The sequence below is a fragment of the Pseudorhizobium halotolerans genome, from assembly GCF_902153235.2.
Taxonomy (GTDB): Bacteria; Pseudomonadota; Alphaproteobacteria; order Rhizobiales; family Rhizobiaceae; genus Neorhizobium; species Neorhizobium flavum.
The window spans coordinates 1,437,244-1,492,849 of the sequence record NZ_CABFWE030000005.1 but is presented as its reverse complement, the minus strand read 5'-3'; the positions used below and the strand labels follow the sequence as shown (position 1 = coordinate 1,492,849).

Annotated in this window: 57 protein-coding genes and 2 tRNA genes (1 of these 59 cut by a window edge); 19 read left to right on the top strand and 40 right to left on the bottom strand. The window is 62.6% G+C overall.

Going from position 1 to position 55,606, the window contains the following annotated elements:
• The 22 genes from fliF to FN060_RS12175 form a co-directional block, all read right to left on the bottom strand.
• Positions 1–48, bottom strand: partial view of a flagellar basal-body MS-ring/collar protein FliF gene (fliF, locus tag FN060_RS12280; RefSeq protein WP_183949875.1) — the 5' portion only. 1,629 nt of this gene lie to the left of the window's left edge; 48 of the gene's 1,677 nt are visible here — the first part of the coding sequence; its start codon is at positions 46–48; the stop codon falls past the left edge of the window.
• Between the two features lie 137 nt (positions 49–185).
• On the bottom strand, positions 186–575 hold the full coding sequence (gene cheT, locus FN060_RS12275) for a chemotaxis protein CheT (protein ID WP_052636916.1): 390 nt from the start codon (positions 573–575) through the stop codon (positions 186–188).
• Between the two features lie 28 nt (positions 576–603).
• On the bottom strand, positions 604–1,161 hold the full coding sequence (cheD, locus tag FN060_RS12270) for a chemoreceptor glutamine deamidase CheD (protein WP_052636915.1): 558 nt from the start codon (positions 1,159–1,161) through the stop codon (positions 604–606).
• On the bottom strand, positions 1,158–1,547 hold the full coding sequence (locus tag FN060_RS12265; protein WP_052636914.1) for a response regulator: 390 nt from the start codon (positions 1,545–1,547) through the stop codon (positions 1,158–1,160). Before FN060_RS12265 ends, cheD begins: the two co-directional genes overlap by 4 nt.
• Positions 1,548–2,588, bottom strand: a complete 1,041-nt coding sequence (gene cheB, locus FN060_RS12260) for a protein-glutamate O-methylesterase CheB (protein WP_142588253.1) — start codon at positions 2,586–2,588, stop codon at positions 1,548–1,550.
• Positions 2,585–3,493, bottom strand: a complete 909-nt coding sequence (cheR, locus tag FN060_RS12255; protein WP_142588252.1) for a protein-glutamate O-methyltransferase CheR — start codon at positions 3,491–3,493, stop codon at positions 2,585–2,587. Before cheR ends, cheB begins: the two co-directional genes overlap by 4 nt.
• The gene (locus tag FN060_RS12250) at positions 3,490–3,957 is read right to left on the bottom strand and encodes a chemotaxis protein CheW (RefSeq protein ID WP_052636911.1); all 468 of its coding nucleotides are present in this window, start codon (positions 3,955–3,957) and stop codon (positions 3,490–3,492) included. The genes cheR and FN060_RS12250 overlap by 4 nt, the downstream gene beginning before the upstream one ends.
• 4 nt (positions 3,958–3,961) lie before the next feature.
• Positions 3,962–6,208 carry a chemotaxis protein CheA gene (locus FN060_RS12245; RefSeq protein WP_142588251.1) on the bottom strand — a complete coding sequence of 749 codons (2,247 nt, stop codon included), beginning with the start codon at positions 6,206–6,208 and terminating at the stop codon, positions 3,962–3,964.
• Positions 6,209–6,237: 29 nt separating this feature from the next.
• Positions 6,238–6,603, bottom strand: a complete 366-nt coding sequence (gene cheY1, locus FN060_RS12240) for a chemotaxis response regulator CheY1 (protein WP_052636909.1) — start codon at positions 6,601–6,603, stop codon at positions 6,238–6,240.
• 4 nt (positions 6,604–6,607) lie between these two features.
• On the bottom strand, positions 6,608–6,901 hold the full coding sequence (locus FN060_RS12235) for an STAS domain-containing protein (RefSeq protein ID WP_077549052.1): 294 nt from the start codon (positions 6,899–6,901) through the stop codon (positions 6,608–6,610).
• Positions 6,901–8,532, bottom strand: a complete 1,632-nt coding sequence (locus FN060_RS12230) for a globin-coupled sensor protein (protein ID WP_142588250.1) — start codon at positions 8,530–8,532, stop codon at positions 6,901–6,903. Before FN060_RS12230 ends, FN060_RS12235 begins: the two co-directional genes overlap by 1 nt.
• A 359-nt stretch (positions 8,533–8,891) precedes the next feature.
• Positions 8,892–9,449 (bottom strand): DNA-3-methyladenine glycosylase, encoded by a 558-nt coding sequence (locus FN060_RS12225; RefSeq protein ID WP_142588249.1) that lies wholly within the window; start codon positions 9,447–9,449, stop codon positions 8,892–8,894.
• 33 nt (positions 9,450–9,482) lie between these two features.
• Positions 9,483–9,558: transfer RNA gene (locus FN060_RS12220), tRNA-Phe, on the bottom strand.
• 161 nt (positions 9,559–9,719) lie between these two features.
• Positions 9,720–9,926 carry a DNA gyrase inhibitor YacG gene (gene yacG / locus FN060_RS12215; RefSeq protein WP_077549049.1) on the bottom strand — a complete coding sequence of 69 codons (207 nt, stop codon included), beginning with the start codon at positions 9,924–9,926 and terminating at the stop codon, positions 9,720–9,722.
• Between the two features lie 5 nt (positions 9,927–9,931).
• Positions 9,932–10,552, bottom strand: coding sequence for a Maf-like protein (locus tag FN060_RS12210; protein WP_052636904.1), 621 nt, complete (start codon positions 10,550–10,552; stop codon positions 9,932–9,934).
• 25 nt (positions 10,553–10,577) lie between these two features.
• Positions 10,578–10,796, bottom strand: a complete 219-nt coding sequence (infA, locus tag FN060_RS12205) for a translation initiation factor IF-1 (RefSeq protein ID WP_004435948.1) — start codon at positions 10,794–10,796, stop codon at positions 10,578–10,580.
• Positions 10,797–10,923: 127 nt separating this feature from the next.
• On the bottom strand, positions 10,924–11,403 hold the full coding sequence (locus FN060_RS12200; RefSeq protein ID WP_142588248.1) for an arsenate-mycothiol transferase ArsC: 480 nt from the start codon (positions 11,401–11,403) through the stop codon (positions 10,924–10,926).
• A gap of 5 nt (positions 11,404–11,408) precedes the next feature.
• Complete coding sequence (locus FN060_RS12195) at positions 11,409–11,882, bottom strand: UPF0262 family protein (protein ID WP_142588247.1); 474 nt, start codon at positions 11,880–11,882, stop codon at positions 11,409–11,411.
• Between the two features lie 2 nt (positions 11,883–11,884).
• Positions 11,885–13,183 (bottom strand): histidinol dehydrogenase, encoded by a 1,299-nt coding sequence (hisD, locus tag FN060_RS12190; protein ID WP_142588246.1) that lies wholly within the window; start codon positions 13,181–13,183, stop codon positions 11,885–11,887.
• A 39-nt stretch (positions 13,184–13,222) separates the two neighbouring features.
• Positions 13,223–13,660, bottom strand: coding sequence for a DUF2948 family protein (locus tag FN060_RS12185; protein WP_077549046.1), 438 nt, complete (start codon positions 13,658–13,660; stop codon positions 13,223–13,225).
• Between the two features lie 91 nt (positions 13,661–13,751).
• The gene (gene murA, locus FN060_RS12180) at positions 13,752–15,044 is read right to left on the bottom strand and encodes a UDP-N-acetylglucosamine 1-carboxyvinyltransferase (protein ID WP_052636899.1); all 1,293 of its coding nucleotides are present in this window, start codon (positions 15,042–15,044) and stop codon (positions 13,752–13,754) included.
• A gap of 115 nt (positions 15,045–15,159) precedes the next feature.
• Complete coding sequence (locus FN060_RS12175) at positions 15,160–15,378, bottom strand: hypothetical protein (RefSeq protein ID WP_052636898.1); 219 nt, start codon at positions 15,376–15,378, stop codon at positions 15,160–15,162.
• Positions 15,379–15,535: 157 nt separating this feature from the next.
• Between FN060_RS12175 and FN060_RS12170 the strand changes: the two genes are divergently transcribed.
• Positions 15,536–15,610, top strand: a tRNA-Thr gene (locus tag FN060_RS12170).
• A gap of 285 nt (positions 15,611–15,895) precedes the next feature.
• Here FN060_RS12170 and FN060_RS12165 read toward each other — a convergent pair.
• The 4 genes from FN060_RS12165 to FN060_RS12150 form a co-directional block, all read right to left on the bottom strand.
• Complete coding sequence (locus FN060_RS12165) at positions 15,896–16,708, bottom strand: enoyl-CoA hydratase/isomerase family protein (RefSeq protein WP_142588245.1); 813 nt, start codon at positions 16,706–16,708, stop codon at positions 15,896–15,898.
• A gap of 35 nt (positions 16,709–16,743) precedes the next feature.
• On the bottom strand, positions 16,744–18,099 hold the full coding sequence (locus tag FN060_RS12160; RefSeq protein ID WP_142588244.1) for an MmgE/PrpD family protein: 1,356 nt from the start codon (positions 18,097–18,099) through the stop codon (positions 16,744–16,746).
• Positions 18,100–18,239: 140 nt separating this feature from the next.
• Entirely contained in the window at positions 18,240–19,031 is a 792-nt protein-coding gene (locus FN060_RS12155) for an SDR family NAD(P)-dependent oxidoreductase (protein ID WP_142588243.1), read from the bottom strand.
• Between the two features lie 105 nt (positions 19,032–19,136).
• Entirely contained in the window at positions 19,137–20,072 is a 936-nt protein-coding gene (locus FN060_RS12150; RefSeq protein ID WP_142588242.1) for a LysR substrate-binding domain-containing protein, read from the bottom strand.
• Between the two features lie 176 nt (positions 20,073–20,248).
• Here FN060_RS12150 and FN060_RS12145 point away from each other — a divergent pair, with 176 nt between their 5' ends.
• The 4 genes from FN060_RS12145 to FN060_RS12130 are packed head-to-tail and all read left to right on the top strand — an operon-like array spanning position 20,249 to position 23,719.
• On the top strand, positions 20,249–21,046 hold the full coding sequence (locus FN060_RS12145; RefSeq protein ID WP_142588241.1) for an SDR family NAD(P)-dependent oxidoreductase: 798 nt from the start codon (positions 20,249–20,251) through the stop codon (positions 21,044–21,046).
• Between the two features lie 55 nt (positions 21,047–21,101).
• Positions 21,102–22,163 (top strand): AbrB family transcriptional regulator, encoded by a 1,062-nt coding sequence (locus FN060_RS12140; protein ID WP_210310749.1) that lies wholly within the window; start codon positions 21,102–21,104, stop codon positions 22,161–22,163.
• Complete coding sequence (locus FN060_RS12135; protein WP_142588240.1) at positions 22,160–23,158, top strand: D-2-hydroxyacid dehydrogenase family protein; 999 nt, start codon at positions 22,160–22,162, stop codon at positions 23,156–23,158. Before FN060_RS12140 ends, FN060_RS12135 begins: the two co-directional genes overlap by 4 nt.
• Before the next feature lie 9 nt (positions 23,159–23,167).
• A complete protein-coding gene (locus FN060_RS12130) occupies positions 23,168–23,719 on the top strand; it encodes a carboxymuconolactone decarboxylase family protein (protein ID WP_142588239.1) in 552 nt (183 codons plus the stop codon).
• 88 nt (positions 23,720–23,807) lie between these two features.
• Here FN060_RS12130 and FN060_RS12125 read toward each other — a convergent pair whose 3' ends face one another.
• The 3 genes from FN060_RS12125 to FN060_RS12115 all read right to left on the bottom strand — a co-directional run bounded on the left by FN060_RS12125 (position 23,808) and on the right by FN060_RS12115 (position 26,807).
• A complete protein-coding gene (locus FN060_RS12125) occupies positions 23,808–24,761 on the bottom strand; it encodes a Bug family tripartite tricarboxylate transporter substrate binding protein (RefSeq protein WP_142588238.1) in 954 nt (317 codons plus the stop codon).
• A 76-nt stretch (positions 24,762–24,837) separates the two neighbouring features.
• Positions 24,838–26,358, bottom strand: a complete 1,521-nt coding sequence (locus FN060_RS12120; protein ID WP_142588237.1) for a tripartite tricarboxylate transporter permease — start codon at positions 26,356–26,358, stop codon at positions 24,838–24,840.
• Positions 26,358–26,807: a tripartite tricarboxylate transporter TctB family protein gene (locus FN060_RS12115; RefSeq protein WP_183949871.1), complete on the bottom strand. Its 450-nt coding sequence runs from the start codon at positions 26,805–26,807 to the stop codon at positions 26,358–26,360. Before FN060_RS12115 ends, FN060_RS12120 begins: the two co-directional genes overlap by 1 nt.
• Positions 26,808–26,971: 164 nt before the next feature.
• Between FN060_RS12115 and FN060_RS12110 the strand changes: the two genes are divergently transcribed.
• Complete coding sequence (locus tag FN060_RS12110; RefSeq protein WP_183949870.1) at positions 26,972–27,385, top strand: PaaI family thioesterase; 414 nt, start codon at positions 26,972–26,974, stop codon at positions 27,383–27,385.
• A 68-nt stretch (positions 27,386–27,453) separates the two neighbouring features.
• Here the strand turns inward: FN060_RS12110 and FN060_RS12105 are convergent, their stop codons facing one another.
• The 4 genes from FN060_RS12105 to FN060_RS12090 form a co-directional block, all read right to left on the bottom strand.
• Positions 27,454–29,544, bottom strand: coding sequence for an acetate--CoA ligase family protein (locus FN060_RS12105; RefSeq protein WP_183949868.1), 2,091 nt, complete (start codon positions 29,542–29,544; stop codon positions 27,454–27,456).
• A 156-nt stretch (positions 29,545–29,700) separates the two neighbouring features.
• Positions 29,701–31,767: a 3-hydroxyacyl-CoA dehydrogenase NAD-binding domain-containing protein gene (locus FN060_RS12100; RefSeq protein WP_142588234.1), complete on the bottom strand. Its 2,067-nt coding sequence runs from the start codon at positions 31,765–31,767 to the stop codon at positions 29,701–29,703.
• Positions 31,764–33,836: an acetate--CoA ligase family protein gene (locus FN060_RS12095; RefSeq protein WP_142588233.1), complete on the bottom strand. Its 2,073-nt coding sequence runs from the start codon at positions 33,834–33,836 to the stop codon at positions 31,764–31,766. The genes FN060_RS12100 and FN060_RS12095 overlap by 4 nt, the downstream gene beginning before the upstream one ends.
• A 12-nt stretch (positions 33,837–33,848) precedes the next feature.
• Positions 33,849–34,997, bottom strand: a complete 1,149-nt coding sequence (locus FN060_RS12090) for an acyl-CoA dehydrogenase family protein (protein WP_142588232.1) — start codon at positions 34,995–34,997, stop codon at positions 33,849–33,851.
• A 173-nt stretch (positions 34,998–35,170) separates the two neighbouring features.
• Here FN060_RS12090 and FN060_RS23460 point away from each other — a divergent pair, with 173 nt between their 5' ends.
• Both FN060_RS23460 and FN060_RS23125 read left to right on the top strand, forming a co-directional pair.
• Positions 35,171–35,842: a LysR family transcriptional regulator gene (locus tag FN060_RS23460; RefSeq protein ID WP_142588231.1), complete on the top strand. Its 672-nt coding sequence runs from the start codon at positions 35,171–35,173 to the stop codon at positions 35,840–35,842.
• On the top strand, positions 35,737–36,093 hold the full coding sequence (locus tag FN060_RS23125) for a LysR substrate-binding domain-containing protein (protein WP_425312167.1): 357 nt from the start codon (positions 35,737–35,739) through the stop codon (positions 36,091–36,093). The genes FN060_RS23460 and FN060_RS23125 overlap by 106 nt, the downstream gene beginning before the upstream one ends.
• Here the strand turns inward: FN060_RS23125 and FN060_RS12075 are convergent.
• The 3 genes from FN060_RS12075 to FN060_RS12065 form a co-directional block, all read right to left on the bottom strand.
• Complete coding sequence (locus FN060_RS12075) at positions 36,090–37,259, bottom strand: PrpF domain-containing protein (RefSeq protein ID WP_142588229.1); 1,170 nt, start codon at positions 37,257–37,259, stop codon at positions 36,090–36,092. The two genes, FN060_RS23125 and FN060_RS12075, sit on opposite strands and share 4 nt — an antisense overlap.
• A gap of 200 nt (positions 37,260–37,459) precedes the next feature.
• Positions 37,460–38,287 carry a transporter substrate-binding domain-containing protein gene (locus tag FN060_RS12070; RefSeq protein ID WP_142588228.1) on the bottom strand — a complete coding sequence of 276 codons (828 nt, stop codon included), beginning with the start codon at positions 38,285–38,287 and terminating at the stop codon, positions 37,460–37,462.
• 158 nt (positions 38,288–38,445) lie between these two features.
• Complete coding sequence (locus FN060_RS12065) at positions 38,446–39,375, bottom strand: LysR family transcriptional regulator (RefSeq protein WP_077547561.1); 930 nt, start codon at positions 39,373–39,375, stop codon at positions 38,446–38,448.
• A gap of 152 nt (positions 39,376–39,527) precedes the next feature.
• Here FN060_RS12065 and FN060_RS12060 point away from each other — a divergent pair, with 152 nt between their 5' ends.
• The 9 genes from FN060_RS12060 (at position 39,528) to FN060_RS12020 (ending at position 48,122) form a co-directional block, all read left to right on the top strand.
• Positions 39,528–40,703, top strand: coding sequence for an NAD(P)/FAD-dependent oxidoreductase (locus tag FN060_RS12060; protein WP_142588227.1), 1,176 nt, complete (start codon positions 39,528–39,530; stop codon positions 40,701–40,703).
• Positions 40,700–40,954 (top strand): 2Fe-2S iron-sulfur cluster-binding protein, encoded by a 255-nt coding sequence (locus tag FN060_RS12055; protein ID WP_142588226.1) that lies wholly within the window; start codon positions 40,700–40,702, stop codon positions 40,952–40,954. Before FN060_RS12060 ends, FN060_RS12055 begins: the two co-directional genes overlap by 4 nt.
• A complete protein-coding gene (locus FN060_RS12050; protein ID WP_142588225.1) occupies positions 40,947–42,284 on the top strand; it encodes an FAD-dependent oxidoreductase in 1,338 nt (445 codons plus the stop codon). The genes FN060_RS12055 and FN060_RS12050 overlap by 8 nt, the downstream gene beginning before the upstream one ends.
• Positions 42,285–42,298: 14 nt before the next feature.
• Entirely contained in the window at positions 42,299–43,699 is a 1,401-nt protein-coding gene (locus FN060_RS12045) for an aldehyde dehydrogenase family protein (protein ID WP_142588224.1), read from the top strand.
• Between the two features lie 10 nt (positions 43,700–43,709).
• A complete protein-coding gene (locus FN060_RS12040; protein WP_142588223.1) occupies positions 43,710–44,459 on the top strand; it encodes a dihydrodipicolinate reductase C-terminal domain-containing protein in 750 nt (249 codons plus the stop codon).
• 13 nt (positions 44,460–44,472) lie between these two features.
• Entirely contained in the window at positions 44,473–45,396 is a 924-nt protein-coding gene (gene dapA / locus FN060_RS12035; protein ID WP_244665761.1) for a 4-hydroxy-tetrahydrodipicolinate synthase, read from the top strand.
• A gap of 186 nt (positions 45,397–45,582) precedes the next feature.
• Complete coding sequence (locus FN060_RS12030; protein WP_142588222.1) at positions 45,583–46,248, top strand: amino acid ABC transporter permease; 666 nt, start codon at positions 45,583–45,585, stop codon at positions 46,246–46,248.
• Between the two features lie 17 nt (positions 46,249–46,265).
• A complete protein-coding gene (locus FN060_RS12025; protein ID WP_142588221.1) occupies positions 46,266–47,039 on the top strand; it encodes an amino acid ABC transporter ATP-binding protein in 774 nt (257 codons plus the stop codon).
• A gap of 6 nt (positions 47,040–47,045) precedes the next feature.
• A complete protein-coding gene (locus FN060_RS12020; protein ID WP_142588220.1) occupies positions 47,046–48,122 on the top strand; it encodes a saccharopine dehydrogenase family protein in 1,077 nt (358 codons plus the stop codon).
• A gap of 26 nt (positions 48,123–48,148) precedes the next feature.
• Here FN060_RS12020 and FN060_RS12015 read toward each other — a convergent pair whose 3' ends face one another.
• Both FN060_RS12015 and FN060_RS12010 read right to left on the bottom strand, forming a co-directional pair.
• Entirely contained in the window at positions 48,149–50,068 is a 1,920-nt protein-coding gene (locus FN060_RS12015; protein ID WP_142588219.1) for a hybrid sensor histidine kinase/response regulator, read from the bottom strand.
• A gap of 20 nt (positions 50,069–50,088) precedes the next feature.
• Positions 50,089–50,835, bottom strand: coding sequence for a Crp/Fnr family transcriptional regulator (locus FN060_RS12010; protein WP_235864226.1), 747 nt, complete (start codon positions 50,833–50,835; stop codon positions 50,089–50,091).
• 121 nt (positions 50,836–50,956) lie between these two features.
• On the opposite strand from FN060_RS12010, the gene FN060_RS12005 reads away from it, so the two are divergent.
• A complete protein-coding gene (locus tag FN060_RS12005; protein ID WP_142588218.1) occupies positions 50,957–51,691 on the top strand; it encodes a response regulator in 735 nt (244 codons plus the stop codon).
• On the opposite strand, the gene FN060_RS12000 is transcribed toward FN060_RS12005, so the two are convergent.
• Positions 51,664–52,137: a hypothetical protein gene (locus FN060_RS12000; protein ID WP_142588217.1), complete on the bottom strand. Its 474-nt coding sequence runs from the start codon at positions 52,135–52,137 to the stop codon at positions 51,664–51,666. The genes FN060_RS12005 and FN060_RS12000 overlap by 28 nt on opposite strands.
• 206 nt (positions 52,138–52,343) lie before the next feature.
• Here FN060_RS12000 and FN060_RS11995 point away from each other — a divergent pair, with 206 nt between their 5' ends.
• Positions 52,344–52,568 carry a hypothetical protein gene (locus tag FN060_RS11995; protein WP_052636841.1) on the top strand — a complete coding sequence of 75 codons (225 nt, stop codon included), beginning with the start codon at positions 52,344–52,346 and terminating at the stop codon, positions 52,566–52,568.
• A gap of 28 nt (positions 52,569–52,596) precedes the next feature.
• On the opposite strand, the gene FN060_RS11990 is transcribed toward FN060_RS11995, so the two are convergent.
• The gene (locus tag FN060_RS11990; RefSeq protein ID WP_142588216.1) at positions 52,597–55,431 is read right to left on the bottom strand and encodes an EAL domain-containing protein; all 2,835 of its coding nucleotides are present in this window, start codon (positions 55,429–55,431) and stop codon (positions 52,597–52,599) included.
• Between the last annotated feature and the right edge of the window lie 175 nt (positions 55,432–55,606).

Genomic DNA, 55,606 nt, shown 5'->3' with positions numbered 1-55,606 from the left:
CTTGGCCAGATTCTCGAAAACTTGATTGAATTGAGCCAACAGATTCATTCTGTTCCCACATCGCAAATACGGATCAGGCCTATGCCCAGGGCCACCCTAGGCAACGAAGCTTGTGCGAGCGTTTCGGGAATGCGATCTGGGCGAACTGCCGAGCCGTGTCTTTTGGGGCACCGACGATCGAAGAATCAGAAGAAGTCGAAGTCTCCAGCGGCCTTGCTGAGTGGCTGGCTATGACCATGGCGAACACCGGTCGCAAGGGCACGGTGCATGTCCGCCAGCTTGACGAGGCTGAGGGCAGTCGACACGTCGACCATCCAGTCCTCAGGTATGGTCGCGGTAATCGTGTCAATGAATTCGGCCAGTCCGCGCGTCTTCTGCACCGCCAGGTCGATCCCCTGCAGCACCTTGATGCTGTCGGGATGCTGCATCAGGTTCGCGTCGCCGAGCTCCAGCAGCTGCGGTTCGACACGCTCTATCAGGTACGCCACGTCATGCAGCTCCGATACGAGCCGCATCAGGACCTCCGGCAGGGACTGCTCGAGGGAAGCGTCTTGCGGCTTCGAGATGTCTTTCATGGCTTTCCTCGCGCCCCTGCGGGCCTTCCTAAAAGAATTCGATGGAGCTTTCGACCGGCTTCGGCGTCCGGACGGGACGCTGCTGCTCGAGAGCAACGGTCTTCTGTGTCTCAGCCCCCGTCAGCGGATACTGGCGAGCCCTTCCGCTCACCGGCCAGTATTCGAGCTTGCGCCCATGCTCTCCACCCGTCGAAGAACCGACGATGGGGATACCCTCATCCTTCAGGAACTGGGTGGCGAAGGCGGCGTTCTGCTCGCCGACATTGGAAAAGCTGGCAATCGTCTTGGCGCCCCCGAAGATCTTCGCTTCCAGCCGGTCGCGCCGCGCGCCCCTTTTCAGGAGGCCGTTGATCAGCAGTTCCATCAGGTGAACGCCGTAGCGGGTCGCATCGCCACCCGAGGACGCCGCGCCGCCGGACCCCGGGAGCAGGAAGTGATTCATGCCGCCGACGCCTGCGACCGGATCCCGCAGACAAGCGGCCACGCAGGAACCAAGGATCGTCGAAAGGACCACGTCCGGGTCATCGACGACCTTGTACTCTCCCTGAATGATGTGGACCCGCTTTGCGGCGGCAGTCTCATTCATTTGAGCGCTCCGAATACGGCTTCGATAGCCGCCTTCATCTTCTCGATGGTGAATGGCTTGGCCAGAACGTTGTTCGCGCCAAGTTGCGCAGCCTTCTGGACCAGGGCCCTGTCGCCCTGAGCGGTGAGAATGATGAAGGCCGCCTTCTTGGTGTTGGGGTTCTTGCGAACCGCTTCCAGCAGACCCAGTCCGTCCATCTTCGGCATGTTGAAGTCCGAGATCACCAGGTGGTGCGGCTGCTCGTACATGATCTTCATGCCCTGCTCGCCGTCACCGGCGGCGGTGATCTGCTTGAAGCCCAGCTGTGTCAGAGCATCGCTGAGCAGCAGGCGGCTGGTTACCTGATCATCGACGATCAGAACTTTGATCTTTTCTGCGAGCGACATTTATTCGACACCTTCTTTTCGGGCAGCAGTTAGTTTGAGTATTTCCTCGCCGATCGCGCCGAGCGGCAATTGCTGTTCGACAGCGCCGATCTCGTGGGCAACGCGGGGCATTCCATAGACAACGCAGGTCTTTTCGTTCTGGCCGATGGTGCGGGCGCCGGCCCGCCGCATCGTCAACAGCCCGGAAGCACCATCACGGCCCATTCCAGTCAGGATGACGCCCACCGCGTTGCGCCCGGCCAGGGTCGCAACGGAATCGAACAGGACGTCCACGGACGGGCGATGGCCATTAACGGGTTCGCGTTCGACCAGACGGCACGACGGGGCTGATGGATTGACGACCTCCAGATGCCGGTCACCGCCAGGCGCCACGTATATCTTTCCGATCTGCAGCCGGGCACCATCGGTAGCTTCCTCGACGACTGGCGCGCAAAGGCGGTTGAGGCGCTCGGCGAAGCTCTTGGTGAAGGTCGACGGCATGTGCTGGGTAATCACCGTCGGCGGACAGTTCTTCGGGAAGTTCTGCAGCACGGTGATCAGCGCCTCGACCCCGCCCGTAGACGACCCGATGGCGACGACCTTGCGGCCCACCCGGTATTCAGCAGACGGCGTAATGGCGGGTGCCGGCGGAGAGGCCTTGCGTCGCAGACCCGAACGCGCTGCCGCCTTCACCTTCTCAGCCAGATCCAGGAAGGGACGGGCGTCGCCGGGAGATGGCTTGCCGACACAGTCGAAAGCGCCGATCTCCAGGGCGGCCAATGTCGCATTGGCCCCTTGGTGGGTCATCGTCGACACCATGATCACCGGCATGGGCCGAAGCCGCATGATCTTGTCCAGGAATTCGAGGCCGTTCATGTTCGGCATCTCGATATCCAGGGTCACGACGTCGGGGTTGAGCTCCTTGATCGCTGCCCGGGCTTCAAGAGCATCGCTCGCCTGGCCGACGACGCTGACCTCGGGGTCGGAATTCAGGACGGCCGTGATCAGGCCACGCATGGTGGGAGAGTCATCTACGACCAGAACCCGCGCCGGTGAACTCATGCCCGCCTCCCCGCGCCAGAGCCCGTATAGCGGTAGGTAGTGATGCCGATGTTGTCGAACTGGTTCTTCGCATCTCCCGAAACGCGCTCGGAATGCCCGATGTAGAGATGCCCACCGACGGGCAGCAGTGCTGCAAACCGCGACCAGATCTTCATCTGTGTCGGCTCGTCGAAGTAGATGACGACGTTGCGGCAGAAGATCACGTCGAACTGGCCCTTGAACGGCCACTGGGCCATCAGGTTGAGTTCGTTGAAGGTGATGAGCTTCTTGAGGCGATCATCGACCTGGAACTTCCGTCGTCCACCGACATCGAGCTCCTTGAAATACTGCTTGCGGATCTGAGGCGACACCGTTTCCAGGGCGTTCTCGTCGTAGATGCCTGCCCGGGCCTGGGCGAGAATCTTCGGATCGATATCGGTCGCGAGGATCTTGAGATCATAATCCGCGGCATTGGGCAGTGCCGACAGGACGGTCAGGGCAATCGAATAGGGCTCCTGCCCGTCAGAACAGGCTGCCGACCATATGCGCACGCGCCCGCCCGACTTGGCCCGCGCGATCAGTCCCGGCAGCACTTCGTCCCGGAGATGCTCGAAGTGATGGTTCTCACGGAAGAAGCGGGTGAAGTTGGTGGTGAGGTGCGACAGCATCTCACGCCGTGCGGCCGCACCCTCCGGCGAAGCGACGAGGGCGCAATACTCCCGGAAACCCTTCAGCCCCAGCGAACGGATGTGCTTGGACAGCCGGGAATAGACGAGCGACGCCTTGGAATCATTCAGATAGATCCCGGCATCGGAATAGATCATCGCCGCAATTTCGGACAGATCGCGGCGGGTCAGCGGGTATTCCCCGCTTGCCATGACCTCGTCCGGCGATTGCCGGGTATCGACTGCGCCCATGGGCATCATGCAGCTTCGCTTTCCTTGTGCAGGAAGAGCGCATCCAACTCGATCATGCAGATCATCCGCTTGTCGATGGACAGGATCCCCCGCGCATATTGTTTCTCGAGGTCGGAAGAGACTTCCGGTACCGGCTGGATATTATCCTCTGTAATCGTAAGGATATCGGAAACAGCCTCCACCAGAAGACCGACCACGCGCGACCTCACCTGCGCCACGATGATGACGTGGCGCGCCGTCGGTTCCGCGTCCTTCATCCCGAGCCTTGCCGAAAGATCGATGATCGGAAGAACGGCGCCACGAAGGTTGATTACGCCCATCACGTAGGGGGGCGCATGCGGCAGCGGAGTGGCCGGGGTCCAACCCCGGATCTCTCGGACCGACATGATGTTGACGCAGAATTCCTGGTCGCCGATGCGGAAGGCGATCAGCTCGCGACTGGCTTGATGGCTGTTTTTCACGGCGTACGACATACACTTAACCCGTGGCTGCTAGTGATATTTCCGGTTTGAGGGACTGTCCGCGCGATGCCGCCACAACGGCATCGACATCGAGAATGAGGGCGACGCGGCCATCACCGAGGATGGTAGCGGCCGCAATTCCGGGAACGTGGGTATAGTTGGCTTCCAGCGACTTGATGACAACCTGGCGCTGGCCTTGGATGGCATCGACCATGAGGGCACGCTGCCCGCCACCTTCAGATTCCACCAGCAGGGCCACTCCCTCGACGGGATTTGCCTGTGTTGCCCGGAAGTTCAGGATCCGGCCTACATCCACCAACGGGCAGAAGGAGTCGCGGATCGAGATGAGCCGCTGGTTTGCCCCGAAGGAATGGATGGAGGAGGCCTCCGGCTGCAGCGTCTCGACGATAGCCGTCAGCGGCACCACCAGCGTCTGCCCTGCTACCGTCACCACCATGCCGTCGAGAACGGCAAGCGTCAGCGGCAGGCTCATCGTGAAGGTGGAGCCGTGCCCAGGGCGCGACGAGATCGAGATTCGACCACCGAGAGCCTGGATGGAGCGCTTGACCACGTCCATGCCGACGCCGCGGCCTGAAATGTCCGAGATCTTGTCGGCGGTCGAGAAGCCCGGCGCGAAGATCAGATTGTCGATCTCCTCGTCCGTCAGGTTGGCGTCCGCAGCAATCAGATCGTTGTCGATCGCCTTCTGCCTGACCCGTTCGCGGTTGATCCCGGCGCCATCGTCGACCAGCTCGATCACGATGCGGCCCGAGCGATGCTTAGCCGTCAGCTTGATCGTTCCTTCCGGATCCTTGCCGGCAGCTTCGCGCTTTTCGGGCGTCTCGATGCCGTGATCGACGGCGTTGCGGATCATGTGGGTCAGCGGCTCGGCAAGCTTGTCGATGACAGTCTTGTCGACTTCGGTATTCTCGCCTTCGGTAACGAGCCGGATCGACTTCCCGACCATGTCCGCGACTTCGCGGACGATACGCGACATGCGCTGGAAGACCGGCTTTACCGGCTGTGCGCGGATCGCCATGACGGAATCCTGGATCTCGCGCGTCAGTTGCTGGAGCTCCTCCAGGCCCATGTTGATGGAGGAGGTTCCCGTCGTGTCGTTCTCGATAACGCTCTGCGACAGCATGGCCTGATTGATGACAAGCTCGCCCACGAGGTTGATCAGGCGATCGACACGGTCGAGGTCGACGCGGATGGTCTGTCCTGCTGCGGCTGCGGCAGCCGCATTCTGCGCGGCGGCCGCGGAAGCTGCCGTGGCGGATGCTTCCTTCTTCTCGACCCGAGCGGCCGCGGCAGCCATCTTCGACACCGAACTCGCGGTCTCCGCCGCGGCTACGGCTTCCACTGCGGCATTGGCGGAGGATGTCGTCTCAGCTGCGGTGTCTGTCTCGTCCAATGCCGAAAGGTCGAAGGGCACGGGGATCATCGGAAGCTCTTCCTCGGGCGCCGCGTCGGCGGCTTCCCTGATCTCCAGGTCGCAATCCCATTCGGCAAATTCGAAGACCGTGCGAATGTCATCTTCGGACTTTTCCGTCTTCAGCTGGATGGTCCAGCCGAAATAGGCCTCTTCTGGATCCATCTTGTCGAGCGCCGGAAGACCGTCGGCATCGCAATTGATGCTCATCTCGCCGATGCGGGAGAGATCCCGCAACAGCAACGCCGCTTCGTTGCCCTTGGTGTAGAGTTCCCGACGCGGGCGGAACGAAATCTCGTAGGCCCGGCTGTCGTCCACCGCTTCACCGTCGTCGAAGGAATCGAACGAGAACGGGATCGGCTGGAAACCGCTGTCATCGGTAGGCGCGGGCGCGGGGGTAGCTGCAGCAGCTGCCGGTTCGGGCGTCTTGGCGGCAGGCGCCGGGGCCTCACCGTTCGCCAGCGCCTCGAGCTCCTTGACCAACGCCCGGCTGCGCGTCTCGTCGACATAACCGCCATCGCGGTCGGCATTGGTGAGGTCGGCAAGGACGTCGGCCGATTTCAGCATGACCTTCAGGACATCCTGCGTCGGCTCAAGACGGTTCGAACGAACGCAGTCGAGGGTCGTTTCGAAGACATGCGCAAAGGCGACGAGGTCGTCCAATCCGAAAGCGCCGGCACCGCCCTTGATGGAATGAACGGCGCGGAAGACGGCGTTCACCGTCTCGGGATCGCGATCTCCGTCGTTGAGCTTCAGAAGCCCCGATTCCAGTTCCGCGAGCTGCTCCTCGCATTCCTGGAAGAAGATCTCTTTGATTTCGTTCATATCCATCGGAGAAAATCCTGATCAGGCGGTTTGTTTCAGGCTGTGACGCGCTCGATTGCATCGATGAGCTTGGCGGGATCGAACGGCTTGACGATCCAGCCCGTCGCACCAGCCTGGCGGGCTCGGTTCTTCTTCTCCGCATCGCTTTCGGTGGTCAGCACGAGGATCGGGACCGCACGATATTTCTCGTTGCGGCGGACGCCTTCGATGAAGCCGAAGCCGTCGAGGCGCGGCATGTTGATGTCGGTGACGATGACATCCGGATTGGCATCTTCGAGGACTTCCAGCCCCTCGACGCCATCCTCGGCCTGGACCGTCTCGAAACCGGCATTGTTGAGGGTTACCAGCAGCATGTTCCGGATGGTCCGGGAATCATCCACGGTGAGCACTTTCTTCTTCATGATTTCAGGTCTCCTTGGCCGTCAGCTGGTGAGGATCGATGCCGATGAGTTGCAGGGTCTTTTCGAATGCGTCGGATGCCTTCTCGACAACGAAGGCCTTCTTGTCGGCCTGCCATGCGCGGGCAGCCGCGACGATGACCTGGACACATTGGACCCCCAGCCGTTCAACTTGCGAGGCATCGATCTTCAGATCGCGGCCACGAAGTTCCATCAGCTTGCCATGCAGGACGGACGCTTCGTTCAGGTCCAGGACCGGTGACAGTTTCAGATTTTCCTGGGCAGCCTTCTTGCTCGCCATCAGTTCATTCCTTGTCTTCTGGGAAATTCGATTTCGTCGCCGGCAGCCTGCAGTGGATCACCGACATCGATCAGAGCGACCGGCAGGCGGGCGGGTGCCAGCGGCGTGGTGTTCGTACGGTCGGAGCGATAGCGGACCTGCCGCTCGACCCGGAACTCGCGGACGGTACGGCCAAGCTCGAGGATCACGGTGTGCAGGTCATCCGCCTCTGATCCCAGCATCCCGGCATTGCCAGCCGTGGCGCTGATCTCCCTGCCTACTGATGAGAGATCTGCCGAGATGCTCCCGAGTTCGCCGACATGCTCGTCGGAACGGGTGGCTATGCCGGCGATCGCGTCGTTTATTTCCGTGACCTGACGGACAATGCCACCGATGGCATCCTGCGTGCGGTGTACCATCTCGACCCCGGCATCCACCTGGGTCTTCGTCGTGTTGACCAGTGACTTGATCTCCCGGGCCGCATCGGCGGAGCGCTGCGCCAGGGCACGCACTTCCTGTGCGACGACCGCAAAGCCCCTCCCGCTTTCTCCGGCCCGTGCCGCTTCGATGCCGGCGTTGAGCGCCAGGAGATTGGTCTGGAATGCTATCTCGTCGATGACGCCGATGATCTGGCCGATCTTTTCCGCAGACGTCTCTATGTCCGCCATGGCAGTGATGGCACGCCCGACAGCCTCACCACTTTCCTCTACCGTTCCCCTCGTCATGGCTGCGAGCCGCGCCGCGTCGCCGGTTTCTGCGGCACCCGTGCGAAGACGGCCGACGAGTTCCTCCAGTTGATGTGCCGCTTCCCGGACACGGGCGGACTGCCCTTCGGATTCCTCGGCCACGGCACGTGCGCGCGCAGCAAGGGCGGCAGACGCCGTACCAGCCTGGTCGCTGCGCCCACACACGCCCTCGATCGAGGAGCGCATGGCCTCGATCGCACCGCCGAGCACGGACGCGATCTCGGCGTATGCCTCCGGCACGTCCTCCGGCAGCGTGGCGGTCAGGTCACGTTCGGCGAGCGAATGGATCACCTCGGACAGAAGCTGGATCACCTCTCCCTGGTCTTCCTGCCGTTGCTCGGCCAGGGCGCGATGGTGCTTCTGGCGCAATTCGTTGAACCGGAGCGAAACGGCGATCTCGACGTCGACCATGACCAAGCGGACAAGTGCTGTAACGATGTCTCCGAGACCATCGGAGCCGCGCCGACCGAAAGGGAGCCGCGACTTGCGGCCTTCCTGCGCCATGGCTGCCTTCAACAGATGCTCCAGCATGACGGCATGTCCGGCAATGTGCCACCTGGGATCAAGTCCCATGCGGCTCTCGCTGTCGGACAGTATCTTGACGCGTTCTGCATAGAGCGCATCGAACCGCGCGTCTGTCAGGACACTCCAGTGGGAGGATTGCAGATCATGCAGACGCTCGATCTGCTGCTCGCTGGCGAAGGCGCGGGATGCATCCGGGAAGGACTGATAGCGCAGCATGAGATCGCGCAGGCCGCTTTTCACCGCCGGCTCGAGCTGCGGCCGGTGGCGGCGCAGCAGGTCGCACAGGGCGGCGTCGAGGCCAGCGAATGCCAGCCTTTCCCCCAGGCTTCCCGCCTGTCCCTTTCGCGCCTGATCGGATCGCGTCTCGTTCCCCAACTGCATCCTCGAAACCAATAGAAACCCAAGAAGGGCCGAGTGCGAACTGTCGCTTCACAAGGTCCGCCGCCGAGATCACGGGCCGATGCACCGGCGCACGCGCCGGCGTCACAGACCATGCGGTCACCGCAGTCGTTCTGATTGTGATCATGGATGATACCGGGTCGAGACCGGTACGGCAGGGCGGCGTCATGCCTCGGGAAACTCCAGGTCACCCAATTTGCCGTGGTTTCCAATATGTATGGTTAATTCCTTGCCCGAAGGTTAAGATGTGACTTGGACTGTCCCAAGTTCGCATCCATTTTCGGCCGAAAGCCGTGGCTTCGACGTCCGGGCTCTTAGCTAGGTGGCAGGGCTCACGCCTGTTAGGCCTCCGGCGGGAACCGGCGGCTGAGATGTGGCGAGCCCCGCAGACCAAAGCGCCACGGCTGGTCGGCGGCCTTGGTTATCCCGATGCGCTTTCCAGCTTCTACCGGGCAGCTCTCCAGCGGCAGCGACATCCGGAACGGCGGTTCGGAGAGACTGAGCCCGTCATGCTGTCGGTCGATGCCAAGTGCCTGGCACACCCGTCCGGGACCGGCACAGAGCAGGCGAGGTGCGGTCTGCCCGCGACGCTCTTGCATCTCCTCAACACCCCATACCGGCTCCAAGGCACGGATGAGCACCGCGCTGCCGGGCCGGCAGACGACATTGAGACACCAGTGGATGCCGTAGGAACGGTAGACATAGGCATGTCCCGCAGGCCCGAACATCGAACGGTTCCTGTCCGTCGGCCCTCGGAAACTGTGCGAGGCCGGATCGTCGGGCTCATAGGCTTCAGTCTCCACGATGATGCCACCGACACCACGGAAAGCCAGCTCGGCGCCGATGAGGTCGCGGGCGACTTCCACGGCGGAACGATCGAAGACAATCTGGGCGTCCATGGCCTGCTCTGGCTTGAGAGACTGAAAGGGAAATGGTGCCCGGAGGCGGATTTGAACCACCGACACGCGGATTTTCAATCCGCTGCTCTACCAACTGAGCTATCCGGGCATCGAGGCTTCTTCAAGCCTTCCGGCACTGGGCCGGCGGGGCCTGCGCCCCGGAAGCGAGCGGGGTTATAACATCTTGTTCGGCCATGTCCAGCGGCGGCGGACACTTTTTTCGCCTGCGCTCATCGTCCGGGAAATCGGCGTGGAACAGACCGGCGGACACTACTCGTCCAGGGGGTCAGCCTTGCTCTGGTCCTCGGCCACCGGGATGGCGTAGGAACCCTTCAGCCAACGCGACAGATCGAGGGTACGGCAGCGATCGGAGCAGAAGGGATAGTGTTCACGAGCCGATGGCTTACCGCATTCCGGGCACGGCCTTGCCTTGCGAAGCGGCTCCACCTTGGCGCCGGGCTTTGTCGATGGTGCCATAGGTCTCAGCCCTCCGGCCAGGCCGCCTGCACGTCGAAGCCTTCTCCCGAAAGCAGCGACAGCGTTTCATAGAGCGGCAGCCCGACGACATTGGTGTAGGACCCTACGATCTTCTGCACGAAGCTGCCGGCGATGCCCTGGATCGCGTAGGCGCCGGCCTTGCCGCGCCACTGACCCGAAGCGATGTAGTTGTCGATCTCGTGCGGCGACAGTCGCTTGAACCGTACTTTCGTCTGTACGACCTTCTGCCGGAACTGGCCGCCCGGCGTGACGAGACAGATGCCGGTATAGACCGAGTGGCCGCGTCCGGAGAGAAGGTGCAGCGCGGAGGATGCCTCGTCCGTATACTCCGTCTTCTCCAGGATCCGGCGCCCGACCGCAACGACCGTGTCCGCCGACAGGATGTAGCTGTGGCGCCAGGCGAGATCGCTCTTGAGCGCAGCCCAGGCGGCCTCCGCCTTCTCGCCGGAAAGGCGGCGGGCAAGCGAGCGGGGGTGTTCGGACTTCTTCGGCGTCTCGTCGATGTCCATCGGCATCAGGCGCGCAGGATGGAGCCCTGCCTGGTTGAGCAGGTCCAGGCGACGCGGAGAGCCGGAGGCCAGGATGAGTTTCTGTTCTGACGCCATGAGCCTGCCGAACTGCCGCTTGATATTACTTGAAGCGGTAGGTGATACGGCCCTTGGTCAGGTCGTAGGGAGTCATTTCCACGAGGACCTTATCGCCGGCGAGAACGCGGATACGGTTCTTGCGCATCCGGCCAGCGGTATGGGCAATGATTTCGTGTTCGTTTTCTAGCTTCACACGGAACGTCGCGTTCGGCAGCAATTCGGTCACGACGCCCGGAAACTCAAGGACTTCTTCTTTAGCCATCTATGGATTATCTTCCTGTCTGTTGATTTCATGGGCGCAGCTTCAGCCGGCCCCGCAAATTTTGGCGGAAACTACACAATCATGTTCGCTTTGTGAACTCGCATAATTTCCGTTCCCCTTCCGTCGCTCATCGCCTGTCCGCCGGACGCTTCTGCAGGCTGGAAAAGCGCTCCTCGATCCGCTTCCAAAGGTGATCCCTCACCCCACGGTACGCGTCGAGCCGTTGCTCGCGAGAGCCGGTCGCGGCGGTTGGATCCATGGTCGGCCAGTAGACGACCTCAACCGCATTCGACCGCGTCAGTTCAAGCGCCGCATGATGGGCCTCGGGCGTCAATGTGATGATGACGTCAAAATAGTCGTCTTCGAGATCGTCAAGGGTCCGAGGCTGGTGACGCGGAATGGAAAGACCGATCTCGTCGAGCACGACATCCACGAAAGGATCAGGCTCTCCTGAACGCACGCCAGCCGACTGGACATAGATATCGGAAGGCAGCAGCCGCTTTGCAATGGCCTCTGCCATTGGCGACCGGATCGCATTCCAGCCGCACATGAAAAGGATTGCACCCGGCCTCTCCTTCTTGACGTCCGCGTCAGGGGCGCCGCTCATGGACGTCAGCCGCGCCAGTAGAGGACACAGACGAGCGTGAACAGCCGTCTGGCAGTGTCAAAATCCAGCCGGACCTTGCCGTCCAGGCGATCCATCAGGGTTTGCGATCCCTCGTTGTGGATACCGCGGCGGCCCATGTCGATCGACTCGATCCGGCTAGGCGTGGCGGAGCGGATCGCCTCATAGTAGCTCTCGCAGATCATGAAGTAATCCTTGATGATCCGCCGGAAGGGCGTCAGCGAGAGAATGTGGGTGGCAACGTCCTCTCCACCCTCGGTCGTGATGGTGAAGACCAGCTTGGAGTCCACCAGCGAGAGCTTCAGGTGGTAGGGGCCGCCAGAATGTCCCACAGGCTCGAAGGTGTTTTCCTCCACCAGGTCGAAGATGGCAACAGCCCGCTCATGCTCGACATCCGGCGTGGAGCGCCCGATGGACTCATCCAGGACGACATCGGAAAGCCGGAAATCGCCCTTCGCCATTCTCAACCCCCGCGGTTGAGCCGGATCGAGACCGACCGTGCGTGGGCATCGAGCCCTTCGGAATTCGCGAGCGTGATTGCCGCGGGCGCCAGCGCTGCCAGCTGGTCGGGACCGAGGCGAAGGATCGAGGTGCGCTTGACGTAGTCGAGGACGGAGAGACCTGACGAAAATCGGGCCGAGCGTGCCGTCGGCAACACATGGTTTGATCCGCCGACATAATCGCCGATAACTTCCGGTGTATGCCGGCCGACGAAGATCGCTCCCGCATTGCGGATCCGGTTGATCAGCGCGTCGGGCTCCGCCACGGCGAGCTCCAGATGTTCGGCAGCGATCCGGTCCGCCAGCGGTACGGCCGCCGAAAAGTCGCCGACGAGGATGATCGCACCGAAATCCGCCCAGCTTCTTGCTGCGGTCCGTGACCGTGACAACCGGGTCAGTTGACGCTCCACCGCCTGCTCCACCGCCTCCCCGAAGGCGCGGTCGTCCGTGATCAGGATCGACTGGGCACCCTCGTCGTGCTCCGCCTGGGCCAGGAGATCCGCGGCGATCCAGTCCGGGTCGTTCTCGCCATCTGCGATGATGAGCACTTCGGAAGGACCGGCAATCATGTCGATCCCCACCTGACCGAAGACCTGCCGCTTCGCCGCGGCGACGTAAGCATTGCCCGGACCGACGATCTTGGCGACCGGTGCGATCGTTTCGGTGCCGTAGGCGAGAGCGGCAATCGCCTGCGCGCCGCCGACCCGGTAGATCTCCGTCACGCCGGCGATCCGGGCGGCCGCCAGGACAGTGGGATTGATCGCTCCACCGCTGGCCGGGACCACCATGACCACCCGAGGCACGCCCGCTACCTTCGCCGGCAGCGCGTTCATCAGGACCGAACTCGGATAGCTTGCTGTACCGCCCGGGACGTAGAGGCCGACTGCCTCGACCGCCGTCCAGCGGGACCCGAGTCCGACGCCGAGCGCATCCTCGTAGATGTCATCCTTCGGCATTTGCCGCGCATGGTGCTTCTCGATCCGCTCGGCCGCAAGCTTCAAAGCTTCCAGCACCTCCGGATCGGTGGCGGCTACCGCCGCATCGATGTCCGCGTCGCTGACCCGAAGGCCGGCCGTCGCGAGATCCACCCCATCGAAGCGGGCCGAATAGTCGAAGAGCGCGGCGTCGCCACGAAGGCGCACGTCATCGATGATGCCCCGCACCACGGCATTGACATCATCGGAAACCTCCCGCTTCGTCGAGAGAAAGGCGGAAAACCGCGCCTCGAAGTCCTCGGATCGCTGATCCAGCCAGATTGCCACGTCTTACGTCCCCTTGAAATTCCGTGCCGCCTGCGTCACTTAGTCGGCCGGGTGCGCCGGCAGGCGCTCGGTTGCCCAGGCGCCGCCGGTATCCAGCATCTGCACCTCGATGCATTCGACGTCGAGGCTGATCGCGGCACCGCCGGCAAGCGTCAGCTCGATCGTTCCGTCGGGCCCCTCGCCCTTCTGCTCGAATCGGATCGCCAGCAGGCAGTAAACGCCTTCCGCATCCTGGCGATTGATGCCCATCGACCGGACTGCCTCCACACGCTTGAAGGAGATGACCGAGCGACGCCGTTCGTAGCCCTTCCTCCCGCGGTCGGCTTCCTCCCAGACAAAGCGGTTGACCAAGGCGGTGAATTGCCGGTGGCGCGCGTCATAACTCAGTTCGCCGACGCGAAAGACGCTATCTTGCATATGGGCGGAGATGATGCCGAGATCATCCTGATCGAGAGCGAGAAGCTTGAGGTCGGCCATGATTCCATTCCAATCCACGGCGCGCGCGGCGCGTTGTCATCCGGCGCTGGAGATAGGATGACGCGGCACGCCATGCAACGCCAGCGTGACCTTAGTCGCTGACCCGTTCCACCTCGGCGCCGCAGCGGGTGAGCTTTTCCTCCAGCCGCTCGAAGCCGCGGTCGAGGTGGTAGACACGGTTGACCATGGTCTCCCCCTCGGCCGCCAGCCCGGCGATGACAAGCGACACGGAAGCCCGCAGATCCGTCGCCATGACCGGGGCTCCGCGCAGCCGATCCACCCCCTCGATCCGCGCCATCTGTCCGGACAGCGAGATGCGCGCACCTAGACGCGCCAGTTCCTGCACATGCATGAAGCGGTTCTCGAAGATGGTCTCCGTGATGTGGGAAACGCCGGAGGAGCGCGTCATCAGCGCCATGAACTGTGCCTGCAGGTCGGTCGGGAAGCCGGGGAAGGGTTCCGTGACGACATCGACCGGCTGGATGCCGTTCCCGTTGCGCACCACCCTGAGCCCGCTTTCGGTCTCGGTGATTTCGGCTCCGGACATGCGCAGCGCATCAAGCGCGTTCTCGAGCAGGTCCGCGCGCGTTCCCTCGAGCGTCACGTCGCCACCGGTCATCGCGACAGCCATCGCATAGGTACCCGTCTCGATGCGGTCCGGCAGCACGCGGTGGCGCGCACCGTGCAGCGAGGTGACGCCCTCGACCGTGATCGTGCTGGTTCCCGCGCCGGAGATGCGTGCTCCCATGGCGATGAGGCAGTCGGCAAGATCGACGACCTCGGGCTCGCGGGCGGCATTGTCGATCACGGTCGTGCCGTTCGCAAGCGTTGCGGCCATCATCAGCACATGGGTGGCCCCGACCGAGACCTTGGGGAAGGTGTAGTGTCCACCGACGAGCCCGCCGTCCGGGGCAGTCGCATTGACATAGCCGCCGTCGATCTCAATCTGTGCGCCAAGCGCCTGCAGGCCTTCGAGAAAAAGGTCAACCGGGCGCGTACCGATGGCGCACCCCCCCGGCAGCGATACGCGGGCCGTACCGGCGCGGGCCAGGAGCGGTCCGATGACCCAGAAGCTCGCACGCATCTTGGAGACGAGATCATAGGGAGCAGTCGTGTCGACGATCGTCCTGCAGGTGAACTGGATCGTCCGAGAATAGCTTTCCGTCTGGCTTTCGCGCCGCCCGTTGACCATCACGTCGACACCGTGATTGCCAAGGATTCGCAGAAGCTGCTCGACGTCGGCAAGATGCGGAACGTTTTCCAGCGTCAGCGTATCGCTGGTCAGCAGCGACGCGATCATCAGCGGAAGCGCCGCATTCTTGGCGCCGGATATCGGGATAACGCCGTTAAGCTTGTTGCCGCCGCGAATTCTGATGCGATCCATGAGGTCCAACGGGAGCAAGCCCGCCCTTTGTTCTTGTGCAAGCGCGAAAGATGGCGTCCTTAGCGGAAAAGCAAGTAGGCTTCAAATGGTTTGGCCGAGGCCGGACGAGGATGTGTCAGCCTGATTCGTCTTTTTTTGCGGCGGGCAGGCCATCCACCTCGTCGGCCGCCCCGGCGCGCCGCGCCCGCGTCTGCGCCTTGCGGCGCAGCAGGTTCTCGCGAAGCTTGGCGGCGGCGCGTGCCTGTCGCTGCTCTTCCCTGATCTCCGCTTCCCGCTTGCGCCCGCTCTTCGTCTCTACTGCCGAAGGCGTCGCATCTTCGTCCTTTGCCGCCATCACTCGTTCCTACATGCCTGCTGGAAAACCCGTCGGCCTCCTTTTAGCTCCATCCTGCGGCGAACCGCAATTTGCGGCTTGCGCTCGCTCCGAAGCTATGGCAATAGGCCCCTCGCCCGACGACGTCCACCACGGACGCCCTTCAGATCGGGCCTAAGCTGCTATAGCTCAGGGGTAGAGCACTCCCTTGGTAAGGGAGAGGCCGAGAGTTCAAATCTCTCTAGCAGCACCATCACTTCCCCCCGAAATCCCGGCGTGGTTCGTCGAAGACGCTCCTTCTTCTTTCTTCTTTGCCGATCATTCCACTACGCGGCGCCAGCCGACCGCATCGACGCCGGCGAACAATGCGCCCGGCGTAGTCGCCATGGAAGAGGTTGCAGGGAACAAAGCCCGGGCGTGAGCCCAGCCTCCGATGTCTCTGACGGAGACCGTGGAGGAACACAGGGCGATGCGGGACGGCAGGCATTCGGGAATGCCCGCCAATCCAAATTTGCCGCCAACTCGGTTGCCGCTGTGCCTATCGCGTTTTGTTGAGGAAGTCTTCCACCGACGCCCGGTGTTCCGACGTGGTGTAGCAGATCGCCTGCGCCTCCCGTCCGAGCGTGAATATCTCGTCTGCGGTGCTTTCCATCGACTGGTCCAGGATGGCCTTCGTCAGTGCGATCGCAGCCGGTGCGCCCTGGCAGAGTTCTTCTGCCCATGCCTGGGCATCGTTCAACAGTTCTTCAGCGCTGGAGATGCGGTCCACCATTCCGATCTGAAGCGCTTCCTCGGCCTCGACGACGCGGCCCGTCAGGATAAGCTCCTTCGCCTTCACCAGACCGACGCGACGGGGCAGGAAATACATGCCACCGCCATCGGAGACCAGGCCACGCTTGATGAAGCTCATGGAGAGCTTCGCCCCCGAGGCGGCGATGATGAAGTCGCAGGCAAGCGCCATGTCCAGCCCCAGGCCGAAGGCAGCGCCGTTGACGGCAGCGATCACCGGCTTGGTCATGTTGCGAATGACGCTGATGCCCTTGTGGGTCTGCTTCTGGCGTAGCCACCCGTTGAACGCCACCTCCCCGGCGGGTGCCTCAAGCCGCCCGCGCATGCCGCCGATATCGCCGCCCGAGCAGAAGCCCTTGCCTTCCCCCGTCAGGATCACGCCACGCACCTCGCGGCTCTTGTCGGCCCATTCGAATGCGGCGATGAGCTCCGCACGCATCTCGTCGTTGATGGCGTTTCGGACGTCAGGCCGGTTCAGCTTGATCGTCGCAATCCCATTCTTCACATCCGTGGTGATGAAGGTCGCAACGGGGAGGATTTTCGCGTCGGCGTTCGTATTCATGGTAGGAGCCTTTGCTGATTTTCTGCTTGTTGATGTCAGGCCGTTCGGGGAGCGATCGTCAGCGCCAGGGGCAGGTCCGTCCCGAACAGCACTTGCTGCTTCAGACCCTCACGATCCTGATCACCGAGGGCCACGGCAGCCAATTCGTCGTATTTCTCCACCAGTTCCTCGTCGGTCAGCGGATCGTCGGGGTCGCCCTTGCGCGTCTGCTGGAAATGATCCAGTACCCGCCCGTCCGTCAGTTCGACCCGCAGCCGCGCCATGCGGCGGCTCGGATAGGCGGCAGCGATCTCGGCATCCTCGACCACCACGACCTTCGGCATGATGGCGCGGATATCCTCCCTCGCCAATGCCTCCGGCGTGAACGCCTCCATCCGCACGCGGCCGATGGTGAGCAGTGCACCGACGCAGTACTGCACGGAGAACCGTGCATCTCGCGCCGTCTCGACCTTCATGCGGTTGCAGATGGCCGCAGTCGGTCCATAGCCGTGCACGGTGATCGAATGAATGTCGTCCGCCTGAAAGCCCACCTGTGACTGCAGCGTCCTGATACCGTCCAGCGTGGGAAAGATATGGCCGCAACAGCCATGGTTCTTGAACGTCATGCGGGTGATCGGCGTCCATTCACCCAGCCCGTCGAGAGCCGCCTGCCAGTTGCCGGTCGTGTCGCTCGAGGCCGCCGCATAGCCGTGGGGCGCGTGCAGGCTGTCCAGGGATCCGGTCACTCCGGCAGAGGCCGCAAGGCCCGCCAGCACACCGGCTTCGGCCGCGTGTCCGCAATGGAGCGGCTTGGTGTTGCCAAGGCCTTGCAGGTTTTCCTGGTGTCCCCCAGCGAAGCTCGTGGAGATGGCGATGGCATGCGCGATCGTGTCAGCCGTCCCGCCGAGGAGCATGGCGGTTGAAACCGCCGCCCCGATCGTCCCGACTGTCGCGGTGATGTGCCAGTCGCGATAATGGCTCGGCTGAAGCGCGATCGCGATGCGGCAGCCAACCTCGTAGCCGCCGATCACCGCACGGCGGAATGCTTCACCGCTCGCGCCGACATCCTGTGCCACGGCAAGGGCTGCCGAGATCGTCGGACTGCCGGGATGATAGCCGCCATCACGGAAGATGTCATCGAATTCCGCCGTATGGCTCGTCACGCCGTTCAGGAGAGCAGCGTGCCTTGATGTCCCAGCCGAGCCGTCGACATAGCTGATCGCCCGCCCCTCTCCTCGTCCGGAAGCCAGAACCTTGGCGAGGGCCGGACCTGGACCATCGAGACAGCCGGGCAACATCGAGCCGAACCAGTCAAGGATCGTACGCCGTGTCTGCCAGTCGACCTCTTCGAGCAGAGGGCATCTGTTCCAGTGCGCAGCCGCCTCGGCCAGTGTGATTAAAGGATTGCTCATCGTCTCCAGGCACCTCGGTTTCTTGCCAACGCCGTTGCCGGCAACGGCGCCGGTGGAGGATCCAATACCTCCCGTTATCGCTTCGGCCGGCCATCCCTCTGGGTCGGCCGACCGTCGGTCGTTGCCATTGCAGGGACAGATCAGCCCCGCTTGAGCAAGAGGCCGCCGTCCACGGGCAGCAGGACGCCGGTGATGTACTTAGCTTCGTCGGAGGCCAGAAAGACTGCCGCGTTGGCGACGTCCAGTGCCTCGCCCATGAAGCCCATGGGGACGAGTGCATCGCGTTCTGCGCGAATTTCCTCGCGGCTACGCCCGGTCTCGGCGGCCCGGCGCTCGATCGCCATCGGCGTATCGATCAATCCGGGAACGATGACGTTCGCTCGCACGCCGAAGGCGGCATTCTCGGCTGCGACGTGCTGCGTCAACGTGTTGATTGCCCCCTTCGACGTCTTGTAAGCGAGCGTCGGGCGCTTGGAGAGCGACGAGGTGGAGGAGATGTTGATGATCGAACCCGACCGCTGTTGGCGCATCACCGGCAGCGCGTGCTTGCACATCATGAACATGCTCTGGAGGTTGAGCGTGATGATGCGCTCCCAGACCTCCACTTCGAGCTCCCATGTCGGCCTGTCGCCCTTGGACATGCCGACATTGTTGTGCAGGATATCCACCCGACCGTAGCGAGCGACTGCGGCTTCGATGACGGCGCGGCAATCATCCTCGCGGGTCACATCGGCCTCGAACGTGCTCGCCTGCGCCCCGTCCAGGAGTGCGCGGGTGTCCTCCGCCCAGGCGCCGACCTTGTCGACGAGCAGGCAGGTCGCCCCTTCCTGGGCAAAACGCATCGCGACGGCACGCCCGTTGCCGACCGTCGTGCCGGGCTGCTGTCCCGCTCCGACGACCACTGCGATCTTGCCCTGCAAACGACCAGCCATGCTTCTTCTCCATCCGCCTATCTGCCTAAGCGATAGCATCGGGCAGCGGACAGAAAGCCTGATCAAACGTTAGGTAATCCAGAGTTCCGTTCTGCTAAGGACGTATCAGGGCTGGCTCAGGACGACCTTGGACCCGGAATAGAACTCGGGCGATTCCCCCACCTGGCCAAGCAGCCAATCGATGAACTTCTTCGTTTTCACGTTGACCGAGGCCGTGGTCGGCCAGGTCACATAGAAGGATGCGCCGGTTGCGATCCGCATGTCGAACGGCCGGACAAGCCGCCCCCTTCCGACAAGATCGTCCAGAAGTCCCAACTGACCGATAGCGAGGCCAAAACCCTGCTCGGCTGCCGAGAAAGTAAGAAGCGAGGTATCAAACTCCATGCCACGCCGATAGTCGATCTGGACGCCGATCGTCTCCGCCCAGTGCTCCCATGCACGCCGCCGATACCGCGAATGCAGCAATTCGCAGCGCTCGACATCCGCCGGCTTTTCGAGCGGCCCGACCTTCTCGAGGTAATCTGCGCTGCAGATCACGTCGATTTCCTCGTCCCACAGTTTGCGAGCCTTGGCATCCTTCCAGTGGCCAGAACCCAGCTGTACGGCAACGTCGAGATGGGTTCCCCGGAAATCCAACGGCTCGACCCGCGTGTCGAACCGGACACGTATGTCGGGGTATTTCTGCATGAAATCCGGAAGCCGCGGCATCAACCACAGATGTGCGAGCGTCGGATGAACCCGCAGGTTGACCGTGCTCTGCGTTTCCTGGCTGATGATGCGATGCGTCGCATTCTCCAGTTCGTCGAACAGACCGGCGATCTCAAGGCCGAAGGCTCGGCCCACGTCGGTGAGTTTGGCGGAGCGGGTGCCGCGCTCGAAGAGACTGACATTCAGGTAGTTCTCCAGGATGGCGATCTGCCGGCTGATCGCGACCTGACTGACGCCAAGCTCCCTCGCCGCGGCCGTGAACGTCTTGTGCCGCGACGCGATGGCGAAGGCGCGGAGAGGGTTGAGCGGAAGATTGAGTCTCTGTTCTTGCATAAGCGCAGGTTTCCCTAGAGCGACGAAAAGCCAGTCAACTTCCCAATAGGTCAGGCTAATGTCGACATGGAAGCAATATCGGCTTGTCTCTTGCTCTGCAAATATCCCGGACATAACTTCGCCGGCAGCCCATCTGCAGTGACCCTGACGACAGGCTAAACGCCGGGAGGGGCAGGATGCGGAGGCTTGAAGGCAAGGTGGCCATCATTACGGGTGCGGGATGCGTCGCCCCGGGATGGGGGAATGGGAGAGCTGCGGCAGTCCTGTTCGCCAAGGAAGGCGCCACCGTCGTCGGCACGGACATCAACACGGACGCAATGGAAGAGACCGCACGAATGCTGCGGGACATCGGCGGCGCATTTCATCTTGCACACTGTGACGTTACCGACAGTTCTTCCATCGCACGCATGGTTGAGGATGTCATGTCCCGATATGGCAGGCTGGACGTCCTGGTGAACAATGTCGGCGGATCAGCCAAGGGCGGTGCGGTCGAGATGAGCGAGGAGTTGTGGCTCAAGCAGATCAACTACAATCTCACCAGCGTGTTTCTCATGTGCAAGCATGTGCTGCCCATCATGAAGGCTCAGGAAAGCGGCTCCATCGTCAATACAGCGTCCACGTCCGGAATTCGCTGGACCGGCGCTGCACAGGTCGCCTATGCGGCGGCGAAGGCAGGGGTCATACAATTCTCGCGGGTCACTGCCGTCGAATATGCGCCCTTCAACGTCCGCGTGAACACGGTGGTGCCCGGCCAGATGCACACGCCGATGGTTGAGGCGCGTCTTGCAACTCAGCGCGCCGGCGGTGATGTCAGCGCACTGCTTGCGCAGAGGCAGAGCAGGATCCCGCTGCCCTTCATGGGAGATGGCCGGGACACGGCAAATGCCGCGCTGTTCCTCGCCTCAGACGAGGCCCGTTTCGTGACCGGTACGGAACTGGTGGTCGACGGCGGGATGTCGGCGCGTTGTGACTGACCGCCGAAAGCACGTGAAACCTGGAGGGGGTACGATCTCTTTGCGAGTGAAGCGGTTGGCGAAGCTCTGCCTCCTGCTCCTGCTCGCGGCAGCATCCGGCGCTATCTTCCAATGGCTTGGATCGCCGCTACCGTGGATGATCGGCCCGCTGGTCATGACGGCGTTCCTTGCCATCAGCCAGTTGATGGTCGTGCGGGTCCCCAACCAGATCCGACCATTCGGCCAGGTGATCGTCGCCTGCCAGGTCGGGCTGACCTTCACCCCCTCGGCGCTCGACAAGCTCTTCCTCCATGCACCAGTCATCATCGGGACGGCCGTCGCAAGCCTCTTCTGCATCTTCGCAGTCGCCGCCATCTTCGCACGCGCAAGCGGGCTCACCTTCGCCCAGGCTTTCCTCTCAGCCGTGCCCACGAGCCCGGTCGAGGCGGCCGCGATGGCGGTGGAGAGCAAGGTCGATCCGATGCCGGTCATCTTTTCACAGACGCTTCGGCTTTCAGCGGTCGTCGTCCTCGTCCCCTTCGCGATGTACGCGGTGGAGGGATGGCCGGAAGGCCGGGGCATGATGGTCAATGGGTCCGCGACGTTCGACCCATTGGAGATCGGCCTGCTTGGTGCTATCGGCTTCGGCGGGATGTGGCTCTTCCGCCTGTTGCGCATTCCCAACCCCAACTTCCTGGGACCGCTCGCCTTTACAGCCCTGCTTGCAGCCACGGGCAATGGAATCTCCCCGTTTCCAGCGATCATCCTGTCGGCTGCACAGATCGTGCTCGGATCTTGGCTCGGCTCGACATTCCGTCGTGAGATCATCACCTCGGCAGGCAGGCTCACGCTGGCCTGCATTCTTGCCGTCCTGGTCCTGATAGGCCTGTGCGCCGCGATCGCCTTGGCGATGAGCTATCTGTCTGGAATGGACTGGCGGCTCGTCATTCTCGGCGCAGCACCGGGTGGCGTGGTCGAGATGGCGCTGACCGCGAAGTATCTGCATCAAGACGTGACGATCGTCACTGCATTCCACCTGACACGGATATTCCTGTTCATGCCGAACATCCCCTGGATCGTGGCCCTGATCAACAAGTACGAAAAGCGACGCAATTCCGCACGAGGAGACATGTCATGACAGACTTTCGTCCGCTACCGAGCGATCGCCGGCCCCGCATCGCGGTTCTCGACGATTACATGGGTGTGGCTCACAAGCTGGCGGCCTGGGAGAAGATCGAGGCGAGAGCGGACGTCGATTTCCTTCATGAGCCGATAGGCAAGGGCGAGGCCGGCATAGAACAACTTCGGGAGTATGATGCGATATGCCTTCTACGAGAACGCACCGCATTTCCTGGAGAGCTCCTTTCTCAACTGCCGAACCTCAAGGCGATCGCAGCGACTGGTCTTCGAAACAGGACCCTTGACCACAGCAGGGCACGAGAGCTGGGCATCGCCGTAATGACGACCACCGGAAGCGGAAACGGCGTTTACGCAACGGCGGAGCTCGCCTGGGGCCTTATCCTGGGCCTGATGCGTTTCATTCCGGAGGAGAGCACCGCGATGCGTCAAGGCGCATGGCAGACCCGGCTTGGCAATGCGCTGTGGGGGAAGACTATCGGCATCGTCGGCCTCGGCAAGCTCGGAGCCCGAATGGCTCTCATTGCCAAGGCCTTTGGAATGGAGGCGGTTGCGTGGAGCCCGAACCTGACGCCGGAGCGGGCCGCCGAAGCAGGCGCCACCTATCTCGCCAAGCAGGAACTGCTGGCGACGGCGGACGTGATATCCCTGCACCTCGTGCTCGGCCCCACGACCCGCGGCATTATTGGCAGGCAGGACCTGGCGCAGATGAAGCCCGAGTCAATCCTGATCAATAGCGCGCGGGGTCCGCTGGTGGACGAGCAGGCTCTTCTGGAGGCTCTCCGCAGCGGACAGATCAGGGGAGCCGGGATCGACGTCTACGATCAGGAGCCGCTGCCGGCCGATCACCCGATCCGGACCTTGCCCAATGCTCTGGTCACACCGCATCTAGGCTATTCGGTGCGAGAGACCTTCGAGGCATTTTATCGGCAGACCGTCGAGAACCTGGAGAGCTGGCTGGACGGTCAGCCGATCCGGCTCGCAGAACAGCAATAGGAGGTCAGCATGCGCCTTGGGCCACCCGACCCAAACCATCTCACTGCAGAACAGAAGCGTGTCCACGACATCATCGCCTCCGGTCCACGTGGCCGGGTCCGCGGCCCTCTCGCCATCTGGCTGCACCGGCCAGAGCTGGCGGAAGCCGCGCAGGCGCTTGGCGCCTATTGCCGCTACGGCTCGTCGCTCGACCCCAGGCTGTCGGAACTCGCCATCCTGTGCATGGCGTGCGTGTGGCAGGCGGAATTTGAATGGTGGGCGCACAAGCCCATCGCGCTGAAGGCAGGGCTTGCTCCAGAGATCGTGGAGGCCCTGAAGGCGGGTGAGCGACCCTCCTTCGCAGATCCCGAGGAAGCGGTCGTGCACGATGTGGTCTTTGCACTTTCCCGGGAGCGCAGGATCCCCGACGCGCTCTACGCCAAGGGGACGGACGTGCTGGGCACCGGCCGGCTGGTCGATCTGGTCGGCCTGTGCGGCTACTACACCCTGATATCCATGACCCTTAATGCGTTTGACGTACCCCTTCCGGACGGGGAAACCTACGAACTCACCACCCGATAACAAGATGCCGGCACCCGAGGGGGCCGGCATCCGATCTCACTTGCCATGTCGCGGAAAATGATCCGGCCGGAGCCGGATCATCAGAGCTTTACTGGGCGACGATATTGCGCTCCTTGGCGAGGCCCGCCCAGAGATCCATCTCCTTCTCCACCTGTTCCTTGAACTCGGCTGCGGTCGTCTTGCCGGCCACGACAAAGTTCTCTTCCAGGACCTTCTTGAAACGATCGGTGGAGATGGCCTTGTTCATGTCTGCGTTGAGCTTCTCGACCAGGGCAGGATCCATGCCGCCGGGGCCGAACAGCCCAAGCCAGCCGTCGATCTCGATGCCCTCGACGCCATTCTCCCCGCTGGACTGAACGTCCGGCAGAAGTTCGAAACGCTCCGGTGCCAGCACGACCAGAGCCTTCACCTGACCGTTGTTGACATAGGGCATGACCGACGCGGTCGTGCTGATGTAGACGTCGGCATGTCCGCCCATCAGGTTGACCTGGGCTTCGCCGCCGCCGGAATAGTGGACGACGTCAGCCGGGATACCGGCCTGCTGGATCAGGAGTTCGGCAGAGAAATGGCTGGAGCTGCCGACGCCGGCGGTTGCGAAGAACATCGGCCGCTCCTTGGCCTCTGCCACGAACTGGTCGAAGCCCTCCGACTTCACGTTAGCGCCGCTGACCGCCACATAGGGGCTGGTCGCCACCATGCCGATCGGAGTGATGTCGTTCCTGGGATCGAACGGCAGATCCTTTTGAACGGCAGGCGCCGTCGAATGCGCGGCCGTGTTCACGAGGAGTGTGTAACCGTCCGGCTGCTGCTGGGACAGATAGGCCGTGCCGATCATCGAGCCCGCACCGGCGCGGTTTTCCACGACGACCGGCTGCCCCCACATCTCCTGAAGCTCGGTTGCGAGCGAGCGGGCCATGAGGTCGGTCGAGCCGCCGCCGCTATAGGGAATGATGATGGTGACCGGCTTGTTCGGGAAGTCCTGCGCGACGACAGTTCCCGTCGCTGCGGCGAATGCCAGAGCGGCTGCTGCAAAGATCTTCATGGTTTCTCCTCCGTGTTTCAGTGCTCTTGATTGATGACCCGTCAGCGGTGGCACCTAACGCCGCTCCCGGTGAACCTCAGTTTTCGCTTTCCAGCAGCTTTCTCTTTCCCGCCTCGCGGAACGTGGACCAAAGGCTCCACCCCAGGAGAAGGACGCTGATGACGACGAAGACACCGCTGATCGGACGCTCCACGATCGCCATCAGGTCCCCCCGCGCCAGAACCATGGCTCGCCGGAAATGCTGCTCGATCAACGGCCCGAGAACGAAGCCCAGCAAGAGTGGCGCCGCCGGAAAGGCGAAGATGCGCATCACGTAACCAAGCGCTCCGAAACCCGCGACGGTCAGCACGTCGAATGCGCTGTAGCGGACGGAGTAGGCTCCGATCGCGATGAACATCACGATGGCCGGGAAGAGCAGGTGGTAAGGCACCGTCAGAAGCCGAACCCAAAGACCGATCAGGGGCAGGTTCAGGATGATGAGCAGGACGTTGCCGACCCAGAAACTCATCACCAGGCCCCAGAACAGCGTGGGCTGGTCGGTCATCATCTTCGGGCCGGGATGGATGCCGTGAACCATCATCGCGCCGATCATCAGGGCCATCGTGGCGCTGCCGGGAATGCCCAAGGACAGCGTCGGGATGAATGCCGTCTGATCGGCTGCGTTGTTTGCAGTTTCCGGTGCGACGACCCCTTCGACCGCTCCCTTGCCGAAGCGCTCAGGCGTCTTGGAAACCCGCTTCTCCACCGCATAGGAGACGAAAGAGGCGATCGATGGGCCCGTACCGGGCAGTGCACCAAAGAAGGAACCGATCGTGGAACTGCGCAGCATCGGCATCCAGCTCCGACGGATGTCGTCCCTGCTCGGGATCAACGATCGCATGGTGACGGAGCGGGCGGTTGCAGGGGCGGCCCCGTCATTCTTGGTGCGGATCGACGAGATTACCTCCGAGATGCCGAACAATCCCATGGCAAGTGCGCTCAAGCCAAGGCCGTCCATCAGGTCGAGCGTGCCGAACGTGAAGCGTGGTGTCCCGCTCTGTGGGTCCATGCCTACCGTCGCCAGAAGGATCCCCAGGACGACCATGGCAAGCCCCTTGGCGGCCGAGCCCTCGGTGATTGCAGAAGCGGCGATCAGCCCCAGGACCATCAGCGTGAAATATTCCGCCGGACCGAAGGACAGCGCGTAACCGGAGATAAGCGGGGAAAACAGGCTGAGGACCAGGATGCCGAAGACGCCACCGAAGAACGAGCCGAGAGCCGTCATTGCCAGAGCCACGCCGGCGCGACCCTGCTGTGCCATCGGATATCCGTCCAGGCAGGTCACAACGCTGGAGGACGTGCCGGGAATGTTGAGCAGGATCGACGCCGTGCTGCCGCCATAGGCGGTGCCGTAATAGATCCCCGCCAGCATGATAAGGGCCGTGGTCGGCTCCAGATGATAGGTGATCGGAAACAGCATCGAGATGGCTGCGAGGGCACCGATCCCCGGCAACACGCCGATGAACGTCCCGAGGAAAACGCCGATGAAACAGTAGAGGATGTTGACCGGGGTCAGCGCCGTTTCCAGGCCGAGCGCGATGTTGGAGAACATATCCATCAGAAGGGCCACGCAAAGAGAGGAAGGGGCAGTTGCAGCCCGAGCGAGAAGATCAGATAGGCGACGGCGCTAAGGCCGGCCGCGAGCGCGGCATTGCGAAGAGGACGGAACGACAGGTCGGCAAAAGCGGCCACGAATGTCGCCAGGAATGCAGCAGACAGAAGGCCGAACGGCTTGATAACGACGGCGAAGAGAATGACGCTGCCGAGGACCACCAGCGGTGTAGCCACTCTTATCTGCGGGAACGTTCCTTCACGCGACAGGCTGGCGAACAGGATCATTCCGCCGAAGATCGCAAGGATCACGCCAAGGCTGAACGGAACCATGCCTGCGCCCATGCGCGTGACGGTGCCGAGAGGATAATGCATCCAGGAATAGGCTGTGAAGGTGGCTCCCAGCGCCACGAGCAATGCGCCTCCTACCGCATCGCGGTAGTCGATACTAGGCATGCATTCTCCTCCCTTAAGTTCGTGCGCGTTAGCGTCTCCGATACTCCGGACAAACTTCCCGGACATCAACCTTCAATAAAGCATGCATCCATAACAAAAGGTCAGAGTGGGATGTCCGGCTGCGACGATTGCCAAGGCCCTTCGGTTGCGCGATGAACTTCACCATGGAAGATTTTCTCACGCAGAATGGCTGGGTCTTCGATCCGGCCGACGGATTCATCGGCCATATCGGCGGCTACTGGCGGTTGACCGATCAGAGCGGCGAACACTACGGATTCATCACCCGTGAGATGCATGTCAACCGCAATGGCGTCGTCCACGGAGGCATGATCATGTCCTTTGTAGACCGCGCCTTCGGCCTTCATTCACGCTTGGCAAGCGGATCTGACAAGGCAGCGACCGTTTCTCTCAGTCACCAGTTCGTCGCTCCGCTTCCCCTCGGCAAGTTTGCGACCATAACCCCACGGATCGTCAAGCTGACCCCCCGGATGTCGTTCATCGAGGGCATGGTCCTGTGCGAGGATCAGCCGATCGTACAGGCGCAAGGTGTCTGGCGTCTCGCGCGCAGGACTACCTGACAGGAAGTCAGCTTGGACGGCGGGACAGGCAATTCACGCCATGGTTCCCGCCGCAGTCCATCCCCCGTCTATCCCAGGACGACGAGTGCGTCTGCCGCGGCAACGCCCTCCCCCTTGGGCATCACGAACAGCGGATTGATTTCCGCCTCGAGCAACCGTTCACCGAGGCTTTCTCCCATGCGGGCGAGCGCCATTATTGCCGCCACGAGGGCCTCCACATCATACTCCTTGCCGCCGCGATAGCCATTCAGGATGCGTGAGAGGCGAAGGTCCGAGACCATGTCGCGGGCATCTGTCTCGGCAATCGGCAGGAGCCGGATCGCAGAATCATCCGCCAACTCCGCAAATACACCGCCTGCCCCGAGCAGGATAAGGGGACCGAGCTGAGGGTCTCGTCGCAGGCCGAGGATCACCTCGACGCCTCCGGACAGCATCTTCTGCACGAGGAACCCCTCACGCTTGGGAAGTTTCTGGTCCGCCAAATGGCGCGTCATCTGCTCCACCGCAGGCCCGATCGTGGTATCATCAAGGCCGACCTTCACGCCCCCCACATCCGACTTGTGAGCGATCTGCGACGAAAGGACCTTCAGCACGACCCGCCCACCGAGTTCCGTTGCGGCAGCCGTGGCTTCCGAAGCGGTCTGGACGATGCGCTGGTCGGTACCCGACAGGCCGTAGTGGTCGAAAAGCGCGCGCGACCTGGCCTCGTTGAGCGTGCCGGGTGTCAGCCAGTCCGGAGCACCCGGGACATCGGTTATTCGAAGCGCGGACTCAACGGTAGAAACAGGCAAGGCCGCACGCAAGGCTACGGCGCAGGTCTCCGGATCCGTATAGGCGGGAATGCCCTGCCTGTTCAGCTCCTTGACGATGTGGGGCGCATAGGGGCTCACATAGGCGATGAGCGGCTTTGTGCTTCGTGCTGCACCGTTCTTGATGGCACCAACCGCAATTTCCGGCTGGGCGAGCGCCGATGAACCGACAATCACCACCACGCCGTCCACGCTCTGCGAGTTCAGAAGCATCTCGGTTGATGCCGTCATCACGTCCGGCTTTACACCCGCGAGCGTCACGTCGACCGGGTTTGCCGTCATCGGTTCCGACGCCTGCAGGATTGCAGCAAGACCATTGGCCGTTGCATCATCCAGAAGCGGCACATCCAGTCCACCGATCCCACAGCTATCGGCAACGAGGCTCCCCGCCCCGCCGGTCGAGGTCAGAACGGCCACCCGGCGACCCTTCATCTTGCGTCCCGTTACCAGCATGGCCGGCACATCGAGAAGGTCGGCGAACCTGTCGGCACGGATGATGCCGCACTGCCTGAACAGCATATCGTAGACCCGGTCCTCACCCGCCATGGCGCCCGTATGGGACACGGCGGCGCGTGCGCCCGAATCCGATCGACCCACCTTGAACACGACCACGGGCTTGCCTGCCCGGCGGGCCTTCTCGGCCGCGTGCCTGAACTTCTCGACGGAACGGATACCCTCGATATAGCCAACGATGACCTGGGTATCGTCGTCATCGGCGTAGTAATCGATGAGATCAGCGAGATCGACGTCAACCTCGTTTCCGGTCGTCGCCAGCTTGCTGAAGCCTATTCCGCGGGCAGCCCCGCGGGAAAGCAGAGCCCCCAGGATGCCGCCGCTCTGCGAAGCGACCGAGATGCCGCCGACCGGCAGGTCGCTGACCTCAAGCGCGCCGCTGGCGGAAAGCACAATGTTTCGGGCAAGGTCCATGGCGCCGATCGTGTTCGGCCCCAGAATGCGCATCGTCCCGGCAGCACGAAGCAGTTCCTCCTGGCGTGCCCTTCCAGCCTCGCCCGCTTCACTGAACCCGCTGGCGAGCACGATCGCGAGCTTTGTCCCCCGCTCGGCGAGCTGCCGCACGGCAACATGCGCCCGTTCGACGCCCAGCAGAACGATCGCCGCGTCGGGCGCCTCCGGAAGATCCTCCACCGAGGCGTAGCATTTGAGGCCGGAGATCTCCTCCACCTTCGGGTTGATCGGGTAGATGCTCCCCTCGAAGCCATGCTTGATCAGGTAGTTGACCGGTCGCCCCCCGGTCTTGGTCGGATCGGCCGATGCACCAACCACGGCAACGCTGGACGGACGAAAGAGAGCGCGCAACGCGCTGGCGCGATCGATGGCATTGTCGGACATTCGGTTCTCCCCACTTCAGGAGGAGGAGCGGTGTAGCGCCTCCCCGCAACTGTCGCGGCAATCTGTTTGCTGGAGGCCGGCAGGACAACTGACTAATTGACCTACCGTCCCGACAATGGGTTTGGCATGACTGCTCATCGCAGCCCGAAGGAGGACCTAGGCCGTCCGGTTCCGAGACTCGGAGCCAAGCAAGGCATCCAGATCCGCCCGCCTCTTGGAAGGCCCGGCCGCCGCGGTCGATGCTGCGCAGTCTGACGCCAGTTCCTCCAGGTCCTGCTGTGCTGCCCAATAAAGCGGGCCGCCAAGCCAGCGCGGAAAGCCATAACCATTCACGAGGACGACATCGATATCACTCGCCCTCGCCGCAATCTCCTCTTCCAGCACCAGTCCCGCTTCATTGACGATAGCGGCCATGGCGCGGCGCTGGATCTCGCGGGCATCGAGCGAACGGCGGGCGATGCCCTTCGCGTCCGAAGCCATGGAGATGACATCTTCCACGACCGCGGAGCGCTGCGGACGGCCCTTCTCGTCATAGTCGTAATAACCCGCACCGGTCTTGCGTCCGAGGCGCCCCATCTCGCACAGCCGGTCCGGAATCGCGACGTACCGCGCGGCCGGGTCGCGTGTGGCAGCCTGCTGCTGGCGCATCCGCCAGGCAATGTCGAGGCCAGACATGTCGGCGACCGCGAACGGTCCCATGGCAAATCCGAAATCCTTCAGAGCCTCATCTACCTCGTGCGGGAGGGCACCGTCTTCCAGCATGAATTCGCAGGCCGCGCGGTAGGCGGCATAGATGCGGTTGCCGATGAAACCGAAGCCGTTCGACGCCTGGACAGGCTGCTTGCCGAGCGCCTTCGCGATGGCGAGGCCGGTCGTGACCGCCTCATGCGAGCTTTCCGCTCCCGCAATAACCTCCAGGAGCTTCATGATATGGGCCGGGCTGAAGAAATGCAGGCCGATCACATCCTGCGGACGCGTGGTGGCGGCAGCGATACGGTCAATATCGAGATAGGATGTATTCGTCGCCAGGAGCGCACCGGGCTTTGCGATGGCATCCAATTTCGCGAAGACGCCTCTCTTGGTCTCGAGGTCCTCGAAGACAGCCTCGATCAGCACGTCACAATCCTCAAGCGACTGCAGTTCAGAGACCAGCACAAGGTTGCACTTCGCCCTATCGCCGGCATCGACCGAGAGCTTGCCGGAGGTGACGCCCCTTTCGATGGCAGCCGTTATCCGCGCCTTCGCACGGGCCAGAGCTTCCGAATTGCTGTCAACGAGAACGGTAGGGAAGCCGCGCTGAAGCGTCGCTGTCGCGATATCGGCACCCATCGTTCCGGCACCGACGATACCGAAGCTTTCGAAGCGTCGACCCTTCACGCCCGCTGGCAGGTTTCCACGTGTTGCCTCACGTTCGGCGAAGAAGATGTGCCGCAAGGCCTTCGCCTCGGGCGCGACACGCAGTTGCTGGAACTCCGCGCGCTCTGCCGCCAGGCCCTCGCAAGCACCGACCGTACCGGCAGCCATCACATGACGGATGGCGGCCTGAATGTGCGGCCGGTTGCGCGCGGCTGCCACGGCCTTGGAGGTGGCAGCTTCGATATCCTCCGGCTTGTCTTTCGGTACGGGCAGCTCGATCACCCGCTGCTTTCGGCCCTTAAGGCTGCGGGCTAGCGCCACCGCCTCTTCACGCAGGTCGGTTTCCGCGACGGCATCGATCATTCCCAGCCGCAACGCTTCCGGAGAAGATACCCTGCCGCCGGTGCAGATCAGGCTGATGGCCTTGGCCTTGCCCACAAGCCGGGGGAGCTTCTGCGTGCCGCCGGCGCCGGGAATGATCCCCAGCGTACACTCCGGAAGGCCGACGACCGTTTCCGGCGCGGCGATGCGGGCATCGCAGCCAAGAGCGAGTTCATAGCCACCGCCGAGCGCGGCACCGTGTAATGCCGCCACATAGGGCTTGGAGGAACCTTCGATCGCTTCGATAACCTGAGGCAGTTGCGGCGGCTCGAGCGGCAGGTCGAACTCGCGCAGGTCCGAGCCGGCGATGAAGCTCTTCCCCGCTCCGATAAGCACGGCACCGGCAAGGGTCGCATCGGCTTCCACTTCTGCGATCCGCCTCAGCAGGGCCTTGCGAACATCGGAAGAGCCTGCGTTCACTGGCGGATTGTCGATGATGAGGACGGCGACGTCACCGTCCCGTTCCAGGTGGACGGTTCCGCTCATCCTGCAACCCTCCCGAGTCCATCGATGGCACAGACACCCTTGCCATGCGGCAGCACCAGGAGCGGATTGATCTCGAACTCCTCGACGCGCGGAGCCGTTTCGGCGGCGAGCCGGGAAACCGAGACAATGGCGTCGGCAAGTGCATCTAGATCGCCCTTGGGAGCTCCGCGATAGCCGTCCAGAATGCGGCTGGCCTTGATTTCATGGATCATTTCCATGGCGGCCGCACGGTCAACAGGCGCAAGCCGCATAGTGCTGTCACGGTAGAGCTCGGTGAAGATACCTCCGGCAGCAAGCACCACGAGCGGGCCTACCTGCGGATCCCGACGAAAACCAACCAGAACCTCCCCAACGCCGCGCGTCATCTGTTGCACCAGGATCTCGGTGGCCTTGATCCCGGTATTCTCTTCCACACGCGACACGATCGCCTGCATGGCTTCGGCCAGTTGAGCGGCATCGGCAATATGCAGCACCACTCCACCGGAATCGGTCTTGTGGGCGATCCGGCTGTCGAGAACCTTGGCGACGACCGGATAGGCGAACGGCAGTTGCGGAACAGGGTCCCCCACCTTCAGCACGATATGTGGGGCGCTGGTCAGGCCGTGGTGCTCGAGCAGGCGGTAGCAGGAGACCTCGTCCAGCACTGTGGTCTCGCCGATGAAGGCCGAGCTGTCGAGTGGCGTTGAACGGGTTGGCGCGCGGCGGTGCAGGGCTGCCGCAATGGCGTCCCCGCATGTCTCCGGGTCCTGGAATGCCGGTACGCCCGCCTTCGCGAGAAGACGTGCGGCGTCAGGCGCGTCGGGGACGAGAAATACCGCCAGCGGATGTCCCGGCTCGCGGGCAGCATCTACAGCAGGCTGCACGACCAGTTCCGGGTTGAAGCGGGCAGAGGAGCCAGCTGTCGCCAGCACGAGGTCGAATTCCGGAGCGCTTCGAAGGATGTCCAGCGTCGCCTTCATCACATCATAGCGCGTCCCGGCAAGCGTCAGGTCGATGATGCGTCCCTCACCCGGTTCGATCCCCTTTTCCCGCAGGCGTGCACGCGTTTCCTCGCTGGCCGGCACAACATCGACGCCGCGAAGCGCCATCTGGTCGACGGCCATGGCCGCGCCGCCGCCCGTGGTCGTCACCACTCCGACCCTGCCCCTGCGGGGGCCGTCAAGAGAGGTAGGCACCTGCTGCAGGAGCGGCATGACTTCCAGCAGCCCCTCGAACGATTCAACCCGGGCTATGCCGAGTTCGGCGAGAAAGATGTCCGCAACTTCATCGGCGCCCGCAAGCGAGCCCGTGTGGGAGACGGCAAGTTCGGCCGCCTCTTCCGAACGACCGAGCTTGAACGCCGCGACGGGTTTGCCGCGCTTGGCCGCCTCCAGCGCGAATTCCTGCAGCTTGTCGGCATGGCGAAGCGTCTCGATGAACAGCATGTAGCTGGTGATCTGCGGGTCATCGAGGGTCGCCAGGCAGATTTCGCCGATCGAAAGATCGGTCTCCGCACCCACTGAAACGAGGCCGGCAAAGCCGATGCCCTTGCGTTTGCCGCGCGATACGAGCGCTCCGATCAGGCTGCCGCTGTGGGACCCGACGAAGATCCCGCCCTTCGGGAGGTCCGGTTCCGCGAAGGCCGCGTTGGCCGTCAGCGTCAGTCCGTTATGAAGATTGACGACGCCGATGCTCGAGGGTCCGACCAGCCGAATGGTTCCGCGGGCGAGAATGGCCTCGAGACGCGCCTGATTGGCGATGCCTCTTTCGCCTGCCTCGGCAAAGCCGCTGGACAACATCGTTGCGACCGGAACACCGAGACGCTCACACTCCTCCAGGGCATCCAATGCCTTTTCCGCATCCGTGAGGATGAAGGCATGGTCGGGCCGTTTCGGCAGATCCGCCAGTGTTTTGTAGGCCTTCTCTCCCTGGACGGTCTCACGCCGCGGATTAACGACGAAGATCTCCCCGTCGAAGCCGGCGCGCCGCAGAAACTGCAGCGGGCGGCCTGCCGTCTTCGACGGATCGTCGGATACACCAATCAAGGCAAGGGACTGCGGCCTGAGCAGCGCAGCGGAACTCAAAGTCATGAAGCCTACCTCCTAGCGTGCACGCTGGTCGAACCGCCGCTCGAAGACGTGTTCGGCAATCCGGTTCTTGAGCATTTCGATCGAGCCGCCGGCGATCATCCATCCACGTGTACGCTTCACGCAGTATTCCACCAGGCTTTCCGTACTGTAGCCGTAGCCGCCCATTACCTGCAGGGCTTCGTTCGCCACTTCAAAGCCGGCCTGATTACAGGCAAGCTTCGCGACCGCCGTGTCGTAGGCGCTTGGCAGTTCACCATTCTCGACGGAGGCCGCCCGGTAGAGCAGCATCTGCGCCGCCTCCAGCTTGACGGCCATTTCGGAGAACTTCCATTGCAGCCCTTGGAATTCGCAGAGAGGACGGCCGAATTGGTTTCGGTCAAGGGCATACTGGCGCGCCACCTGGAACGCATACTGGCCGAGCGCCAGCGCCCGCGATGCGTTGCCGATGCGCTCGACATTGAAGCCCGAGATCTGCTTCTTGAAGCCACCGGGACCGAGCAGGATATTGGCTTTCGGGATACGGCAGTTCTCGAAATAGAGGGGGCACCACTCCTCACCACTCATGAAACTGGAACGTTCTCCGATCGTGAAGCCGGGCGTGCCGCGTTCGATGAGCACCGAGCCGATGCCGCCGGTACCGGGTCCGAAGCGCACATAGATGAGGAACAGCTTGGCCTCGGGGCTATGGGTCGAGAAGACCTTCGAGCCATTGATGACGACATCATCGCCATCCTCAACGGCCTTCGTCTTCAGCTCGGTGACGGCCGACCCGGCATCCGGTTCCGACATGCCGAGCGAAATCAATGCCTTGCCTTCCAGAAGCTCCGCCAGGTAGCGTTTCTTCTGGTCCTCCGTCGCGTATTCGACGAATGTCCGTATCGGTCCGAAATTGCCTGCCTGGACGATGTCCGCGCTCTTCGGACAGACCTTGGCGATCTCCTGGATGGCGATGACGGCATCCATCAAGGTGCCACCGACGCCGCCATCCTCCTCCTTCATCGTGATGCCGAGGAGGCCCATGCCGGCAAGCTTATGCGCAACGTCCCACGGATATTCCCGCGAATGAGCACGCTTGAGCGCGCCTTCCGCCAGTTCCTTTTCGGCGAACCGGCGTACAGTGCTGGCCAGTTCGGCCTGTTCCGAGGTGAGATGTGAATACAATGCGGCCTCCTGATCCAAACTCTTGCCGTTTTGACACAGGGCGGAGCGATGACAACTTCGCAGACCTCAGGCCGGCATGACCTAAGCTCATATCGCCCCAACGGATTGGCGGTGGAAGCCGTCACCGCCGTGTTTCATGGTGGCAATCGTTCAAACAGCTGCCGGAACCGCCAATGCCGAAAATGCCGCCCCTCAACCCCCTGCATGTCTTTCATGTCGCCGCGCGCTCGGGCAGCTTCAGTCGCGCCGCCCAGGAGATGGGAGTGACGCAGTCCGCCGTAAGCCGGCAGGTTTCCACGTTGGAGGAATATCTTGGAACCAAGCTCTTCCTCCGCGAAAGCCGCGGCATCGAGCTGACCCAGGATGGCCGGGACTACGTGGAGCGGATCGGCCCGGCCATGGACAATATTGCCACCGCGACGGATCTGCTTCTGGCGCGAAACAGGTCGACGGCTGTTCGCGTCGCGGCCTATCCCACATTCGCGGGCAAATGGCTTATCCCACGTCTCAAGGCGTTCGGTGAGGTTCACCGCAACACGCAGATCAAGATCAAGACCTGCATTTCGCCCGTCGATCCAGAGACCAGCGCGTTCGACGTCGCGATACAACTCAGGCCCATGTCGGAAGTCGATCCCGAGTTCTCCCTCCTCCTCTACCGGGACGTCTTGCAGCCCTTTTGCAGCCCCACCTATCTGAGGCAGAAGAGGCTGACATCCCGGAGGACCTTCTCTCGGTACCGCTGCTCACCTCCCACTACCGCAGGCTCGACTGGCATCACTGGTTCGAGGGAGCTGGCCTTCCTTCGCAATCCATCGAGGGGGACGAGTTTCCGAGTTCGATCCTGACCTATCGCGCTGCCCAGGAGGGCCTGGGCGTTGCAATCGGCCAGCCATTTCTCGTCGCGGAGGAAATCGCCGCTGGGCAGCTTGTGCCCATCTTCCAGCCGATCGAGCGCGACCTCGGCCTCTTCGTGATCTGGACGCGCTACGCCAACGCCCGCGTCCGCGGTTTCATCAAATGGCTCGCAGCGGAAGTGGAGCGCACCGATGGCGGCCGTCCCGCCAACGTGACGGAACCGCTCATCGAACAAGCCTAACGGATATAGGTCGTGCCATCCATGAGCAGGCGAGCCGTCCGCCCGATCAGGGCCTTGCGTACCATGATCCCCTCTTCGCCTGCATGCACTTCGGCAGCCACTTCCAGCACGCCGCCCGGATGTCCCACGCGCAGGTCGTAGGGTCCGGCAGACTGACCGAGATCACCAACCGCCTGATGGACGAGCGTACCGGGTATGCCTGCAGCCACCGCCGTCCCGGCCGCACCCGAGCCGGGATAGGCCTTGGAGAATTCGAAGCGAGCGAGGGAGCGGGAGAAGAGGTGATAGTCGGACGCCTCAATACCGATCCGGTTGGTCGCCTGGTAATCCACCGCTGGGGCAACCGCGAAGATCAGCGGGTTCGTACTGATGCGCAAACGTTCGTCCGCGTCCGGGCCGGTGATGAAGCCAATCTCGGCCGACACTGCCTTGCGAACCGCCTCCAGCCGCCTCACCAGTCCTTCGTCGGCCTGCATGTCGTAGATGGAGGCATTCACGTCCATGCCGATGTCGCCTGCTCGCACGAAGAAAAGCAAGTTGGCCATGTCCACGACGCTGACATCGATCTCCCCCAGGCCCGGAATGGCGAACCTGTCGACGGGCCTGCCGGTCGGCAGCACATTCCCGCCGAGTGCGGAGCCTGCAAAATCGCCGAAGTCCAGATCGATCCGTGCACCCGTGCCCGGCACGCCACCGATGGCGAAATCGCCTTCCACGGCCGGCGCCCCATCTTCGAGCGGTACGTGTGCCACAAGCTTGCGGCCGGTGTTGACCTGGTGGATGTCGACCCGCGCGACGCCCTCGTCGACCTCGCATGCTCCTACCAGTGCTCCGTAGAGTGCTGCGCCAGCGGAGAGGTTTCCGCAGTTTGCTGCCCAGTCGACACGTGGGAGCTCGGTGTTGACCTGGCCGAAGAGGTAGTCGATGTGACAGTCTGGCCGCGTCGGCTTGCCCATGACAGCGACCTTGCTGGTCAGCTTGTCGGCGCCTCCCAGCCCATCGATCTGGCGCCTGTCAGGAGAACCGAAGATCTTGAGGACGATCTCATCGAGACTGGATTTCTCGCCGGGAAGATCATCGCGGTTGAGATAGATGCCCTTGGACGATCCACCACGTATGATCTGCGCCGAGATGGACCGCATGTTGTAAGCGTGAGAAATCGCCACTTCACCCTCCCCGGATGTAACATTATCAGAAGGGCAAGGGGTAATGCGCGCGCGCTGAAAGGCACACTGACGATTGGTCGCGACGGACAGAGCGGAGGTTTAGCCCGTAGTGAATGTCGGCCATCCAGAAAAACGCGCGGAACGAGGTCGTTCCGCGCGTTCAGAGGTCGTCGCCGTGAAGGGTCCCGGCGATCTGAAGGTCAGCCGCCGAAGCCGAAGCCGACCGGCATATCTTCGAGGGTGATGCCGAAGGTCTCGAGGCTCTTCAGGATCCAGGTCTGGTTGTTGCCGATGCGGCGATTGTATTCGGCCCAGGCGGAGACAAAGCTCTTGAAGGTTTCGTCGCCACCATAGTTGAGGGCGATGACCGAAGGCGTGGAGAGAACCGGCGTCGGAACCTGCACCGCGCCGATAGTCGGAGCCTTCTTGGCAATGACCAGCCCGTTCAGCATGGTGTTGACCAGCGCATCGGCCTTGCCGGTGGTGACGGCGACGATCGCCTCGTCACGAGTCTTGAAGCGCAGCACGTTGGCCTTGGGCAGGTACTGCTGGGTGATCAGGTCCTGGGCAGAGCCGAGGTCGACGGCGAAGGTGTACTGCGGGTCGTTGAGTTCGGTCCAGGTCTTGCCCGCAATTTCTTCCTTGGCGGAGACGAGGACGAAGCTGTTGTAATAGGTCGGGTCGGAGAAGGAGACCGACATGGCGCGGACCGGCGTCGCCGTCACGGCGAATGCCATGTCGACCTTGCCGCTCTGGACGTCGAGGATCGCGTTGGCCCAGCTGGACTCAACCACTTCAAGCTTGACGTCCAGCGTCTTGGCGATGTCGTTCGCCATGTCGATGACGAAGCCCTGCCATTCGCCGGTGCGCGGATCCTTGTTGAAATAGGGCGTTTCGTTGAGGATCGCCGGAATGCGAAGCACGCCGCGCGAGCGGATGTCGTCAATGGTGCCGGCAGAGGCCGCCGTGCCACCCAACAGCGACAGCGCCATCGCCGCTACCCCACAGATCTTGGAAATAATGTTCATGCTTCTTCTCCTAGTTCCCCGGAATCTTGTTGATGTCCGTCCCCCCACTCGGTTCAGATGCCTTGCGGGCTTGCCGGTGAAGATCAGCCTAGCGGCGAATTGGCCGGGAACAATGCTAGAGACGCCGAGGGACTTAGCGGGTTTTTTATATGTCCTGATCACAGCGGCGGGACTGAAATCTCGCTGCTGCGCGGCGGATCGAGCACCGGTCCAACCAGTTCGCGCCGGCAGTCTTCCAACAGTTGCTGGACCATCGGATGCTTCTGCAGAAAGCCTGCACTGCCGAAATAGACCCGCACCTCGGGCAGGTTCGTCAGCTTCGTACTGCGGATTGCGCCATCTTCCGGCCCGACGCACCAGGAGGGGATGATCGAGAAGCCCAGACCTTCTTCCACGCACCGCTTGACGCTGGAACTTCCGGAGGTCGAAATAGCCGGCTGGACGATCGCACCATCGCGGCCCAGGAAGTCCACCGCAAGGTTCCTCAGGGTCTGCCCGGGCTCGTAGGTCACGAAGGGGCGCCCCTCGGCCCATCCAGGAATATCCTCCTGCTTTGGCGGCTCCCCCCACACATGCGGATAGACCAGGCTCAGCCGGTAGCTGCCGAGCAGGCGCTGCGGGACGACCGGGTCGCCGAAGTAGCGCTCCGAAATACAAACATCCAGGCTGCCGTTCTTGACGAGCTCCGCCAGCACCGTGTCTCGCTCATAGACCGCGAACTCCATCTCGGGGAAGGCTTCGCGAAACCGGGACAGCACCCGGGGGAACAGGTAGAAGAAGATCGCCTGGGGCATCCCGACGCGAAGCGACGATCGCTGGTTCTCGATCAGCTTGGTCAGCCGCTCGAGCATGATGTCGAGCTCCGGATGAAGGAGGCTGTAGAGCGCCCGTCCGCGGGGCGTGAGCGATATCCGCTTGGCGCCCTGCTCGGAGTCGATCAGCTTTCCCTGGAGGATCTGTTCCAGTCGCCGGACGTGGTTGGCGGCCGACTGGTAGCTCAGATTGAGTTCCCGTGCGGCACCGGAAAACGAGCCGTGGCGAGCCACCTGGTAGAAGGTCTGGATGAGTGTGAGGCTGATCTTTGCCATGGGGTACCCGTTTCCTCCCACCTTGATAAGGCGCCGGCACGTCGTAGCGGATACAAATTTCGTGAACAAGCACGGGCGTCATCTTGTATCGACGCTGACGCATCACCGCCGCCAATATTGGCCGACAACCAACAAGGCTCGGCCACTCACCCATGCAACCTCGCCCTCCGTCCAGCGCCATCGTCGTCGGCTCCGGCATCATCGGAGCGGCAAGCGCCTATTTCCTGGCTAAGCGAGGCATCTCGGTCAGGCTTCTCGACGCCTCGGCTCCCGCGGCCGAAGCGACAGGGGCTGCGGACGGCGCCGTTTCCGTGGCGAGCAAACGCCCCGGACCAATGATGTCGGCGGCGCTCGAAGGCGTGCGGCTCTACGGTCAACTTGCCGATGAAGGACTTCTGGCCGGTGCGTTCAAGCGGCGTTCCACTTTCATCATAGCCGCTTCCGACGAGGAGTGCACGGTTCTCGCGAGCCATTCGGCAGCTCTGGAGAGTGCGGGGGTCAAGGTCGAGACGCTTTCAGGAGACAGGCTCCGCCAGGCATTTCCGGTTCTTTCGAAGCAGGCAAGGATGGCTGTCGAGGTGCATGGCGAGGGCCACGCCATCGGCTACCAGATCGTCCACAGGCTGCTGACCGCCTCCGGCATCACCGTCGACCGCGATACGCGGGTGGAGGGCCTCCGGCTCGATCGGAGTGGACAGCGCGTCACCGGCATCGACACCAACCGCGGGCGCCTCACCGCAGACGTGGTCGTAGTCGCGGCGGGCAACGGCTCAGCCTCGCTTCTGGGCCTGTCCCAGGTCCTCACCCCGCGCAAGGGACAATTGCTGGTGACCGAACGGGCACCCGCCCTCAACGCCGCCATGCCCGGTGCGATCATGTCGGGCCGCTACCTGCTCAGCAAGGGAAGCCAGAAGGCCGGCTACACCCCGCCGCCGCGGGGCCTCGGCCTCGTGATTGACCCGCTCGTTACCGGCCAGTTCCTGATCGGCGGCACGCGCGAGGACTTCGGCGACCGGCGTACGAACGATATAGAAGCGGTCTCGCGTATCCTTCGCGATGCCGTCGAACTGGTGCCGGGACTTGCCTCGGTCAGGCTGCTGCGCAGCTTTGCCGGCGTGCGCACCGCGGTCATCGACGGGTTGCCGCTGGTCGGCCGCGTGCCGGGCCTGGAAAACGCCTTCGTTGCGACGGGGTTCGAGGGCGACGGCATCTGTCTCGGCCCGGTTACCGGCCAATCGATCGTCCAACTGATCTGCGGCGAGAAGCCCTCGATCGACCTTTCCTTCTTCGATCCCGCCCGCTTCGGCAGCTACGGAGCTGCGGCATGAGCGACCGAACCTTCGACTGGATGGGACAGGAAATCAGCTTCCGAGAGGGCGAGAGCTTTGCGGCGGCACTCGATGCCGCAGGAACCCGCACCTTCGGCTCCGACCCGGCGGGCAATCCGACGCGCTACTTCTGCGGGATCGGTGCCTGCCAGTCCTGCCTGATCCGGGTGGACGGCGTCATCCGGGAAGCGTGCATTACTCCGGCCAGAACAGGAGCCCAGGTCGGCCCCGTGGGAAAGATCGATGGTTGAGCCGGATGTCATCGTCGTTGGCGGCGGTCCTGCCGGTCTCGCCGCAGCAACGGAGGTCGCAACCTCGGGATATCTCGTCGAGCTCGTTGAACAACGCAACAGCGTCGGCGGGGCTGTGCATCGGCAGCCTGTTGATGGGATTACGCACGTCCCCCAGGCCCGCGGCACCCGCGCGAGCTGGGAGCGTATTTCCAGGGCATTCTCGGAGGCACAGATCCCTGTCCGCTATCAATCGGTGTTTCTCGGTGTCGATGGCGACGGCTTCACTCTGATAGAGAACCGCCAGACCGGGCAGGTCCAGTTGTTGCGCCCGAAGGCAATCATCATCGCGACCGGCGCCGTCGAAAAGGTCCTCCCAAGACCGGGCTGGCAGCTGCCGGGGGTTTCGACGGCCGGTGGACTGCAGGTGATGATGAAGGAAACCGGACAGGCGCCGCAAGGCAGCGTCCTGCTCGCGGGCACAGGTCCCCTGCTGGTGGCCGTCGCCGCTCAGATGGCAAAGCTCGGAAACCCGCCGATGGCGATCGTCGAAGCCGGCAATCCTCTGCGGCGGTTCAGGGCGGGTCTCAAGCTGCTTTCCGACCCGACGATCCTCGGGGAGGCTGCCGGCTATCTGGGCAGCGTCGCGCGCAGGCGGATATCCTGGCTGAGAGGCGCACGCATCATCGCGATCGAAGATAGTGGTACATCACTGAAGGCACTGGTCCGTGATAGTGGTGGTTCGGAGCGTTCCTTCACGGTCGATCGCATTGGCCTGCACGACGGCATCCGTCCCAATGACTTCGGCTTGCCGGAGGACTCGACCGGGCCGCGAACAGGGCCCTTCATCTTCAGGGCGGGGGATTGTCGCGAAGCGCTTGGAGCCAATGCAGCGGAGACGGACGGTCGCCGCGTCGGGCGCATGGTCTCCGAACTCCTTCTGGGCAATCTCGGCGCTGGCGATCTCACGACGGCACTTGAGCGGTCACGGCGGACGCAGGCAAACCTCGCAGCGCTTTTTGCCCCCGTCCGCCCCGCTTCTCCTTTCTGCGATCTGCCGGATGAAACCGTCCTGTGCCGGTGCGAAAGCAAGACCGTCGGTGACCTGCGCAGCCTGTGCAGCCAGCCCGACCGGCTGACAGGCCGGGAAGTGAAGCACAACGGCCGCTTCGCCATGGGAGCGTGCCAGGGCCGCTTCTGCGCCGAGAACACGGCATCGCTGATGGCGCACTTCAATCCGGGAGAGCCCCAGCCACTCGCCGACAACCTTACGGGCCGCCGCTGGCCGGTGCGCCCGGTCTCCATTGCGGCGCTGACCCGCGCCAATCCCACAAGAACTGAAAGCCAATGACGAGGTATCCGCACATGACGCAAGCACAGCGCCTGACGATCGAGACAACGAATGCGATCCTGGTCTGCAATCCTTTCGACGGCTCCCCGGTGGGAGAGGTGCCGACCAGCAGCGCAGGCGAGATCGCGGCGGCCGTCGCACGCGCCAAGGTGGCGCAATGGGATTTCAGGCGGTCAACGCCGGCCGTTCGCCGCGCCATGCTGAATGCGCTTGCAGCAGAAATCGCCGCCGATGCCGAAAACCTCGCCCGGGTCATTTCGTCCGAGATGGGAAAAACCATCCGCGAGGCGCGAAACGAGGTCCGCCGAGCGCAGAACACGCTGAAGCTCTCGGGGGATGCAGCAACCTTTCTCGATGGCGAGGCCCTGCATTGCGCCATCGTCGAAGGCGGGGCCGACAGGCTGGCCACAATCACCTACGAACCTGTTGGTGTCGTAGGCGCCATCACGCCTTTCAACTACCCGCTCAACCTGCTCTGCCACAAGCTCGGTCCTGCCATCGCTGCCGGCAATGCCGTGGTCGCCAAGCCCTCGCCCAAGGCGCCCCTCGCCGCCGCGCGGTTGCGCGAACTGGCGCTGAAGGCGGGCTGGCCGAAGGACCTGTTCCAGGTCGTGCACGGCGGAGCCGATGAGGCGCTGGCGCTTGTCCGTGCTCCGATCGACCTCCTGTCGTTCACGGGCGGCCCGTCCGCAGGCCTCGCGCTCAAGAATGCATCGGGCCTCGTGCGCTGCCTCATGGAGCTCGGTGGCAACGACCCGCTTTTCGTGCTGCCCGACGCCGATCTGGACAAGGCCGTCGCAACCACGATCGGACACCGTTTCGAGATTGCCGGACAGAGCTGTGCCGCCGTCAAGAAGCTCTACCTGCACAAGAACATAGAGAAGACCTTCACCGAGAAGCTGCTCGCTGCCGTCGATGCGGTCGAGTTCGGTGACCCCTCAAGGGACGACGCCGACATGGGAACGGTCATCGACATGGCCGCGGCGAGAACGGTGGCCGACCGTGTCGAAGCCACGATCGCCAACGGTAACGGAAAGCTGCTGACCGGCGGCACCCATGACGGAACCGTCTACGCACCGACCGTTATCTCCGAAGTCTCCGTGGATGCACCCGTCATTGCCGATGAGACCTTCGGCCCGATCATCGCGATCCGCTCCTTCTCGGATGCGCGCGAGGCAATCGCCGAGGTCAATGCCGGCTCCTACGGGCTGCAGGCGGGCGTCTTCACCAACGACCACGCGCTGATCAAGACCTTCGCCCGCGACCTGCAGGTCGGCGGCGTGATGATCAATGAAGGCCCCGACTTCCGGGCCGAGCATGTGCCGTTCGGCGGCATCAAGCGCTCGGGGCTCGGGCGCGAAGGTGTGCGCATCGCCCTTCGGGAGATGTCGGAGCCCAAGGTGGTCATCGACTGAGGAGGGTGGAATGCGCGTCGGAATCCTTGGAGCATCGGGCCGGGTCGGAGCCCGTCTCGTCGAACAAATCCTCACCAATCCGGGGCTGGAGCTTGCCGCGGCGCTGGTTTCGCCGCAGTCCCGGCTCATAGGGAGCCCCGTCGCCGGCGGCAGCCTCGAGTATCGTCCGGCGGATGCGGCAATGAAGAGCCATTGCGACGTGATGATCGACTTCTCGACACCGGCCGCAAGCCTCGCATTTCAGGAAACCCTCGGGACGAAGACGATCCCGATGGTGATCGGAACGACCGGGTTTACCGGAGAGGAGGAGGAGCGCCTGACAGGTTTCAGCCGGCGCCGGGCAATGCTGATCAGCGCCAATTTCGCCCACGGGTTCGAGGCCTTCCGGCTGGCGGTCGTCGGCTTCTCCCAGCGCATGCCCGAAGCGGAAGCCGCGGTGAGCGAGACCTATCATGCCCGCAAGAAGGCTGAAGCGTCGGGAACCTCCCGGCTGCTGGCATCGCAGCTGTTTCAGGCCCGCAGCGCTGCCATGGGCTTCGCCGCGCCGGAGCCGTCGATCACCGTCAACCGCGAAGGCGATACCGTCGGCATCAATGAAGTGCGCTTCGAGATGGGATCGGCCGAAGCGGTCTTCACCTACCGCGTCCATACGCTAGCGGCATACGCGGAAGGGGCGCTTGCAGCCGCACAATGGCTGGCTTCCAAGCCGAGGGCGGCCGGCCGCTATCAGCTTGCGGACAGTCTGAACGGAAACGATTGAGAGGAACAGGAACATGACCATGGATGAATTGGCCAGCCGCTTCGGGGGCGTCTTCACCGCCCTGATCACCCCCTTCAAGGATGGAGAAGTCGACACCGTCGCCTACGACGCACTCGTTGAACGCCAGCTCGAAGCCGGCGTCGCCGGACTTGTGCCGGTCGGCACGACCGGCGAGGCAGCGACCCTCGCCGACGACGAGGCCGATGCGCTGATTGCCCGCACCGTCCGGCTTGCCGGCGGCCGTGCATTGGTCATGGCAGGTGCCGGCGCCAACGACACGAAGAAGACGGTCGAGAAGGTCAAGCGGGCAGAAGCGGCAGGTGCGGATGCAGTCCTGATCGTCACGCCCTATTACAACAAGCCGACCCAGGCGGGCCTGATTGCCCATTACAGCATGGCCGCGGCGGCGACCTCGCTGCCGGTCATGCTCTATTCGGTGCCGGGTCGCTGCGGGGTCGAGATCGCACCCGAGACCTGCGCGGTTCTGATGGAGAAGCATGCCAACATCATCGGCATCAAGGAAGCCGGTGGATCGGCGAGCAGGGTCACGCAGCTGCGCGCTGCCTGCGGCGATCAGTTCATCATTCACTCCGGCGATGACGGGCTGACGCTTCCCTTCCTGTCGCTCGGGGCGGTTGGCGTGACGAGCGTCGTGGCAAACGTCGCTCCGCGCGAAATGGTGCAACTGGTCGAGGCGTGGAAGCGTGGAGACACGGCACGGGCGCTCAAGCTGCACGAGCTGATTTCCGAGCTGACGGACAGCATGTTCATCGAATCCAATCCGGGACCGGTCAAGGCGGCACTGGCGCTCGCAAACCTGGCGGGGCCCGAGATGCGGCTGCCCATGGTGCCGGTGTCGGCGGACAACCGCGAGCGTCTTTCCGCAGTCCTTGGTCGGTTCACATCCGCCTCGGCCGCCTTCCAAGAAATGCGCTAAGCCGCGCCTGCAGCTTTGCATTGCCCGGTGCTGCCGAGCATAGGAGTATCGACCATGGCCGTCCGCGTCAGCGGACGTGCCGTCAAAGACAAGGGGAACGTGAATGAGGAACGGGACTGAGCCGAACGGCTGCCTGAGGGGGAGGCATCACCTTCCTGGCCGGATCAAGACCGTCAGGAGCTGCCGATGAACTACACCTGGGATTTCCACTCCGTCTGGCAATACTGGGACCTGTTTCTCTGGGGACTGTGGATCACCGTCGTCTACACCTTCGGATCGATCCTCTTCGGGGTCGTCATCGGTTTCGCAACCTGCGCAGCGCGGCTTTCCGGCTCCAGGTTGCTTGGCGGCATCGCCCGCGTCTACCAGGAGATCTTTCGCTGCACGCCGCTGCTCGTTCAGCTCCTGTGGTTCTACTATGCCTTCCCGCTCCTGATCGGCGGGTCGATCGACAACCGGGTCGCAGCAATGCTGACGCTGTCGCTCTATGTCGGCGCCTTCTATGCCGAAATCTTCCGCGGCGCGATCGTATCCATTGACCGGGGACAGCGGGAGGCCGCGGCAGCGATCGGCATGAGTTCGTGGCAGTCTATGAACCGGATCATCCTCCCGCAGGCGATGAAGCGGGCCCTGCCATCCTTCATCAACCAGTCGGTCATCCAGTTCAAGAACACGTCCCTGGTGTCGGTCATCTCGGTTGCCGATCTCGCCTATATGGCCGCGGTCGTGAACGGGCAGACCTACCGGCCGCTGGAGTCCTACACGCTGATGGCCGGACTCTACATCGCGATGCTGCTGCCGCTCACGCAGGCCGCAGACTGGGTCGAGCGTCGTCTGAGGGTCAGCGACTGATGGAGCGGATGGAACAGATGAGCGAGAATACGAAGGCAGATTCGGCTGTGATCGAGGCCGTGGGACTGCGCAAGAGCTACGGGACGCTCGAAGTGCTCAAGGGGCTGGACCTCAGCCTGGATCGCGGCGAAGTCGTCGCCCTGATTGGACCCTCCGGATCCGGCAAGTCGACGTTCATTCGCTGCCTCAACATGATGGAGGTCCCAACCGGCGGAACCATCCGCTTTCGCCAGAAGCCCGTGGGCAAGCAGTTCCGCGACAAGGGCGAGGAGATCGGGATCGGCACGCTACGGCGCCATGTCGGCATGGTGTTCCAGCACTTCAACCTCTTCCCCCACAAGACGGTTCTGCAGAACGTCACCGAGGGACCCATCGTCGTATGCAACCGCCCGAAGCGAGAGGCGGAGGAACTGGCAATGGACCTGCTTGCGCAGGTGGGGCTCGCGGAGAAACACGGCGCCTATCCAAATCACCTCTCGGGTGGTCAGAAGCAGCGCGTCGCCATTGCGCGAGCGCTTGCGATGCAGCCGGAAGTCCTGCTCCTCGATGAAGTGACGAGCGCACTCGATCCGGAACTGGTCGGCGAGGTGCTCGCGGTTATCCGGAAGCTGGCAGAGGAAGGAATGACGATGGCGATCGTGACGCACGAGATGGCTTTCGCCGCCGACGTGGCGAGCCGCGTGCTGTTCCTGGACCAGGGTGTCATCGCCGAGACGGGAAGTGCCGAGGAGGTCATCCTCAATCCGCAGAACCCCAGGCTGCAGGGCTTCGTTGCCCGCTTCAAAGGGTAAAGCGGCATGGCGAAGCTGAACGTTTGCATCTTCGGCGCAGGTGAGATCGGTACAGCTCTCGCGGCAACACTCAGCAGGAACGATGGCTTCGCGGTAAAAGTCGTCGATCCGTCGGAAGATGCGCTCGATCGCATCCGAAAACGAAACCTCGACGTGAAGCTTCAGCTCGTCAATGGAGCAGATGGCGCGCGCGCGACGCTGAGCGATCAGGATATTGCGGTCGCAGCCGTTCCCGAAGCGGCTGTCAAGGATGTGGCCCTGGCAGCACTTGCTGCCGACGTGCACTACCTCGACTTCACATGTCCGACGGACGCAGTCAGGGCAGCACTGGCGCAGCTGGCGGAGCGACGGGCCGTCTTCAGCGGCTGCGGCGTCTCGCCAGGCCTGGTGGGGAACATCGCCTGCAGCTTGCTTTCTGCCTTCTCACCGATCACCGACCTGACGATACGGGTCGGCGCCAATCCGATCGTACCGACCAATCGCCTGGGCTATGGCCAGATCTGGAACCTGGACGGCCTGATCAGCGAATATACCAAGCCAAGTGCGGCGATACGGGACGGGCAGGTTACGTGGATCGAGTCGCTTGAGGGGCTGGAGCGACTCACGATCGACGGCGTGACCTACGAAGGCTTCACAACGGCCGGAGGCCTTGGTGACCTTTCCATTTTCGGGGAGAAGCTGCCCCGGAACGTGACGTTCAAGACGATACGCTATCCTGGTCATCTCGACTATATGCGCTTCCTGCTCGACGACCTCGGGCTCCGGCACCGGCGTGATATGCTCCGATCCTTGTTGGCCAATGGTCTACCGGTCATCGAAGACGATACGCTTCTTCTGGTCCTGACCGCGCGAGGTCTTCGCGGTCGACAACCGATCGAAAAGACGGTCCATCACCGGTTTTCGGCGAGTTCCACTTTCGGTGCCTTCAACGCTCTGACATCGGTCGCCGTGGGCTACGCAGCCACGCTCCTGTCGCTGCTTCTGGATGATCGCGTTCCGAGCACGGGCCTGATCGCACACCACCGACTCGACACCAGCGCACTCATCAGCAGTCCCTATCTGGGACCGCTCATGAGAACTTGAAGCCGAGTGCGTCGAACTGAAGGGCCTCAGTCCAGTAGCTCGCGCAGCCGCTCAGCCAGTTCCCGAGCGGTATAGGGCTTCTTCAGCCAGCTTCCCGATGCGGCTAGCTCCCGCCCCGCGATCTCCGGCTCTGCATAGCCGGAGGTGAACAGGACCTTGATCTCCGGGCGTTCCCGGCGGACGATCTCGGCCAGTTCGTCCCCCGTCATTCCCCCCGGCATGACCACGTCGGTGAAGAGCAAGGCGATGTCGGGATGCTGTTTCAGGCGTTCGAGCGCAACGGCGCCGTTTTCCGCCTCGATGACCTCGTATCCCAGATCGATCAGGCGCGACACTGCCACGCGCCGCACCCGCGCATCGTCCTCCACGGCCAGAATCTTTTCCGAACCGCCAGGCAAGGCCCGCTTGACCGCCGCCTGCTCCCCCGGCGAGGCCATATCCGTCGCGTACTGCACCGCTGGCAGAAAGACGCGGACACTGGTCCCCTGCCCTTCCTCGCTGTAGAGCTGGATGTGCCCACCGGACTGCTTGGCGAAGCCGTAGACCATGCTGAGACCTAGACCGGTCCCTGCTCCGACGCTCTTCGTGGTGAAGAAGGGCTCGAATGCCCGCTGCTTCACTTCCTGCGACATGCCGGCGCCATTGTCGGTCACGCTGACGAGAACATAATCCCCGGTGCGGACATGCGGATACATCTGCGCATAGTCGACATCGAGCTTGACGCGCGAAATCTCGATCGACAGGCGCCCGCCCCGAGGCATCGCATCGCGGGCGTTCAGGGTGAGGTTGAGAATCGCATTCTGCAACTGCGACGCATCCACGAGCGCCTCGTTGCTGCCGCCGCTGATGATTGTCCGCAACTCGATCGTCTCACCGACAGAGCGGCGAAGCAGATCTGAGAAGCCCGACACGAGCTGCCCGACATCGACGATCTTCGGATTGAGGGGCTGCTTGCGTCCGAAGGCCAGCAACTGGCCGGTCAGCTTTGCGCCGTCTTCCGCCGCTCCCTGCGCCTCCCGCAGCATCGTCAGCAGCTTTTCATCGTTCAGCCGGCTTTCGATCATCTCGAGATTGCCGCTGATCACCGTCAGCAGGTTGTTGAAGTCGTGGGCAAGGCCGCCGGTAAGTTGCCCGATCGCCTCCATCTTCTGCGCCTGCCGCAACTCTTCCTCGATCTTGTGCCGGCTCGTCAGGTCCCGCACGAAGCCTGTAAAGATGCGCTTGCCGTTGACGCGGGTTTCTCCGACCGCCAACTCCATCGGGAAAAGGGTTCCGTCCTTCCGCTGCCCCGTCACCACCCGGCCATAACCGATGATCCTGCGCTCGCCGGTCGTAATGTAGCGATTGAGATAGCCATCATGCTTCTCGCGGTCGGGGGATGGCATCAGCATCTTGACGTTGCGACCGCGAACCTCACCGGCCGAATAGCCGAAGAGACGTTCGGCCGCGGCGCTGAACGAAGTGATCGTGCCGTTCTCCTCGATGACGATCATGGAGTCGGGAACGGTATCGAGGATCGAGCGCAGATGCGCCTCTCTCTCAGCCAGGTTGATTTCGGTCGACTTCATGTTCGTCACGTCGTTGTTCGTCTGGATGATGATCGGTTCGGGCTCATCGGGGATGCGCAGCGCTACCCAGCGCGTTGCACTGACGACCGTATGACCCTCTTTGTGCTTGTGGAGGATTTCCCCTTCCCAGACACCGGCCGAAAGTACCTCGGCACAAATCTCTTCGCGCGGCTTTGGAAAGCGCGTCGAGAGCAGCTGGTGAATGACCTTTCCGACTGCTTCCTGCCTCGTCCATCCATACAGAGCTTCGCATCCGGCGGACCATCCGAAGATGGTTCCCTCCAGGCGGTGGACGATAAGGTTGGCATGGTTCAACAGTCGAAGTGCGGCGTCGAGATCTTCCCGACTTGTCCATTGGGGGGAGACTGCCAAATCCATGTCCTAATCAAGCCTTGGAGCTAGTGGCGGATCCGCTCCGGCTGTGGGGTCGCGGGACGCCAATCATCTTCGTATTCATCGCCGTCTCCAGCCATCTGCGCAAGCTTTCCGCGCTTCAGTATCTTCACCGAATGGCGGCCGGCGGTTTCAATCACGCCCTTGCTGCTCAGCTTGGTCAATGTCCGGGAGACGGTTTCGATAGTTAGCCCAAGGTAATCGGCAATGTCGAGACGGGTCATCGGCAGCTGGACTGCCGTCTGAAGAGCACCGGCGTTCAGAGTGCGCTGCAACTCCTTCAGCAGGAAGCTGCAAAGCCGCTCTTCGGCATTCTTGGTGGAAAGCAGCACCATCTGATCCTGCGCTGCCGCCATTTCGTCGGACATCTGGTGGAAGACGGCGGGGCCAAGGTCGGGGGAAACCGCGATCTCGTTTTCGAAGCTCTTGCGGGATAGGCGGCGAATGGTCACCGGCGTGATCGCCTCGGCCGTGTAGATATAGTGGCTCTTGAAGGACATGCCGAGAATGTCGCCGGCATGAAGGAAGCCGGTGATGACGCGACGTCCGTCGCCAAGAATGCGGAATATCCGCAGCGAACCCGTAACCACATGGAAGACGGACGTGGCGACGTCGCCCTCGAGGATCAGGGTCTGGCCTGCCGAAAGGCTTTCGGCAGGAAGCTTGGAGAAAAGTGCCTGCAGGCTCGTAGGCTGCACGGCAAAGCTTCCGGGAATTGTTCTCAGGGAATTGCCTGCGCTTTCGATGAACATCGGCATAGCCTCCATTTGTTGATGATGCCAATAGACGCGATTAAAGTAACACGCTGATGCCCTGGGTGTGACAATCGGCGCTATCGTGTAACACTGTGTAACAATTCAGAATCGGCGGCGCATGAAACCGGACGTGAACAGCCCTCCCCACCTCCTCGTGATCGACGACGATCCTCGTATCCGCAACCTCCTCACCCGGTATTTCGAGGAGGAGGAATACTCGGTGACCTGCGTCGCCGATGGCATCGAAATGCGCGTCGAGATGCGGCAAAAGACGTTCGACGCCATCCTGCTGGATCTATCCCTTCCCGGTGGGCAGGACGGGCTTGATCTCGCCCGCGAAATTCGAAGCCAGTCCGACGTCCCGATTGTCATGCTGACCGGTCGCGACGACGTCGTCGATCGCATCGTTGGCCTTGAGATTGGAGCCGATGATTACATAGCGAAGCCCTTCCACCTCCGTGAGGTGCACGCGAGATTGAAGTCGATCCTGCGGCGGCGGGCCACATCCACTCCCGCCAAGGTCAGCGCCGCGCCGGAAGAGGAAGTCTTCTCCTTTGATGGCTGGTCCCTCAATGTCAGCCGTCGAATGCTGTACGACCCGGAGGGCCGCGAGATCGGCCTGACGACCGGAGAGTTCGACATGCTCGTCTCGCTCGTGAAGAATTCGGGCCGGGTTCTGTCGCGCGATCAGCTCATGGACATGACCCGCGGGCGGCCAATGGAGGCCTTCGATCGGGCGGTCGACGCGCAGATCGTACGCCTTCGCCGGAAGATCGAGCGCGATCCCAAACGCCCGGAGCTGGTGAAGTCTGTGCGCGGTATTGGTTACGTCTTCACTGGGCGGGTATCGTAGGGCTCTGGCCACTGCCGGTCAGTGCGCAGATCATAGAAAAGGCTGACGGGGGGATCGGTGGCTTCCGGCAATTCCAGCTGTTCCGGTGTCTCCGGCGCCGAGTTCCAGAACCGGATCGCTTCGCACCCCTCTTCCCAGGCGCATTTCTTGGCGAAGTCGAGGAGTTGACGGGAAATACCGTCCTGATCCAGAAGCGAGACGGTTGCGAAGATCGGCACGTCGAGGATTCGCGCCGCCTGCCCCTGGCTCGTCGGCTGGATTCGAACCAGACCTCGAATGTAGCCCCTCCTGTCCCTTGCCACAGCCCATTGACGTCGCAGTGAATCCGTCGCCAGCAGGCTTTTCCACGTCTCGAAGGATAGTGACGGCATGACGACCTGCATCACCGCAAAGGCGCGTGCAACATCGTCCGCATCCAGAAACCCGATCTCGCAATCTTTGGGCATTTTATGCCGGCTCCACGGTCCTTTGTCTCTCGCAGCATTGCGCAGGTGACCGACCATGCGGCCTTCCCCAAGACTTGCATTGATGCGGGTCAAAGCACGGCATCGGCAATCGGTTCCAGAACCGTCGGGTTCCGAGACCGGATCGCAGCGTCCTGAATTAATTTCGTCGCAATTGGTCGTTAGGATCAGTTGGTGGAGGAAAAGCCATGGCAACCGATCTCACAGTGACAGAAGTTCTCTCCGATCCGCTGATCGGCCTCATGCTCGAAGCCGACGGCATGGACAAGGCGACTTTCGCAGATCTTCTCGACCGGGTGGCGCGGGAGCAGCTGCATCAAAAGATGTCTAGCCTGCAGGAAAGACGCGCGGACATGTTCTACACGCGCCTCGCGGCGTCTGAGGCCCAGGTCTCGTGCGGCGGGATCTGCTGAACGCTATCAAGCCGGCTGCTGCTTGCGGTCAGGCTGTCAATTCCACGAGCGGCTTGGCCTGGTCCAAGAGCGCGAGCAACTGCGACGTCGGACCCGGCCGGCCAAAGTGATAACCCTGCCCAAACTGGCAGCCCATCACCGACAGTAGCTGACGTTCCGTTTCTCCCTCGATACCTTCGCAAAGAACCTTCCTGCCCAGTTGCGCCGCAATACCGGTGACAGCATGCACGATGGCCCTGGAGGCGGCATCCTCCGTTAGTTTGCGTATGAAGGACTGGTCGATCTTGATCAGGTCGAACGGGAAATCGGAAATATAGGACAGTGAGGAATAGCCGGTCCCGAAATCGTCGAGAGCAATCGTCACCCCCAACGCCTTCAGCCGCTTCATGTCTTCCAGAAGCTTCTTGGCATCGAGCGCGAATGTCGATTCCGTGATTTCGACATGAAGACGGCCCGGCGGGAGGCCGGTCACCCGCAATGCCCTCGAAACGTCTTCACGCACATCCGATCCGGCAAACTGGACGGCGGACATATTGACCGCGACCGTCAGATCCGACGGCCAGTGGATGGCTTCCCTGCAGGCTTCTTCCAGCGCCCAGCGCCCAAGGTCGCAGATGAAGCCGTTCGCTTCGGCGATCCCGATGAAATCCATCGGTGAGACCAGGCCCAGTTCCGCGTGCTGCCAGCGGATGAGCGCTTCTGCCCCAACGATAGCGCCGGTCTTGAGATCTACCTGCGGCTGGTAGACGAGGAAGAACTCTCCTCTCTTGAGCGCCGGCCGCATGTCCTTTTCCAGTCGCCGTGTACGGGCTTCGGCTGCGGCCTCGACCGGCGTGTGGACAGCCCAGCCGGCGCCGCCGACCTTCTTTGCCTGATCGAGCGCAGCCTCGGCGGCGTCGATCCAGGAAGCTGGACCTCCAGCGACGTCGCTTGCCAGGGCGGCGCCGACGCGTACGGAGACGTCGATCCTGGAGGAGCCACAATTGATGCCCTTGGAGAACACGCCGACGATCTTGTCCGCGTAGAAGGAAAGGGGATTGTCGGCCGACACGGCCAGCACAACGCAGAACACATCCCCACCAAGCCTGCCGACAAGACCGACATCGGGAACTTCCGAGATCTTCCTCGCTGCCGCCATCAGGCGACGGGAGACCGCTTGCAGAACCTGATCGCCGGTATATCTGCCGAGCGTGGCGTTTACCGTGCTGAACCGATGCAGATCGATCGCGAAGACCGCCAGCGTCTTCTCTTCCTCGGCGCTTTCCCTGATGCGGTTGATCAGCTCACGGCGGTTCAAGGCACCGGTGAGATCGTCGAGTTGCGACAGACGACGGAGTTTCGCCTCGTAGACCTTTCTCGCGGTGATGTCTCTCATCGTGATGCAGGCTGCATAGGATCGGCCGTGGCCTTCATCGCTGCCACTGCCAGACTGCTCGAGCGAGGACAGCGTCAGGACTGCCTCGACGTGCTTCTTCTGGCCATCGCAAACAAGGTCGAATTCTTCCTGAATGGCCGGCGCGTTGCGAGTGCCTTCCGTGAAGGCTGCGATGCTCCGTCGAAGCGCCGCGACGAGTACGGGGGGTGCTCCGTCACAGAAATCGCTTCCACGTCTGGGCTCCCAGGAAGAACAGGAAAGCGAGCCTGCAGTGCGGCTGAGGTCGATGATCGTGCCCTGATCGTTGACGATGAAGACGGCATCAACACTGTCCTGAATGATACGCTTGAGTATCCGCCGAGAGTTCCGTTTCTCTGCGCTCGCCAATTCGGCAAGCAAGGTGGTGAGATCCAGCTTGGCGGCCAGCAGTGCCGTGAATCCGAGAGCCAGTATCAGGTGGATGGTCGCTGTTGGAAGGATGAACGACCATTGCTTCTGAAGGACGTAGGCAGCCAGTTCGGAGGCCACCGAAATCACCACGGCAATCGCAGCCACGACCGGGATCGATGTCAGCCGTCGCCAGATTGTCGCGGCGATAACGAGCAGCCCCGTTATCAGGTATATCGGCCAGCTTACGAGCGGCTGCGGGACACGATCCTGCAGCAGCGTCTCGGCTGCGAGAATGTGCAGCATTGGCCCGCTGAGTATACCGTAGATCGGGACAGGGAACTGATCCTTCAGTTCCGTCGAGTAGGCGCCCACGACGACCGAACGGCCGGCCAGCATGTCTGCGGGAACCTTGTTGCGCAACAGGTCCGCCACCGAGATAACCCGCACCGTATCAGGCCGTATCGAAAAATCGATTCCAATCTGTTCCGGTAGGCCCGCCTCCGGCAGTGCGGAGAGCACCACCGCAACCGACGTGAAGTTTTCACCGTCCATCCCTCTGAACGTGTCAAACGCCCGGAATTGCCCCGCCTCCGTCAGCGACGCATCCGCGGCAGCCAGCCAAGCATTCTCCGCAAACTCTGGGATCGGTCTCGTTATTGTCGCCGAGGAGGGATCATCAACGTTCTGGCGCTGCAGAAAGACCGGCAGGATCACTCCGCCGCCGGCCCGTACCAGGGCCTCAGACAGGGCCTGGTCTTCCGCCGGACGTGAGGGAGTACTGAAATCGATATCGAGGAGGATGTCGCCAGCGCCTGCTGCAACCAGCCTGTCGATGATCTCGGCATGGATCGAGCGGGGCCATGGCCACGTCCCGACGTGATCCAGACTCTCCTTGTCAATTGCCAGATAGACAAACCGGTTCGACGCAGTCCGCGGCGCGTTGGCGGCCCGGAAATCAATCAGTTGCGAATCGAGACGCTCCACTGTGCCAACGCCCGGCAGCCAGAGAGACAGTAACAACAGCAGGCTGACCGAGATTACTCGCGTCAGCCTGCCCAGTCGCATTCCCTGTTTCAGCGGTGAGAGCCGGTCCAGCATCGTGGAGGACAATCCTTGTTACCGTGCTTCAGGCTTCAACGCCGCCGGTCATCCGTTGCCGTTACCGTTGTTGCCGTTGTTGCCGTTGCCGCCACCGTTCCCGTTGCCGTGACCGTTGTTGCCGTTATTGCCGTTGCCGTTGTTGCCACCGTTCCCGTTGCCGTTGCCGTTTCCG

Excerpts from the sequence above, each read along its gene's own strand:
- cheT (WP_052636916.1), bottom strand. The coding sequence starts at position 575 with ATGAAAGACATCTCGAAGCCGCAAGACGCTTCCCTCGAGCAGTCCCTG.
- cheD (WP_052636915.1), bottom strand. The coding sequence starts at position 1,161 with ATGAATGAGACTGCCGCCGCAAAGCGGGTCCACATCATTCAGGGAGAG.
- FN060_RS12265 (WP_052636914.1), bottom strand. The coding sequence starts at position 1,547 with ATGTCGCTCGCAGAAAAGATCAAAGTTCTGATCGTCGATGATCAGGTA.
- cheB (WP_142588253.1), bottom strand. The coding sequence starts at position 2,588 with ATGAGTTCACCGGCGCGGGTTCTGGTCGTAGATGACTCTCCCACCATG.
- cheR (WP_142588252.1), bottom strand. The coding sequence starts at position 3,493 with ATGATGCCCATGGGCGCAGTCGATACCCGGCAATCGCCGGACGAGGTC.
- FN060_RS12250 (WP_052636911.1), bottom strand. The coding sequence starts at position 3,957 with ATGTCGTACGCCGTGAAAAACAGCCATCAAGCCAGTCGCGAGCTGATC.
- FN060_RS12245 (WP_142588251.1), bottom strand. The coding sequence starts at position 6,208 with ATGGATATGAACGAAATCAAAGAGATCTTCTTCCAGGAATGCGAGGAG.
- cheY1 (WP_052636909.1), bottom strand. The coding sequence starts at position 6,603 with ATGAAGAAGAAAGTGCTCACCGTGGATGATTCCCGGACCATCCGGAAC.
- FN060_RS12235 (WP_077549052.1), bottom strand. The coding sequence starts at position 6,901 with ATGGCGAGCAAGAAGGCTGCCCAGGAAAATCTGAAACTGTCACCGGTC.
- FN060_RS12230 (WP_142588250.1), bottom strand. The coding sequence starts at position 8,532 with ATGCAGTTGGGGAACGAGACGCGATCCGATCAGGCGCGAAAGGGACAG.
- FN060_RS12225 (WP_142588249.1), bottom strand. The coding sequence starts at position 9,449 with ATGGACGCCCAGATTGTCTTCGATCGTTCCGCCGTGGAAGTCGCCCGC.
- yacG (WP_077549049.1), bottom strand. The coding sequence starts at position 9,926 with ATGGCACCATCGACAAAGCCCGGCGCCAAGGTGGAGCCGCTTCGCAAG.
- FN060_RS12210 (WP_052636904.1), bottom strand. The coding sequence starts at position 10,552 with ATGGCGTCAGAACAGAAACTCATCCTGGCCTCCGGCTCTCCGCGTCGC.
- infA (WP_004435948.1), bottom strand. The coding sequence starts at position 10,796 with ATGGCTAAAGAAGAAGTCCTTGAGTTTCCGGGCGTCGTGACCGAATTG.
- FN060_RS12200 (WP_142588248.1), bottom strand. The coding sequence starts at position 11,403 with ATGAGCGGCGCCCCTGACGCGGACGTCAAGAAGGAGAGGCCGGGTGCA.
- FN060_RS12195 (WP_142588247.1), bottom strand. The coding sequence starts at position 11,882 with ATGGCGAAGGGCGATTTCCGGCTTTCCGATGTCGTCCTGGATGAGTCC.
- FN060_RS12185 (WP_077549046.1), bottom strand. The coding sequence starts at position 13,660 with ATGGCCGACCTCAAGCTTCTCGCTCTCGATCAGGATGATCTCGGCATC.
- murA (WP_052636899.1), bottom strand. The coding sequence starts at position 15,044 with ATGGATCGCATCAGAATTCGCGGCGGCAACAAGCTTAACGGCGTTATC.
- FN060_RS12175 (WP_052636898.1), bottom strand. The coding sequence starts at position 15,378 with ATGGCGGCAAAGGACGAAGATGCGACGCCTTCGGCAGTAGAGACGAAG.
- FN060_RS12165 (WP_142588245.1), bottom strand. The coding sequence starts at position 16,708 with ATGAATACGAACGCCGACGCGAAAATCCTCCCCGTTGCGACCTTCATC.
- FN060_RS12160 (WP_142588244.1), bottom strand. The coding sequence starts at position 18,099 with ATGAGCAATCCTTTAATCACACTGGCCGAGGCGGCTGCGCACTGGAAC.
- FN060_RS12155 (WP_142588243.1), bottom strand. The coding sequence starts at position 19,031 with ATGGCTGGTCGTTTGCAGGGCAAGATCGCAGTGGTCGTCGGAGCGGGA.
- FN060_RS12150 (WP_142588242.1), bottom strand. The coding sequence starts at position 20,072 with ATGCAAGAACAGAGACTCAATCTTCCGCTCAACCCTCTCCGCGCCTTC.
- FN060_RS12145 (WP_142588241.1), top strand. The coding sequence starts at position 20,249 with ATGCGGAGGCTTGAAGGCAAGGTGGCCATCATTACGGGTGCGGGATGC.
- FN060_RS12135 (WP_142588240.1), top strand. The coding sequence starts at position 22,160 with ATGACAGACTTTCGTCCGCTACCGAGCGATCGCCGGCCCCGCATCGCG.
- FN060_RS12130 (WP_142588239.1), top strand. The coding sequence starts at position 23,168 with ATGCGCCTTGGGCCACCCGACCCAAACCATCTCACTGCAGAACAGAAG.
- FN060_RS12125 (WP_142588238.1), bottom strand. The coding sequence starts at position 24,761 with ATGAAGATCTTTGCAGCAGCCGCTCTGGCATTCGCCGCAGCGACGGGA.
- FN060_RS12120 (WP_142588237.1), bottom strand. The coding sequence starts at position 26,358 with ATGGATATGTTCTCCAACATCGCGCTCGGCCTGGAAACGGCGCTGACC.
- FN060_RS12115 (WP_183949871.1), bottom strand. The coding sequence starts at position 26,807 with ATGCCTAGTATCGACTACCGCGATGCGGTAGGAGGCGCATTGCTCGTG.
- FN060_RS12110 (WP_183949870.1), top strand. The coding sequence starts at position 26,972 with ATGGAAGATTTTCTCACGCAGAATGGCTGGGTCTTCGATCCGGCCGAC.
- FN060_RS12105 (WP_183949868.1), bottom strand. The coding sequence starts at position 29,544 with ATGTCCGACAATGCCATCGATCGCGCCAGCGCGTTGCGCGCTCTCTTT.
- FN060_RS12100 (WP_142588234.1), bottom strand. The coding sequence starts at position 31,767 with ATGAGCGGAACCGTCCACCTGGAACGGGACGGTGACGTCGCCGTCCTC.
- FN060_RS12095 (WP_142588233.1), bottom strand. The coding sequence starts at position 33,836 with ATGACTTTGAGTTCCGCTGCGCTGCTCAGGCCGCAGTCCCTTGCCTTG.
- FN060_RS23460 (WP_142588231.1), top strand. The coding sequence starts at position 35,171 with ATGCCGAAAATGCCGCCCCTCAACCCCCTGCATGTCTTTCATGTCGCC.
- FN060_RS12070 (WP_142588228.1), bottom strand. The coding sequence starts at position 38,287 with ATGAACATTATTTCCAAGATCTGTGGGGTAGCGGCGATGGCGCTGTCG.
- FN060_RS12065 (WP_077547561.1), bottom strand. The coding sequence starts at position 39,375 with ATGGCAAAGATCAGCCTCACACTCATCCAGACCTTCTACCAGGTGGCT.
- FN060_RS12060 (WP_142588227.1), top strand. The coding sequence starts at position 39,528 with ATGCAACCTCGCCCTCCGTCCAGCGCCATCGTCGTCGGCTCCGGCATC.
- FN060_RS12055 (WP_142588226.1), top strand. The coding sequence starts at position 40,700 with ATGAGCGACCGAACCTTCGACTGGATGGGACAGGAAATCAGCTTCCGA.
- FN060_RS12050 (WP_142588225.1), top strand. The coding sequence starts at position 40,947 with ATGGTTGAGCCGGATGTCATCGTCGTTGGCGGCGGTCCTGCCGGTCTC.
- FN060_RS12045 (WP_142588224.1), top strand. The coding sequence starts at position 42,299 with ATGACGCAAGCACAGCGCCTGACGATCGAGACAACGAATGCGATCCTG.
- FN060_RS12040 (WP_142588223.1), top strand. The coding sequence starts at position 43,710 with ATGCGCGTCGGAATCCTTGGAGCATCGGGCCGGGTCGGAGCCCGTCTC.
- dapA (WP_244665761.1), top strand. The coding sequence starts at position 44,473 with ATGACCATGGATGAATTGGCCAGCCGCTTCGGGGGCGTCTTCACCGCC.
- FN060_RS12030 (WP_142588222.1), top strand. The coding sequence starts at position 45,583 with ATGAACTACACCTGGGATTTCCACTCCGTCTGGCAATACTGGGACCTG.
- FN060_RS12025 (WP_142588221.1), top strand. The coding sequence starts at position 46,266 with ATGAGCGAGAATACGAAGGCAGATTCGGCTGTGATCGAGGCCGTGGGA.
- FN060_RS12020 (WP_142588220.1), top strand. The coding sequence starts at position 47,046 with ATGGCGAAGCTGAACGTTTGCATCTTCGGCGCAGGTGAGATCGGTACA.
- FN060_RS12015 (WP_142588219.1), bottom strand. The coding sequence starts at position 50,068 with ATGGATTTGGCAGTCTCCCCCCAATGGACAAGTCGGGAAGATCTCGAC.
- FN060_RS12010 (WP_235864226.1), bottom strand. The coding sequence starts at position 50,835 with ATGTTCATCGAAAGCGCAGGCAATTCCCTGAGAACAATTCCCGGAAGC.
- FN060_RS12005 (WP_142588218.1), top strand. The coding sequence starts at position 50,957 with ATGAAACCGGACGTGAACAGCCCTCCCCACCTCCTCGTGATCGACGAC.
- FN060_RS12000 (WP_142588217.1), bottom strand. The coding sequence starts at position 52,137 with ATGCCCAAAGATTGCGAGATCGGGTTTCTGGATGCGGACGATGTTGCA.
- FN060_RS11995 (WP_052636841.1), top strand. The coding sequence starts at position 52,344 with ATGGCAACCGATCTCACAGTGACAGAAGTTCTCTCCGATCCGCTGATC.
- FN060_RS11990 (WP_142588216.1), bottom strand. The coding sequence starts at position 55,431 with ATGCTGGACCGGCTCTCACCGCTGAAACAGGGAATGCGACTGGGCAGG.